The organism is Amycolatopsis sp. NPDC043887 (genome assembly GCF_056435665.1).
The window spans coordinates 784231-841901 of the sequence record NZ_JBWKEB010000001.1 but is presented as its reverse complement, the minus strand read 5'-3'; the positions used below and the strand labels follow the sequence as shown (position 1 = coordinate 841901).

Sequence of the window (57671 nt, the reverse complement as noted above, 5' to 3'; positions counted from 1 at the left end):
ACCGGCCGGGGGTGGCCGCCGGCGACCGCGCCGACCTGGTGCTGGTGGACGGCGAGACCCCGACGAGCGCGGTGATGGACCGCGGCAAGGACCGCACGGTGCTGCACGACGGCGTCGTCGTGGCGGACGGGCTTTCGGTGCTCGGGTAAAACCGTTGGCGCGCGATCGCGGCCGCTGTTACCTTGCCGGAGGCCGTGCGAGCGAACGAGGAGGTGGTACCCGTGAACATTTCGACATGGGTGCTCCTCTCAGGGGTCACGGTCGGGCGGTAGGTCGTCCGGGAGCGCCGTTTCACGAGCACTCCCGAAAGGCACGACCATGCACTTCACTTCCGAACGACGCCTCGGAGACGCCCTCGAGCGCGAATTCACCCTCGGCGACATCCCCGGAATCCTGTGGACGCCCGAATCGGCGGCACCGGCCCCGCTGATCCTGATGGGTCACCCCGGCGGACTCGGCAAGATGCACCCCCGGCTCGAGGCCAGGGCCCGGGCCTGCACGGCGGCGGGCTACGCCGCGGCCACCATCGAACTCCCCGGCGCCGGTGACCGGCCCCGTTTCCCCGCTGTCGACGAGGCCCGCGCCGACCTGCAGCGCGCGGTGAAGGCCGGCGAGCCGGTCACCGGCGACATCGTCGACCGGCTCGTCCTCCCGCTGGTCGAAACGGCGGTCCCGGAATGGCGGGCCACCTTGGACGCCCTCCTCGGACTACCCGGAATCGGTGGCCCGGTCGGGTTCTCGGGTGGGGTGATCGCCATCGCCACGCGGCTCGCAGTGGTCGAGCCCCGCGTCGAGGCAGCCGTCCTGTTCGCCGGAAGCTACGTGCCTCGCAGCATCCTCGAAGAGGCCCGGCAGGTCACCATCCCGCTGCTGGTCCTGCTGCAGTGGGACGACGAAGGGAACGACCGGCAGCACGCCCTCGACTTGTTCGACGCCTTCGGTTCGCGGGAGAAGACGTTGCACGCCAACATGGGCGGACACACCGGCGTCCCGCACTTCGAAGGAGACTCCGCGGGCCGGTTCTTCACCCGGCACCTGAAGTAACCCGATGTCGATTTCCGGGTGCGTCGTTCGTGGGGTAGTCGAGCGGTCGTCACGAGGGCGCCGTCACGACCACAGGAGACACGATGTCGCACCCGGAACCCGTCGCCCGCCGCATGTACGACCTGGTCGAGCCCATCGGTCTGATCCCCTACTTCGCCGACGAGTCCGACGAGGCGCTGATGGCGCTCGGCCTCCGCAACCCGTGGGACGCCTACTTCGCCGGGCGGGCCGCTCCGTTCGGCCGGTCGGTGCCCGCCGAGGTGATCCACGCGATCTTCTACAACTTCGCCCCGGGTGAGGTGGCACGTCATCTCCCGAAGGTCTGGGAGCTGACCACGCCCGAGGCGGCGCTGGCCGCCCGCGAGCGGGGATGCGTCGCGGGGATGCGGCGGATCCTCGGCGACCTCGCCGACGACCCCGGCGTCACGCGCGCCGGCGAACTCCTGCTGAAGGCGGCGACCAGTGCACCCGTGGAGGGACGCGCCCTCTTCGCCGCCGTCCGAACGCTTCCGGTCCCGGAGGAGCCCGTGGCACGGCTGTGGCACGCGGCCACCCTGTTGCGTGAGCACCGCGGCGACGGCCACACCGTCGCTTTGCTGGCCGAGGGCATCGGCGGGACCGAGTGCCACGTGCTCCACGCCCTGTCCGTCGGCATACCCGCGCACGAGTTCGGCCGGGTCGGCCATCTCCCCGCCGCGCAGCTGGCCGCGGTCGTGGACGGGATGCGCGACCGCGGCCTGATCGGGTCCGACGGCCGGCTCACCGACTCCGGCCGGGCCACGAAAGAGCGCGTCGAGGCGATCACCGACCGGCTCGCGGAGGCGCCTTACAACGCCTTGAGCCCCAGCGAACTCGAGCGTCTCGTCGCCGACCTCGAACCGGTCTCGGCCGCCATCCGAGCCACCATCCCGTGGTAGTCACCGGACGCGATAACGCCGGTGGGTGGCGACGCCCGCGACGGATTCGCCCTGGGGGACGAGCTCGCCCACGAGCCCGGCGAACACGGAGGTCCCCTGACCCAGCACCACGGGGGCGAGGTGGAGGTAGACCTCGTCGAGCAGCCCGCGGCCAGCAGCTGCCCGGCGACGTCGGCGCCCATCACGAGTACGTCCTTGTCCCCCGCGGCGTCCTTGGCACGGCGGACCGCGGCCTCCAGCCCGTCGAAGGCGAACGTGCCACCGTTGTCGCCGAGGAGGTCTTCCCTGGTCCGGTGGGTGACCACGAAACTGGGAACACCGGGCCACGGAGTCCCGCCCCACGGCCGCAACCCGAGGTCGAAGGTGCGCCTGCCGATGACGGTCGCCCCGACCATCGCGTTCACCTCTTCGAAAACGCGGGCGTCGGGGCCTCCCCCGGCCATCCATTCATGCAGGCGTTCCCCGCCGTCGCCCATGGGCTCTTCGGCCCGGACGTTCGGCCCGGCGCTGAAGCCGTCCAGCGACATCGACACATCCAGCACCACCTTGCTCATCGCAAGGCCTCCTTCGCTCCAGTAGCGCCGCTGTCCGGCGCTTTCAGGAGCGAGTCGGAGCAGGCTCGGCCGTCTCGACAGCCACGCACGAACGCCCTTGCCCGGTTCGGACAAGGGCGTTCACAGCCTGGGGTTTTCAGTCGTCGGCGCGGAGTTCGGCGTTGAGACGCTGAGCTTCGTGGAGCTGGTCTTCGAGGGTGACGATGCGGCAGGCGGCCTCGACGGCGGTGCCCTGATCGACCAGTTCCCGCACCCGGGCGGCCAGGCGAAGCTGGTGCCGGGAGTAGCGGCGGTGACCGCCGGCGGAACGCTGCGGGGTGATCAGACCGGCCTCGTCGAGGCTGCGAAGGAAGCCCTGGGTGGCGCCGAGCATGTCGGCGGCCCGGCCCATCGTGTAGGCGGGGTAGTGCTCGTCATCGAATTTGTCGGCCCCGTCGGGCGCGGCCGGTCCGTTTTGGTCAGGGATCATTCCACCTCCACATCACAAAGGACCCCGGGTGCCAGAACGGCACCCGGGGTCCTCAGGGTTGGGTTTCACCATTGTCAACCGACGTGACCGCCGGCCTCTTGCACCCGCGTCCGCTGGGAAGCCGGACCTCGCGGGGATCGCTCATTCGTGACCGCGAACCACCTCCGAACTCGATGGAACTACGGCACCCGCGCGGCGCTATCCTGCCGCTGCGGGCGATCCAATGATGTTGCCGTTCCCTTCTTTCCTGTGTTCTCACCTTGCTGGGTACTGCTACTTCACCTGCTGCGGACGCCAACGACGGGAACCCTTCCACTGATCGGTCCCAGCACGCTGACGCCGCTGGCCACTGCCCGGAGCCCCGTCACCGATCGGCTCCGGCCACCTGACCGGTCCTGCAACTGCACTACTTACTACAACTTCGTGTTCTTCACGGGCGCACTTGCTCCGCCCGCGTCCTGCGTCCGATCACCGTCCGGGACCTGTTCCTTGATCGGCCCCGTACCACCTGACCGGCTTGTCTCACCTCGCGGGCAGTTACGTCATCTCCCGCGCCTGCTTGACGTTGTCTTCTCGGTACAAGGAGAACATTACACACACCCGGCGTTGAATGTCTACCCCAGTCAGCATAGATTTTCTGAGGCGCGTCGGACGGGTGAAGACAGAAGGGGCAGGCGACCATGAGTGACGACCTCACCGGGGATTCGCTCGACGAGCGGTACGGCCTGGCTGTGGTGCGCGACCTGGAGGAGTACGCCGAAGCCCTGTCCCGGCTGGTCGAGCAGGGGCTCCAGGACCGGCGCGCGCCACTGCTCTCCGAGGCCGAGGCCTACGCTGTGGCGGAACTGCTCGCCCGGTTCGCGCTCGATGAACCTTGGAGCGCCTTGAACCAGCTGGCCGCCACTCTGGCCAGCCGGATCTACAACCGGCTCGGCGCCTGAACACGGCCGAGCTCAGCGGCCGACGGCGATGAGCAGGCCCCGCGGATCGCCGGTTTCGGCCTGCCTGAACGCATTCCCTCTGGGCGAGCCCGTGACTGGAAACCTGCTTTCACCGCGGTCGAGTGTGAAGCCGTTCCCTACCCTTGCCGGAGAACCGCGAAGGCGATGATGTTGTCACGATAGCTGCGCACCGTACGGTCGAAGCCACCGCCGCAGGTGATGAGCCGAAGCTGAGGATCGCTGGTGTCCCCGTAGACGGCGTCAGTCGGGAACTCGTCCTTGTCGACCTGCATGACCCGGGTGATGACGAAAGTGAGCACCAGCCCGTCCGCGCGAGAGACGACGACGTGGTCCCCTGCCTGCAACTCTTTGAGCCGGTAGAAGATCCCCGGTTGTTCGTTGCCGTCGACGTGACCCACGATCACGGCCGGGCCGATTTCGCCGGGTGACGTACCCTCCGCGAACCACCCCGCCTGCATCGGCCGGCTGACCGGGGGCACCTGCAGGGTGTTGTCCGGGTTGAGCCCGAGGGGCACCAACGTGGATTTCGCCCTGATCTTGGGGATCTCGACGAGAACCGGATCCGAGCGCGGCAGCGCCGTGGTGGCGGGAGGGGTGCTCGCCGCCGGCGGCGGAGCCGATGTGGTCGTGCTGCCGGACACGGCCTGTTCCCGTCCGCCCGCGAGGACGAAGGTCAGCCCGGCCAGGACGGCGAGCAGGACGCCTGCCAGGAGCAGGAGTCCTCGATGACTGCGGGCCCAGCCGGGCTTTCCCATTTCGCTTCCTATCCGGCCGCGGTGCCACCACCGCCGGTCTCGACTCCGCCGGAGGGGACCTTCGGTTTGGTCGTGGTCTTGGATGTCGTCGGCGGCGCCGTCGGCGATTTCGACGTCGGTGTGGTCGCGGTGGGGCCAGTGGGCTTGGTCGTCGTGGTCGGCCCGGTGGTGGTCGGGGTGGTGGTCGTCGGAGGCTGGGCGGCCCCGACCGGCACGGCGAACAGCAGACCGCCGACGAGCGTCGCGGCAGCCGCGGCACAGGTGGTCATGACGGAAGGTTTTCGCATTGATCGGACCTCGTTTCGCTCGAAACTCTTCAGGTGAGCCGATTGCGTATCCGGACCATTTCACCTTGTCCCACAAGGGATCGAGCGAGAAGGGCAGAAGGTCCCGCCCTCCCGGGCGCAGGTCTCTTGACGAGCGCACATGGCGGACGACGACTATCGCCGTCGCGGGGGTAAGCGCTTTCGTCCTGTGCGGCATCGAGTGGAACGGCTCTCCTGCCGACTCTCGTCTCCGTCGCTCAGCCTTCGGACAAGCCGGCTTCCGGCGGGTACACCCAGGTGATGCCCAGCGATCCCAGACCGCGACTGATCAGGTCCTGCCGGACTTGGTGTGTGGTGCATCCGCCGTAGACCAGGTGGGTCAGCCGCATCCGCTCCGGATCCCGGGTGGGTTCGGCCATCAAGCTGAGCACGCCATCACCGCATGGGTGATGTTCAACGTGCTCACGTGGCCCGGCGTACTCCGCCTCGATCATGGCCTCGTATGCGCCTGGTCCGTCCTCGGACAACGCCGCGTACAGCTCATCGACCAATACCTTCACCTGCGGCAGGTGATCCCGGTGGTGGGTGATCAAGTTGCTCCGCCGCCAGCTGCCCTCGTCGTGCGATCTCCAAGACACGGACTCTCCCTCGTCCAATGCTGCACGCAGACCCCTCCCCGCTCACCGTGACACGGGATTCTCTGTCTCAGAAGGGACTTTCGGCAGGGAGCGGCGGACCGAATGTCCTCTCCGCGGCGACGGAATCGGATCGTCGGCGCCTTTACGCCAGAGGACGGGGGAAGTGCCGAAGGGGCGCCGTACTCGCCCAGCCGCGGAGCCTGCGGTCAAGACCCGTGATTCGTCGGCCGTCCCAGGCCGGGTGTTCGTGAGAATCCGGCGAAAGCAGGATTCTCACGAACATGTCGTTTTGTGCCGGTTCATGAGAGACTGGCTCGCATCTGGCGCGCCGGGGTTCCTGCCCGGACTTTTGCGCTTCCTCGCCGCTGGTGGCGTCCCCTGGCCCAGGACCGGTGACGTCGAACAGTGCCGCGCTCGACCCCGGTCACATCGGGGCCGTACCGGACAAGGTGGAAGCGGAATCGATTCCCGAAAGGGAGGACGCTATGGGCGAGCAGCCCGATCGCCGGCACAAACCCCGCGTCATCGAACAGGACACCGGGACAGAGACGCCCCACATCGACCCGGCCGGGCCGCAAGCGGCTGACGAGGAACCGCTGACCTTCCCCGATGTCCCCCGGCTCGGGCTCGACCGGCTGCTGGGCCGGCTGGTGGAACATGCCCAGGAGGTGCTGAGTACCCAGGGCAGGCTGCGCGGGCTGCTGCGCGCCAACCGGGCGGTGACGTCCGACCTGGCACTCCCCGCGGTGCTGCGGCAGGTCGTGGAAGCCGCCCGGGACTTGGTCGGCGCCCGCTATGCCGCGCTCGGCGTGATCGCCCCCGACGGGACATTGGCCGAGTTCGTTCACGTGGGAATGCCCCCGGAGATGGTGCGGCGGATCGGAAGCCTGCCCCAGGGCAAAGGACTGCTCGGCGCGCTGATCGCCGACCCGCGTCCGATCCGCCTGGACCGGATCGAGGACGACGACCGGTCGTCGGGATTCCCCGACGGCCATCCTGAGATGCGCGGTTTTCTCGGCGTGCCGATCCGCGCACGCACGACGGTGTTCGGCAACCTGTATCTGGCCGAGAGCGTTCAGGGCCGGTTCAGCGCCGAGGACGAAGAGCTCGCCACCGCCCTGGCGTCCACCGCCGGGGTCGCGATCGAGAACGCTCGGCTGTTCGGCTCCGCCCAGTCCCGCCAGGACTGGCTACAGGCTTCGACCGCGATCACCCTGGCTGTTCTGACCCCGGAGACGAGCGATCCATTGGGACTTGTCGCCGAGCACAGCCGCCGCACCGCCGACGCCGACATCGTGACCATCTGCCGGCCCGACGAGGACCATCGGCGCCTGCTTGTCGAGGTCGCGGTCGGTCCGGACGCGGCGGCGTTGCTCGGTACCGGTGTGCCCATCGATGACTCGCTGTCCGGCCGGGTCTACAGCACCGGCAGGCCCTTACTGGGGACCTGGCCGCAGGAACAGTCCTCGACCACCGCCGACGCACCGGCCGGGATGGACATCGAGTCGATGATGATCGTCCCGCTGAGCGACCGCAGGGTGACCGGGACCATCACTGCCGCCCGGCGGCACGGCCGTCCCGCCTTCACCGCCGAGGACCTCGACATGGCGGCATCGTTCGCCCACCAGGCCTGTGTCGCGATCGGACTCGCCGACGCACGCGCAGAGCAGCAACGCGTCGCCGTATTCGACGAACGCGACCGGATCGCGGCAGACCTGCACGACAGCGTCATCCAGCGCCTGTTCGCCACCATCCTCTCCCTGCAGGGAACCGTGTCCGGTCTCGGCCCGGGTCCCGCCTCCGGCCGGATCCTCGGCACGATCGACGACCTGGACGTCACCATCGGACAGATCCGTAACACGATCTTCCAGCTCGGCCACATCACCCCGCTCGCCGACATCAGCCTCCGCGGCCGGCTGCTGGACGTCGTCACCGACACGACAGAGGCCCTCGGATTCGATCCCACGGTGCGGTTCGCCGGCCAGCTGGAAGGCATCACCACACCCGCCATCGCCGACGACTTACTGACGGTGCTGAGCGAAGCCTTGAACGATGTCGCCCAGCACGCCAACGCCACCCACGCCGACGTGGAGATCACCGCCCACGACGAACGAATCATCCTCGACATCACCGACAACGGCATCGACCCCACCCAACGGCACAGCGGCCTCACGGACATACGCGCCCGAGCCGAAAGCCACGGCGGACGCTGCACCCTCAGGCCCCACCATCCCACCGGCGGCCACCTGGCCTGGCAGGTTCCGCTCATCCCCGGATAGCCCGTCCGGGTCGGCAACACCCACGCACGGGCGAGGTCAGATCGCCCGCCGGAGGAGCGGTGCGCCGGTGGCCCACAGGTCGCGGCGGAACAGCAGCAAACGGTCCTTCAGTTCGCCACGCTCACCCCGCGGGCCCGGTGGAACCGGCGTGGTGAGCGCGCCGGTTCCACCGCCGGACCGGATCGCGTCCACGAAATCCTCGACGCGGACGGGGGCGCCACTGGGTCACCACCGATGTAGGCCAGCACGAGCAGATCCTCCCCGGAATGGGTTTCCATCGCGAGCGCCCACCCGTGCCGCTCGTCCCACAGCAAGGCCATGTCCCGTCCGGGATGGCGCGGCAGCCGCACGTCCAACGCGACATACGCCGACGCGGGGGGACCGAGTCCGCGATGCAGGACTCTTCCCCGACCCCACCACGGCGCTCACCGCGGCCACATAGCCGGTCAGGCCACACCGAAGATCATGATCGCTTTCGATACCGGTGATCAAGGGAATCAACCTCCGTCATATCGGCACGATCCACCGCTCGTCGCGATCTGCCATCACCCGACGACGACCATATGGCCCAGCCGCAGTCCCCGGATGGCGTCACAAGACCCACGGCCCGAGGACTTTCGTCCCCGCCAGGCCGTCAGGAGAGGGCCCTATGCGCCCGCCTTCGCACGGCCTCGGCGCGTTCCCGTTCTTCCAGCGCCAGAGCCAACTCCACCGTCCCTTGACACAGCCGGGGATTCGGACGGCGACGAGCGCGGATCCAACTCCGGGCCGCGTTCGATCTCACACCGTACGAGGTGAAGCGCTTCCAACGCGATCTCAGGCGCGTCCCGGCGCTGGTCCGGCGAAACGGTTCGGCGGTGTGCGACTCACTTCTTCTCGCAGCGAGCGTTCCTTTCTCCCGCTCAGCGGCGGTCCACAGGCACACCCGGCTCGACGGTGCTCCCGGCGCGGAGGTGGAACGGAACCAGTCCGGAAAGTCACGCAGACGCATCATCGCTGCCTTCGCATCCGTCGGTCGCACACGGGGCTACGTGGCCTTTCACGGTCCAGGACCTTCTTCCCTCGCATCGGAAACCTTGGGCATGAAAGGGGATTCACCCGACCGGCCATCGCGCTGCCGGGGAACGGTGGCCTCGCCGGTGCCGAGAGAGCCGGTGAAGCGGGCGATCCGGATTCGCAGGCCGTTCTCGAAGGTCATGACTCTCGCCCACCGGGTCGCCCGCCACGTGACCGGAGGGAGGTGATTCCGGCGCGACATGGGGTAGGCGATCCCGGCGCCGGTGACGATCCAGCTACCCGGTGAGTGACCGTCGAGGTGCGAGAATTCGACGATGACATGACGGAACGCGGCGAGGTGGAAGGCTGCCGCGTCCTTCCCGATGGGAATGAACACGTCTCCGCTGTCGAGGACGAAACAGAGAAGGGGCATCGGGCCGCTTCCGTCTATGGATACGCGCGCGTCACGGCGCCGTTCGGGTCCTCGGACGAGTTTCACGCATTCAGAATGCGTCAGGGAGATGCGGTCCATGCACCCACGTCCTCTCCTCGGTTCCGTTCTCAGCTGAGAACGAGGTTCTTCCGCCGTGTGGCGATACGCCGGCGCAAAGTGGCTTGTGAGAGTGCGTGATTGCCACATGCACACCACGAGGGCAGGAGGTCGTAGTCCTGTCCTGGCATATCGTCGAGCAGCGCGACATGCTCCTGCCCCTGACGACCCGCCTCGGTGGAATCACGCGAATCGCGCGTATGAGAGCCCGTCAGCGTCACCACGACGCGACCGTTCGGAGTTTCGTAAACGACCGCGACCTGGTGTCCGGCATGACAGCGAACGCGAAGCAGCAAACCGTGGTCTCGGTGCCGGCCGAGCGCGACAAGACCCTGAACCGCTCGTTCACGGCGCTGTGCGGATGAAACAGCCATGTCGTCCACAGTGGACCTGCCCGTCACGCCACGCGACGCAGGTCTTGAGTCTTCTCGAGCGCTTGCGCTTCGTCGGTGTGCTTACGAGACAGGCCTTCGAAGAACAGCAGGACCTCGCGCCAGAAGTAGCTCGTCCCCGCGACGGCGATGCCGGTGAACACGATCCCGAGTCCGTGGTTGCGCACGGGCAGGTTCCACGTGGCGAACAGATCGAAATCCGCGATCCAGGCGATGGCGATGCCGAGCACCACGAACGCGATCGCCCAGAGTTCGCGGCCGAGGGACAGCCAGCGTCCGCCGATCGCCGCGATGGTCAGAACGCCGAGCCCGAACGCGGTGAGCATTCCCCAAGCGAACATGTCACGTCTCCTTTGCACTCCACTGTGTTCTTCCGGTTGCCGAATCCAGCGTGCGCGCCGGGCGTAAACCGAAGATAGGGACCAAAGCCCGTTCGTCGAAGACCGTGGCACTCGTGTCGAAGGCCTGACGGCGCTGAAGGCCCATCGCCCCTGCCGTCTGAGGGCTTTGGCCTCTCACCCGAATGCGGCCAGGTGGGGAACATCGCCTGGTGACGAGACGAACCGACCGCGTCACCGGGTACGCCGGCCGGTCGAGCCTCGCGAAACGGAGGGACGGATGTTCTTCGTATCGGTGAAGAACGTGGCCCGGCAAGGCTCCGCTTCGCACCGTGGGACGCGTGTGACGGCCGGCCCGCCGGAGCGCTCGTCGAACGAGCTGCCCGTTCGATGGCCGGATGCGCCACGCACGACCCCGAGGCTCGCGGTCGGCGCCTGAGGATTCCCGCTGCAGGAGGGCGAAATGGTGATCGGAAAGCACGTCCACCCGAAGCACGGCCGCGTCGGCGACACGGTGCGCGCCTTCAACAAGCGGGTGCTGAACCCGGTGATGCTGCGCATGGCGGGGCGACGACACTGGTACGCGGCCCTGCTACGGCATACCGGCCGTCGTTCCGGCAAGCCGTATGCCACGCCCGTGGTCGCGGAACGCACCGAGAACGGCTTCATCATTCCCTTGCCATACGGCACGAAAGTCGATTGGCTGCGGAACGTCCTGGCCGCCGGCCACGCCACCCTGGAGGTCAAGGGCGACAGCTACGACGTCGTGGATCCCGCGATCCTCGACGCCGCGACCGCCCTCCCGCGAGTATCGCCCGGACGAGGGAGGGTGTGGCGGCTTCTCGGCATCCAAAAATACGCGCGCGTGAACCTCAGTGTCGACCACCACTGAGACCGGCCTGAATCCGCGCCTCCGTGACCGCGGTCGCGGCACGATCGGCATCGGGTCCGCCCGCCCGGGTCGGGTCCAAGGCACCCGCGAGCGTGTCGACGGCCGCCGTCAAGGCGTCCATTTTGGACTCAAGCACGTTGACGGCGGGCCGGGCTTCAGGCGGGCGTTGCGGTCCGCCGTTGGCCGGCGCCCCCGGCGCCGGGACCGTGACGACAGGCTCGGTCGGAGCCGGGACCGGAGTGGCCGCCGCAGTGGCTTCACGGGCCAGGAACGAACCCAGCTCGCCGATCGTGCTCATCAACGGTGCGGGGAACACCACGGTCGTGTTCTTGTCCACTCCGATCTCTACCAGACTCTGCAGATTGCGCAGCTGGAGCGCCAGCGGGTGCTCCATCATGGTGTCCGACGCCTCGCCCAGCGCGGCGGCGGCCTGGGCCTCGCCCTCGGCGTTGATGATCTTGGCTCGCTTCTCCCGCTCGGCCTCCGCCTGCTTGGCCATCGCCCGCTTCATCGAGTCCGGAAGTTGGATGTCCTTCAGCTCCACCAAGGTCACCTCCACCCCCCAATCGAGCGTGGTCACGTCGAGAATCTGGCGGATGTCCCGGTTGATGGCGTCGGTTTCGGACAGGGTCTCGTCCAGCGTGTGCTGCCCGACCACCTTCCGCAGTGTCGTCTGCGCGATCTGGTCGATCGCGGCGTAGACGTTCTCGATGGCGACGACCGACTTGACCGCGTCGACCACCCGGAAGTAGGCGACCGCGGACACGTCGACGCTGACGTTGTCGCGGGTGATGATCCCCTGCGACTGGATCGGCATGGTGACGATGCGCAGCGACACCCGCCGCAACACGTCGATCACCGGGATGATCAGCCGCAGTCCGGGTTCCCGCACACCGATGACGCGGCCCAGCCGGAACAGGACGCCTTTCTCGTACTGTTTCACGATTCTGATCGCCGTACCCGCCACCAGCGACACAGCGGCGGCGATGGCGGCGATGACCCAGCCACTCATGATGCTTCTCCAGTTCACCGGTGGAAATCGACCGCTGAGAGGTTCTCCAGCGGGGCAGCGGATACTCCAGCCGCCGCCCATGACTCCAGCCAAGCCCTCCGACGTCGCCGGACCTACGGCCGGAAGTCATCTCGGACCGGGACCTTCGGGTCACCCCCGATGTGTCGGCCCTTCGCCCCTGCCCGCACGCCGTCCGCCGCGCCGGCTGCCTGGTGGGCGCGGCGATCAACGGCATGCTGCCCGGCTCATCGGAGCGGTCCTCTCGCGGTCGGACGGTCGCGAGCGGATGCGCGTGGCGAAGCCGGATGCTCTTGCCGGACAGGTGGCGGGGGCGATCGGTGATCAGGATCGACAAGAGGGTGCCGACCACGCGGCGAGCTGGGCGATCCCAGTGGTGAGGCCGGTGCCGTCGATGGCCGCGGCGCGCAGGGCCAGGACGGCGCCGTGGGTCGGGAGGTAGTGCGCGAGTGCGTACAGCGGGTCCGGGGAGCGTCGAGACGGCCTGGTTGAGGGCGACCAGGGCGCCCCGCAGGAAGCCGATGGTACCGGCGAAGCCGAGTTCCAGGGCGAGGACGGCGATCGCGGTGATGGCGAGGGCGGCCAAGGCGGCCGCGGTCGCGCCGGGGATGGCGGCGCGGGAGCTGGTACTTCCGGGCGAAGATGCCGCCGTGGCCGGACGGGCGGAGACGGCAGATTCGCCGCGGCTTCCTGCACGGAGCACTGGGATGGCCCACCGCGAGCCCACGTCGAGTCTCGCAGGATCGTCAGACAGGTATATCCCCGCTGGCCAGCGGGATGTCGAATGAGTGGGCCGCCTGGGGCTCGAACTCAGAACCTACGGATTAAAAGCCTCCGCCGCGGTGCCAGGCAGTGCCGCGCAGTGTCGAATATTGACCATCCGTGCAGGTCAACGCGGACATCACAGCCGCACCGGGTGTCAGGCCGTATCAGGTCGTGTCGGGCTCTACGTCAGCAACGGAGCCCAATCGGAGACGGCGTGATCCCCCGAAGCTCCACTCTTCCAACACTAAAGTCGTCTACCGAGGAGCTCCACCAGCTCGCCCGTAATGTGGAGAATCGAGGCATCATTCGCTGGCCTGAACAACGTTGCCGGCAACGCCCGGAAGCGCTGCCGGTCAATCGTGGCCGATCCTCGCCAACCGCGGACGGCCTCGGACACGTTGTTCCCATCGAGGCCAATGCGTCTCGCGGCCTTGCCTGCAGGCATTGAACACCATGCCGTGCTCGGGTCCGATCAGAGACCGGATGGCTCGCTTACACTTCGGCCACTACAGCCTGCCGCCGATAAGTCGCGCCAGCGAGGCATATCCGGGGATATTGGCAGCCATCGGACTACCGGCAAGCGTCAAGTGAGCGATCCGGACCTCGCCGTGGCTCCGCTTCACGGTTACGACCAGTGTGTCGAGGTCCTCGCTCCGGCACCACATCGCCGCTTCCCCGGCGCCCGGCAGCGGCTGGGCCTGCCCCTCACCCAGACAGTTCTGCTCGGCAACGGCGAGTGCGTTCTCCGGCGCCGCCTCGCCCTTGATGGCGGTCACCATCAAGCTACCGACGCCAGAGCCATCATCAACACGACTGAACTCGCAACCATAAGCAATGCTCCGCTGCCCCTCAACCGGCTTCTCCTCGACCGACCGGTAAGCAGCCTTCGACTCCAAGGCCCCTTGAAGCTCATCAGCGCCAAGAAACCCACAGGCCGCAGAGATCAGCTCTGGTGATGTCACTGGAGTCCAGGTCGACGAGGGAACCGACGCCAGACCGGCTGGATTCGCCACCACATTCCCTGACTCACTCGAGCACGCGCCACACAGAATTAGCACCAATAGCCAACCCTTAGGCACTCTTTTCGAAAGCAAAACTTGCCGCCAATCGAACTTTAAAAGTATTTGCAAATCAAATCAACGAACAGATCCCTGCAGGCTCTCTCGCCATCGATGCGCCATTTCATTCGAAATAAGATCACATATTTCCGGCGATGAAAGCTGAAACAGAAATTCTTTTAGAATAGTTTCATTGCCAACCTGAAAGCCCAGGTCGTCGCGCCCCTCAAGCGTTTCAGCCCATAGTTGAATACCTGCAACGTCCAGCCTGCCTGAAATGTAGGACTGCAGGACATTCAGAGCGTCCTTGGGCTCAAGCACGACCAACTCGCTATCGCTATCCCAACCAAATGACACCAGCCGATCGACTGCTTGTCGCAGAGGTGCGCGAAGTTCGACCACGTCACGCAGCGCTTCTTCTCGCTCGCCATCCTGCGGATCGTTAATCATGGGCCCATCTTATCCTTCACATGAGCGACCGACCCGTCCGGCAGCACCGTCGTCTTGAGGTAACCTGTCGTCTTGCCGTCAAATCCCACTGTTTTCTCGTATACTGCATATGAATTCGGCACTCTTCCCGGCACGCGTGTCTGAAATTTGACCGATCCTCCAGGAAGCCCCGTGATGACGGTTTCTTCGGCCGCACTCGGCAGCTTCTTCTGATACCGCAGGAGGTTTGACGCCTGTCCAGGAGTGAGGTCCTCCACACCCAAATTGCGCAGTGATTCTCGAGCCGCCGTTCCCGCACCAGGCTTCGAACCACCAGCCAACCCGCGCCCGCCGGCAGTGATACCAGCACCAACGATTGCCATGGCGGCACCAAGAAGGCTGTGAATAGTCTCCGCAACCCCTTCCGCACTGCTGCACTCGTCAAAATTGTCGACGCAATAGGTGGCCGCGATCAATTTTGCACCTTCGACGTCATTCTCGGTCTCTGGTGCAAGAAGATAATTTCTCGCCTTTTCGCAAGCGAGCTTGCCAAAGCAAATATTAGTGTCTGGGTCCACATTTGGCGGCATTGGAAAGTTCCAATATTCAAGCGTGCTCATATTGAGCACCTTGTCGAACTCGGCAAACACCTGACTGCGCTTTCGAGAACTCGGTGCGTGCTTTTTTTCCCAGTCTTTACGATTCGACTTAGCCTGACCCTTTTTGACACCCTTTTGCTGAAGCTGTTCCGGCGTGTAGTGGCCGTTGATGTCGTTGCCGACTCGGGGGTCGATTCCGCAGTCGCCGCGCCATCCGACGCAGTAGCCGGGCGAGTCCTCGGGGGCGAGGCCGGAGGGGTCGCTGAATGCGATGGGGTTGTTGTTGGCGTAGTTGTAGCCGTTGATCTGCTGGGGGCTGCTCGGGTCCATGATCGGGTCGAGGGAGATGAACCGGCCGAGGTCCGCGTCGTAGCTGCGGGCCCCGAGGGTGGTCAGTCCGGTCGACGTGTCGATCGTGCCGCCGACGAAGCCGCGTTCACCTGGCATATCGGCGTTCGGGCCGCGCTGGGCACCGAACGGAGTCTGTCGGCGCTGCTTGACCGTGAGGTCGCTGGCGTTGATCGCGACCTGCGTGGTGCCTTGGTGGTCGCCGGCGAGCCAGGTCAGGGCCCCGCTCTTGCGCATCGCGATGAGCAGACCACCGTGGCTGTAGTACCTGGTGGTGGTCGCGTTCCCGCTCGCCTTGTCGAGCAGGACTTCCTGCGGCCCCAGGTACAGGGTGGTGCCGGTCGGGTCGCGGCGGATGAGACGACTGCCGTCGGCGTCGTAGAGGAAGGTGGTGTCGGCGGTGCCGTCAGTGACCTTCTCGAGCTTGTTCTCGACGTTCCAGTCGAGGTTCTGCTGTCCGGACGTGCCGGGGCGGGACTTGGTATTGCCCAGTTCGTCGTAGGTGTACTGGGCTGTTTTGGTGCCCGCTGGTCCTTCGGAGGTGACCGCGTTCAGCAGGTGCGGCTTCGGTGTGCCGGGTGCGGCGTAGCTGTACTTGCGGGTGATGTCACCGCCGGCGACGTGCTGAGTGTCGCCGGTGCGGTTCCCGGATTTGTCGTAGGCATACGACTGCCAGTACGGGGCGGGGCCGCCGAGGCCGTTGACCGTGGGTGCCGCGCCGCAGTCGGTGTTGGCAGGTGTCCAGGCTTCGGTGAGGCGTTGGAGGTAGTCGTAGCCGAAGCACTGTTTGTCCGCGGGTTGCCCGATCGGGGCGTTGGAGATCGAGGTGATGTTGCCTGCGGGGTTGTAGCTGTAGTGGGTGTCGGTCTGCATCGGCTGCGGCACTTCAGCATCGACGATGGTGCGGTCCAGGCGACGGGTGTTGGTGTCGTAGTAGAAGGACAGCCAGGCGCGTTTCCCGTTGGTGGCGGTGCTGCTCGATCCACCGAGGTGCAGGCGTTGCGGTTCGCCGTAGCGGGTGTATTCGGTTTCAGATACGTAGGTCTGGAAGTCGTCGTCAACGCCGCCATCGGCGGTGAGGACGTTGTTCAGTTCGTCCTGGGTGTAGGCAACGGTCTCGGACGAGAGGTCACCGGCCTTCGGGTAGCCGACCGCGCCGAGACTCCCGTCCTCCTTGTACGCCAGCGAGGTCTGGTAGGTGCCAGCCAGCTTCGGCCCCTCGATCGGCGGGATGACAACCGACTGATTCAAAGGCTGGTACAGAGGGTCGTAGTTGATTACTTTCTTGACGTAGGCGTTGCCGTCGACCCAGCGTGTGGACGACGCGAGCTGCCCGATTCCCTTGAACGCGGTGTCGTAGGCCCACTCGCTGAGCTTGGTGCCGGCGAGGCTGTCTTTGAAGACACCGGTCTTGCGGCCGAGTTTGTCGTAGCGGAACGCGAGTGTGACGTTGCGTGCGTCGGTGCTCGAAGTCTGCTGGTTCAGCTTGTTATAGACGTAGGTGGTCGCGCCGCGGTCGGGATCCTCGGTGCGGATCAAGGCGCCGTGGATGTCGTAGGTGTAGGACCAGCGGTTACCGCTGGAGTCGGTGAGTGCGGCGAGTTTGTCCGCGTTGGTGTAGTCGTACTTGGTTTCGTCGTAGTTGTCGCCAGTCGGTTGAGCGCCGTGGTACTGCCGGAGAGCGCGGGTGCGGCCGCGGGCGTCGGTGATCGTGGTGGTCGCGCTGCCGCCTTCCGGCGGTGTGACGCTGACCGAGTCACCGCCATAGGTGGTACTGGTACGCCATTCTGTCGTTCCGCCCCGGTAGATGGAGGCGATCGCACGCCCGGCGCCGTCGAACTCCGTGACGGTCAGGCCGGGCACTTCAGTGTCGCTGGCCACCCAGAGGGTGGTGTCGACGGGTTGGTCGTTGTAGAACGGCTGTGTCGTCTTGTAGGCGCGGCCCAGCGAGTCGTACCGCGTGTCGACCAGCAGCCTGCCCCCACCAGGTGCGGGCGCCTGGACCTGCCGGGTCCGGTAGAGACCATCGAGGATGGTGGTCGAGGTGACGTAGTTGCTCTTGGGGCCGAACCGCATCGACGTGATCGAGCTCGGCGCGTCGCTGCGGACGTCGTAGGTGAAGCGTGCGCTGGGTTCAGTGGGGTAGCTTGCCCGGGGTCGGTTGGGCTGCCAGACTTCGGCTTTGCGACCGAGCGCGTCATAGGCGATCTCCATGACCCGGTTGTTCGGGTCGGTGATCGTCCGCGCGGATCCCCAGGCCGGTTCGTAGACGGTCGTTGTCTTGTGTCCCAGAGCGTTGGCGGTGACAAGCTGGGTTACCGGGCCGCCGGTCGCCGGAGTGTAGGTGGAGGTGGCGGTGTTGCCGTCGGCGTCGGTGATTTCGATCGCGCGCCCGTGGACATCGCGTTTGGTCTTCGCGACGGTGCGGTAGACCGGCGTGGAACCGTTGTAGCCGTCGACCTCTTCGGCCAGCGTGACGTCGCCTACCGTGGGCGGGATACCGGGTGCGAGCGTGTCATAGGACGACCGGACGTCGGAGATGGTGTCCCGCGGGTAGACCGGCAGAACCCCGCAGACCGTCGAGAGGGTCTCGACCCGTGACGGGAAGTTCAGCAGCCATCGGTCGGTGTTCTGGGCGTAGGTCGTGTTCGTGCAGCGCTCGTCCCCGGTGACGTTGAGGTCGCCGTGGTCGTTGACCTTGGTCGGCAGGCCGTTGGGATCGTAGTCCGTCGTGGTCTTGGTGGTTCGCCAGCCACCTGCCGCCAATGCGGTGAATGAACGCTGCGTTCCGGACCGGACGATGTAGGCCTTGTACGTCCCGCGGGTCGCCGTGGGGCCTTGCCAGCTGGGTTCGGTGATCGTCTTGCCGACGACAGCGCCGGCCTCGCCGTTCTTGGTGAGGCTTTCCAGCTCCAGTCCCTGAAGCCAGTCCTCATCGACGTGGGATCCGCCTTCGCTGTCCGGGACGCTCGCGGATCGCGTGCCGTTGTTGGGGAGCTTGTCCCCGTGCATGCCGCGGAAGTAGCGGGTTTCGCTGTAGCTGGTCGGTCCGCTGGGGTTGTCGGGTTTACCGGTGCGGACGATGACTTTGCCGAAGCCGCGGAACTCGTTCCAGGTCTTGTTCTTCTCGGGCGCGAACTCGGAGGTGGTGTAGTGCCACGCCGCGCCCTCCGGGTACGCGTAGTTGGTGACCTGTTCGGAGCTGGTGCTCATCCAGTCGGACTGGACGACGGATTCGACGACGTACTTGTGGAAGTAGTCGGTGCGTTCCGCGAAGTCCCGTTTGGTCCACGTGACAGGGAAACAGCGTTTGGTGTTGGTTTCCGGCTTGTCCGGCAAAGACGTGGCGGAACAGTCTGCGGGTGCGTAGTTGACGGTGGTGACGCCGCCGGCTTCGGAGACGATGGCGGAGACCCGATACCGGTTGAGGTAGCCGACGCCATCTTCTTTCACGACTCTGTTCGGCAGTTTCTTGCCTTCGAAGGTGACCTTCGGCAGCGTGATGGGCGTGCCGACATGGCCGGTGTGCGTGATGGACTTGAGCCAGAGAGCGGCTTTGTTGCCATCGTCCGGGTTCGGGAACTGTTGCTCGAGGGTCCAGCTGTCGACGTCGGTGTAGCCGTTGCCCGCACGTACCTGGGTGGTGATCTTCGCGAGGCGTTTGGTCGACCAGAACGTGGGGCTGTAGTGATCCTTGCAGGTGGAGCCGTCACAACGATCGGTCAGGGCGACATCGGGGAAGTTCTCGGTCTTGTCGAGGGTGCACACGCTGCCGGGAACGCACCGATCCTCAGTCGTGAAGGTCACCTTCCCTGTAGCGGGAGCGGGATCACCTTCACGCAGGCCGTACTGGATCTCTTTCAGCGTCCCACCGCGGACGTAGGAGACCGCGGTGTCTTTGACGTTCTGCCCGTAGTTGTTGGTCTCGATGTCGTAGCTGTAGAGGATCAGATTGCCGTGCCGGTCGACGACCTTGTCGAGGTTCCAGCGATAAGCCTGGACACAGGCGGAGTTGTCGAACTTGTTGTCCGCCGCGTGGCACGGTTCGCCCACGTCGTCACCGTAGACGGGCACGGTCCAAGTCGACTTCGACGCCGGAGCGGACCCGAAGAAGTACTGAGTCCCGTCGACCGTGGTGATCTTCCAGTATTCGCCGTCACGAGCACCATTGGGCGCTCCGGTGAGGCGCTCGATGCGGGATCCGTTGTCGCTCTTCTGCCGCCACACGTTCTTGCCGGTGTCATGGATCAGCATTCCGCCCGACCCGTTGTAGACGGCGGTCGCGTTGTCACTCTTCCAGCAGAGATCGCCGACCTTGGGCGGAATGGTTCCGCCTTCCTTATCATCCTGGCAACTGCCATAGGTGCGTTCGACGAAACCGGGGTGCAGGTCCCAGCCGTCACCGACCCACGACGCCTGGTTGTTGGTGGCACTCGTGCGTCCATCGACCGTCGAGGAGTTGTAGGACAACGCCAGGTTCGGCTGCAGGTCCCCCGGCGCGGGCGGCACGCGCAGCGGGTACGACCAGGTGAAGTCACCGGTCTGCTTCGACACATCCCATGTCGCCGACGGCGAGAGGGACGTCGCGCTACTGGTGCCTCCACCGTCAGGCGTGGTGGAACCAGTGGGCTGGTTCCCGGTGAGCGCGGCTTTGCTCGCCTCGTCGAGCTCGCGGCCCTGCATGGTCTGCTTCGTCACCGGAGTCGACTCGACCGTCGGTGAGTCGACGCTCCAGCCGTTGGCCGCGTTGGCGACTTGCGAGGTGCTGACGCCGGTCACGACCAGCGAGCAGATCAACGCCACGGTGAGGGTTCTCGAGCTGCGGCGTGTGGACGACTTGTGTCGCATCAGTTCTCCAGGCTGGACGCGGTGAGGCCCGCCCCGCGTTGCGGGGCTACCTCGTGTGCGGCGGACGATTCGCGGTTGGGCTGGAGATCTAGCCGCCGCCGACTGCCGATGGCTGGACTTCGCCGGGCGTGGGTTCCTCGCTGCTCGGAGCTACGAAGACAGGTTCGACTCGGGGGATGTCGGCGAGGACGTAGCCGAGGAATCGGTCCTTGGGCAGGCCTTCGCAGTTGTCGTCGTCGCTGGTCATCGACTCGGTCCCGCTGCTGCCACATCGGTAGAGAGGTTTCGCGGTGGCGTCGTCGGGTTTCTGTGTCCAGAGATGACCGATCGATTCGATGACGGTTTTGCCCTCACAGGCGCTGTCGAGGGAGACGAACTGGTCCGTGTCGTTCACACACGCGGTGAAGGGCTGCGTACCTTGCTGCGGGATCAGAGGAACGTAGCCATGGCGAAACTCCTTGTGATAACCGGGCCGTGCTCCGTGCGTCGTACTGAGATGATCGTAGGCATTCTCGTTGTAATACCGCACGAGTGGTGCGTATGCGAGCGTGTACCCCAGCACTCCCAGTTGGGTCGCGCCTTCGCAATTCTCGTCACTGCTGTCGAAATGTTCCTCAGCCAAAGCACAGCGATAGACCGCCATGGTGGGAAGGTTGCTTGGCTGGACGGTGTATACCGATCCGGTTTCACCGAGCTTGACGTGGCCATCACAGGAACTGTCCATTGACGTGAAGAATTCTTCACCGTTTCGACAAGAATAGAGAACGCGGGTGTTGGGATGTGTCGCCGGGACCAGCATGCCGAGGCTCTTCTCGAAGTGATTTCCGGCAGGCGGTGCCTCGCCGGTGTTCGCACTCCTCTGCTCGCCTGTTCCGTCGCGGAAGCGTCCGAACTGGCCGGCATCCGTCGCTGGAAAGGCTCCATGCGCCTGGATCGCCGCGTCCGAGACGATCCCGTAGCGGGCATAGACCTCGTCGACCAATCCCGGGAAGAACTCCTTATGTTGCCCGTTGTACTTGGCACGACCGATCGCGAACGAACCGTCCGCTTGCCAGAGGACCACGTTCTGTTTCTTGCCGGCGAACTGCCCATTGACGTAGAGGCGGAGCTCGCGCGCGGCCTGATCGTAGACGCCCGTCAGCTGCGTCCACCGGTTCACGACCGCGGGGTCGAAGGAGCTGACGTAAGACAGCGGTGATGAATCGGCGTCCTGCGCGGTCGAACCGAACGTCCACCGGTTCACTTCAGGGCGGTACTGCACGGTGAAACCGCTCATTCTCGAACCATCTTGGGATAGCACGGTCGCGACTTGATCGGTCCGTGTCAGCTTGGCCCACGCCGACACGGTGAAACTGTCGCCTGTCGCCAGGCCACGCTCAGGTGCGGTTGCATGGTCGTCCACCCCGTCCAGCTTCAGCGCGGTGCCGCTCGCGCCTGGCGCGAACGACGCGCCCCCTGTCGGCACAGCGGCGTTGTCACGCCAGCTGTAGTCCTGGCCCGTTCCGTCGTCGAACCGCCACGCACCGCCGTCGCCCCGCGGGATGTCATCGTGCACCTTACGCACTTCGGCATCGGTGAGTGCTCGGGAAAAGACCCGCATGTCGTCGATTCCTTGCGGGGAGAACGCAACGTTCCCACCGTTCACGCGTGCCCGGCCAATCGCGAAGCCCCCGGCGGAGGGAATCGTCGTGACCCCCACCTGGACCGCGCTTTGCACACCATCGACGTACAGCTTCAGCTGCCGGAGCTGAGCGTCGTACACCACGGCAAGGTGCGTCCACTCGTGTGCTACCGGGGCCTGACTGGCCGACAGCGCGACAGCGTGAGGGTTGTCCTTGTCCTCACTGGGTACGACGACACCCCACTTCTTCGCTCCCCCGTCGTAGCGGACTACGAACGCGCTGACCCGGTCACCGTCTTGCCCGAACAGCGCGTAGGTTCCGGTGTCGGTCCTCGTCGGCTGCACCCACGCCGCGGCCGAGAAGCTCTTCGTCGTATCCAGCACCGGACCGGCGGTCTGCGCGTAGCCGGTGGACCCGTCCAACCGCAACCCCGGACTGTTCAGCCCGCCGCCCCACCCGGCACCGTCCTTCAAGGCCATGGTCAATCCACGGCCGCTCGCGTCCGAAGCTGTCAGTCCGGCTTTCTCGTCGAAGCGCCACTGCCCCGCGTCCGCGACCGGCAACGTCGCGGTACCGCCATCGGTGGCGGGGTAGGACTTGTACAGGCCATTGACTCGTTCTTTGTCCAGGGCTGTCGTGTAGACACGGACATCGTCGACCTTGCCGGTCCAGAACTGACTCGGCTTGTCCGCGGTGAGGCCACGTCCGATCTGAGCACCTCCAGACGCCTGCCAACGTCCGTTCAGAGTTCCGTCGCCCACGCGTTTTCCGTTGACATAAAGCCAGATCTTCTTGGTCTGCCGATCATAGGTACCGGCCAGGTGGACCCAGGAATTGATCTCCGCTGGGAAAGCCGAGACCGCCGCTCGCGCGACCGCGGTGTCCGTGTCGGATTCCGCCATCTCGAATACCCACTTGCCGCAGGCGTTGGGGTTGTCGAAGACTCCGTCGAAGCAGGTCGCGTTCATCTCATCGGCGACGTGTCCGAGCCGGAACTTGCTGGTCCGCTCACCGTCGATGCTGACCGCGGTGAGTTTGGAGACGATGTCGGATTTGCGGTCCATGTAGACCCACGCCGACGTACTGAAGCTCTCGTCCGTGCGCAGATCGGCGCCGGTGGTGCCGATGGCTCCGGTCTTTCCGTCGAACTGCACGGCGTTCCCGACCCGGCCGGGCGCGAACTGTGTTCCTGGCTCGAGTGTTCCGGTGCGGGCGCCGGTGGAGTCGGCGACCTTGGTGCCGCTGGATTCGTCGAGCTGCCAGTTGTGCACCAGGGTGAGGTCCTGGCCGGACATCGTCCGGATCTCGTCGGTGAACAGGGTGCGGCTGTAGACCTTGACGTCGTCGACCGCGCCACCGAACGCATCCAGCCAAGTGCCGTTCCACTTGCCACGGCCGATGTCGAACTCTGTGGTCGCGTTCCACCTGGCGGTGAACGTCGCGGTCCCCGACAGGGTGCCGTTCACATACAGCTGCATCTCACCGGTGTTGCTGTCGTAGCTCGCGACGAGATGTGTCCAGACACCGGTCTGCACTGGCTGCGCGGAACGCGCCCGGACAACCTGGGCGGGGGCGGTGCTGTCGGGGCCGTGCATCGCGAACGCCCACCGGTCATCGGCAGTGCCGGTATAGCCGAGGTTGAACGCGGACACGTTCTGCCCGCTCTGGCTGACCACAGCGCCCCAGCCCGGGGTCTTGTTGGTCATCTTGACCCAGGCGGCGACGGAGAAGCTCATGCTGCTGTCGATCGGGGCGGGTGCGCTGACGTGGTCGTCGACGCCGTCCAGGTTCACCGCGAGATCTGTCGCATCGGGGTAACTGGTTTGCCCGGCGACCCACTGAGCACCGTTCTTCGCGCTGCCGTGTTTCGCCATGCCCGAGGTGTCCTGCGCGTCGCCGTCGAGCTTCCAGGTGGCGGCCGTGACGTTGTTCTGAGCGACGATGCCCTGGATCTCCGAGAGGTCGAGCGTGCGGCTGTAGGCGCGCACCTCGTCGATACCGCCGGACCAGAACCCGAGCGGGGCGCCGTACTGCCCTCGCCCGATGGCGAACGCACCGGCGGCGTGCCATGGCGTCGCCGGGGCCGGGACGCTCGCGACCTGCTTTCCGTTGACAACGAGGGTGAGGGTCTTGGCGGTCGCGTTGTACACGCCGGCCAGGTGGGTCCACGGCACGGTCTGCACCGTGTTCGCTCCCGATCTGGCTTCCACCGCCGTGCCACCGGTGGCGTCACCGGGATTCATCCCGAAGACCCAGGAACCGTTGTTCTGCTTGAGATAGAAACCACTCACTGTCGTGCCGTCCTGGGAGACGGCGGTCATGTCCCCGAGCTTGTCCGGCTTCACCCACGCGGTAACCGCGAAACTCTGATCCGTCCGCACCACCGGCCCCGAGGTGGCCGCATAGCCCTTGACACCGTCGAACGTGGCCGCGCCGTTGACCGCGCCCGAAGGAGCGAACCTCGCACCGGGCTGCAGCACCGCCATTTCGCCACCCGCGGCGGCATTCCGCGCGGTCGTCCCGTCCGCGTCGTCCAGATTCCAGTAGCCCGCGGTGACGTTGTCGCGTGTGACCGCGGACTTGACCTCGGCATCGGTCAGCACCCGGTCATAGGTACGGACCTCGTCGACCACGCCGGCCAGGTACTCAGCCCCGGCACTGTTGACGATCGCGCGCCCGACCGCGAACTCATGCGTCGCCGGCCACGGATCCTTCCACGCCGCACTGCCCTGGAGATCACCGTTGACATACAGCCTGATCTGCTGCGCCCCGGAGTCGTAGACACCGGCCAGATGAGTCCAGGTGTTCGTCTGCGCCGCACTGATCGACGTCACCGTCGTCGGCGCCGTAGCCGGGTCGTTTCCGGGCCTGAACTCCAACGCCCAGCGATCGGTCGCGGTACCAGTGTGCCCGAGCTTCACCATCGCCGTCGTCGACGCGTTCTGACTCAGCAGCGTCGACCAGCCGGGCTTCTTCTCCGCGAGGTTGACCCAGCCCGAGAAGGAGAAACTGGGATAGGTGCCCGCCGAAATGGGCGCCGTCACGTAGTCGTCGACACCGTCCAGCTTGACACCGGATCCGGTACTGCCCGGCACATACGCGGGCCCACCGTGCAGCGTGGCGTCGCGGAACCCGAGCGTCGCGGTGTCCTTCGTATTGCCTTCCAACGACCACTGTGCCAACGGGCCGTTACCCGCCCGCACGTAGAAGTGGTGCGCCTGTGTCGGACTGCGATGCCCCGCACGGTCGACACTCTGCACGAACAGATCCCTCGGCCCGTCCCCCGGCGGGGTCAGCTTCACAGAGGCCTTACCGCCAAGGGCGACCGCATCGATCGGTGTCGTGGGCGGATCCGTCCAGCCATAGAGATAGTGATCGACATCCGCGACACCGCTCGCTCCGAACTCGAACACATCCGGCACGCCGACACCACCGTGCCATAGGTTGTCCGCTTTGTAGAGCGGCGCTGTCACAGTCGGCTTGATACCAATACCCGTCCGGTCGACAATGAACGGTCCTGGCCCGTTCCGCCAAGGCCCACCGTCCGCCGTGTCGTGCCCCCACACCGTCCACGTGACACGTTGTCCATCACGCTTCGTCAGATCGACATCTGTGCTGTGGTACGCGCCCGATGCCTGGTAGATCGCCGGAGCACGCTGGTCCGGAGCACCACCGTAAATGTCCCAGACCGGACGGAGCTGGTCATTGGCGTCCGGGTCGGACAGCCTGCTCAACAGCCGGATGGACGGATCCCCGACATACGGCACCCCGCCACACCAGCGACACGGCGCGGGCAGCGGCGGATCGGTCTTCATGTCATACGGCGCGTTCGGCTTCGTGTTGTAGCGGATCTCCAGGATCGTGCTCGGCACGTCATACCTGCGCCAAGCGTCAGAGTCCGATTCCGACTCCGCCTGCAGGTAATAGGTGGTAGGACCACTCGGGCTGTAGTAGCCGCCAACACCGAACGAGATCGCCTTGTAGCCCTGACAAGCAGTGCCATCGTTCGCCGGCACCAGGGTCGTACCGATATCCTGCCCACCAGGCTGATTCGCCCAGTTCAGACCCCACGAGATATTGCTGCGCGCGATGAAGAGCTTCTGGTATTTGAAGCCGCAGCTCGGTCGATGCACCATGACCGTGTTGAAACGCACCGAACTCACCTCTTTCCCGGCTAGGAAAGACGTGTCGAACTGGAAATACGTGCGCGCAAGATCAATCGTGTTACATTCCGCGAAGGTACACTTTCCGACCTTCGCCCAAGCGTCGCCATCGCCCGTGCCGTTGACATACGACCGGTCGGGGTGTCCTCGGAAGACCTTCGCCCACATGCTCTGCCCCGGCGACCGCATGTCCGGATCGACCACCACCGGGTACCGCGTAGCCGGATCCGCCAGCATCGCGGCATTCGGCGTCAACGTCATCGCGGAGCGATCGACCTTGACCCCGACCGGCGTGCTCGTGCTTTCCCGCCCCCGCGCGTCCCACATCGTCGCCGCCGGCGCCACGAAGACCTTCTGGCCGTCGCCATCGACGGCCTGAACGCGGCCGCCTTCATCCGAACTGAGCTGCACGCCTTCCGTCTCGACCCCAAGCTTGATCGACGCCAACGCCGGATTGCGTCCCGCCTCCGGCGTCTTGACCACGAAGCGCTGGTTGTATCCCTCCGCTTCGGCCTGCATCTCCAGGTCGACGCCAGGCAGCACCTCCCGGTACCTCGCCGTGCTGCCCTCGAGCTCAGGCTTCGGCAACCTGTCAGGCCACCGCAACGCGAGACGCTTGCCCTCGCGCGAGAACCGAACCAGCGGCCCCTCGCCACCGGCGGAGAACGCCATGTCGGCCACGGCCGCTTTCGGCCTGATCGTGCCGTCCGGCACGGATGCCAGCGCCGTGTCAACGGGCACCCAACCGTCACCCTTCCGGACCCGCACAGGCTGCGGCGACAGCTGCGCCGTCAACGTCCCGTCCGGGTTCGCCAGCACCTTCTTCGCCTCAGCGGTCTGGTTCGCCACCCCGACCGGCGCGCCCTGCAACCGGGCCGCCGCGAACGCGCTGGCAGCATCCGGCGCCTCCGCGACGGGAACGACCGGGGTCGGCAGCGAACTCTTCGGCGAACTCGCCGTCACCACAACGACGCCGGCGAGCATCAGGAACACCATGGGTAACGTGCGCAGCCTGAAGCCACGCGTCACTGACGGACGCACCATCGAAAAGGACCCCCTCGGCCCGGTCAGCACGCGTCCCCCGACGCCACGCGACCCACAAAGTCATCCTGACTCTTCACGATCACTATCGAGTGAAGGAAGACTCCATCAGAGTGAACGATCATGACATGGATCAGACCAATTTGTGGCATCACTACAAGCAGTCCTCGGTTTCATCACCTCTCATCCCGACAGATTGTTGGCATTTTTCCGACACAAAGTTTTAATAGTTTCCCATCCGCCAACGCACCGTTTGCCAGTAATCGCAGGCGCAGGCGAGTTCCTGTTCTCTCACGTGCCCGCCTGGAGCGCACGACGCCCCTCGACTCCGAACGCGCAGCGACCGGAGCCGCTGCGGCCCGCCGAGGTCAGCCGTCGACGCGCAGAATGTTCGCCAGCATCGCCGCGCGGCGCTTCACACGGGTTCGGTCATCTGTGGGCTATCCGCTGAACCGGACGTCGTGAACGGCGCCGGGAGCGGCGAACTCCAGTAACCGCAGCGCTTCGGCTTCGATGGCCTCTCGGTGGGCGGCGGAGATCGAGCGCAGCGGCACGACGGTGAGCACACCCGTGCGGTCCTTCGTCCAGGTCGCGGCCACTGTGCCGTCGACGAGGACGGTGGCCGCGACCGCCGCGCCCTGGCAGACCTGACGCCGGATCGGCTCGGTCATCACGCGCGTGCGGTCGGCGTGGGCGAGCAGGGTCGCGTCGAACTCCGCGAGGAGCCGGACGGGCGCGGGCAGGTCCAGCGAAGGGATCTCGTGGTCCGGCAGGTCGAACAGCTCGCGTCCCGCTTCGTCGGTGTATGTCCGCAGTTCCGGCCGCAGCTGCTCGAAGACCTCACGCAGTCCGCTCACCCCGGACCAGGTCCGGGCGTCGGCGACGGTGGCCGGCCCGAACGCGGCGAGGTAGCGCCGGATCAGCTCGCGCACGTCGTCGGCGGTGGCGGCTTCGGGTACACCGGGAAAGACGGTGAACGGGGTCGCGCCGCGTTTGCCCCACGTTCCGCTCGGAGCGGGGTGCACCAGTGCGAGCAGGTACTGCACGGTCCAGCCGAGCGCCTGCGCGTCGGCACCCGGCCGGGTTCGCGCGAGCGCCCGCCCCAGCTCGGGCCGGGTGAGGACGCCGCTGCCGTCGAGCAGCTTGACCGCGTCGGCGACCAGTTCGCCGAGGTCGACGCCGGTGGTACGGCCGCCGAAGGCGTTGCGCTGCACCCGCCGCAGCAGCGGCGCCAGCACCGGCCGGACAAGCCGGAAGTCGGCCGCCGACATCAGGTGCTGGGTGGCCCGCATCATCGTGGACCGCACAAGGACACCGCGCTCGATGGCGGCAGTGAGGTCCTGGACGGCGAATCGTTCGAGCCGGTTCCAGAGCGCGAAATACGCGAGATCCGGGTCCTGCGCGTTCAGTCCGACGAGATGCTCGGTCGCCTCGGCCACCCCGAGATCGACACGGCCGAGGAGAAGTTGCCTGCTGAGAAGGGCCCGGTTGAGCGCCCGCGGGCTCAGCACCGCGGTCCCGCGGGCGCCCATCTCAACGCACCTTCCGGAAGAACACGCGGACGTCGTCGACCAGCGCGGCGGGAGCCTCCATGGCGAGGAAGTGCCCGCCGTGGCCGAGTTCGGTCCAGTGCACGACGTGGTGGTCGCGCTCGGCCCAACGACGGACGGTCACGTCGTGCGCGGACACGAGCACACCGGTGGGCACGGTCGGCACGACCGCGGCACCCCAGTCGCCGGATTCGCCACCGCTCCAGTCGTTCGCCGAAATCTCCTCATAGTAGATCTGGGCGGCCGAACCGGCGGTGCCGGTAAACCAGTACAGCGAGATCGTGGCGAGCATTCGGTCGCGATCCACGCATTCCTCGGGCAGCGCGTCTTCGGGCATGGTCAGTTCCTTGAACTTCTCCACGATCCACGCGAGCTGACCGACGGGCGAGTCGTGCAGGCCGTAGGCCACCGTCTGCGGACGCTTGGAGTTGCACTGCAGGTAGCCGTCGTTGAAGTTCTGCATCGATGCCCAGCGGCGCTGGTCGGCCTCGGGGAGGTCGTCCAGTTCGCCCTCGGCGCCGAGCGGGAACGTGATCATCGCGTTGAGGTGCACGCCGAGCACGTGCCCCGGATCCTGCTTGCCGATCTCCGGCGCGATCCACGAACCCGTGTCGTAGCCGTGCACGCCGTACCGCTCGTAGCCGAGCGCGGCCATCAGCCGGGCGAACAGGCCTGCCATCTTCGCGGCGCTCATCCCGGGTCCGGCCAGCGGCGTGGAGAACCCGAACCCCGGTAAGGACGGGATCACCAGGTGGAAGGCGTCGGCCGGGTCTCCCCCGTGCGCTCCCGGGTCCGAAAGCGGCCCGATCACGTCGAGGAAGTCGGTCACTCCGCCTGGCCACCCGTGCAGCAGGACCAGCGGCGTGGCGTCCCGCTCCGGCGAGCGCACGTGGAGGAAGTGCAGGCGCTGACCGTCGATGGTGGTGACGGACTGCGGGTGCGCGTTGAGCGCGGCCTCCTGCGCCCGCCAGTCGAAACCGGTGCGCCAGTACTCGGCCAGTCCGGCGAGGTAACCGGCGGGCACACCCCGGCTCCAGCCGACGTCCGGCAGTTCGCTCGGCCAGCGAGTGGCGGCCAGGCGCGTGGCGAGGTCGTCGAGGTCGGCCTGCGGGATGTCGATCGAGAAAGGGTGGATGTCCTGTGTCATGAGGCCACGCTAGAAACCGGTTAGGACGACTTCGGTCCTAACCGGACGGCAGAATGAAGACCATGCTGGAGACCTCCGCACGGCTGCTGAAGCTCCTTTCGCTGCTGCAGACCCACCGCGACTGGCCGGGTACCGACCTGGCCGAACGCCTCGGCGTCACCACGCGGACCGTGCGACGGGACGTCGAGCGCCTGCGGGAACTCGGCTACCCGGTGCACGCGCTCCAAGGCACGCCCGGCTATCGGCTCGGCGCGGGCGCGTCCCTGCCACCGCTGCTGCTCGACGACGACGAAGCCGTCGCGGTGGCCGTCGGACTGCGCACCGCCACCGGCAGTTCGGTCACCGGCATCGAGGAGACCGCGTTGCGCGCGCTCACCAAGCTGGAGCAGGTGCTGCCGTCGCGGCTTCGGCATCGGGTGAACACGCTCCAGACCGCGACCGTACGCGCCGGGGTGGCGCCCGGTCCGAAGATCTCAGCGGACACGCTGATGACCATCGCGGACGCGTGCCGGCGCCACGAACGCCTGCGCTTCGACTACCTCAGCCCGCGTGGCGGCGCGTCCCGGCGGCACGCCGAGCCCTATCGCCTGGTCAACTTCGGCAGGCACTGGTACCTCGTCGCCTTCGACGTCGACCGCGACGACTGGCGCACCTTCCGCGTCGATCGCCTCACCCCGCGGCCACCCGCCGGCGCCCGGTTCACCCCCCGCGAGCCGCCGTTCGACGACGTCGCGGCCTATCTGGCGCAGCAGCTTTCCGCGCGCACCTGGCCCTGCCAGGCGACGGTCGAACTGCACGAATCCGCCGACGCGGTGGCCGACCGGGTGTGGCCGGGGATGGGCGCCGTCGAGGCCGTCGACGAGCACCGCTGTCTCCTGCACCTCGGCGCTCCGACGACATCCGACCTGGTGTGGATGATCACGTCAGTGCAGACCGATTTCACCTTGGCCAGCGGACCACCGGAACTCGAAGGCGCGCTCCGGCAACAGGCGGAACGGTGCCTGCGCGCGATCGAGGTTTGACCATGCGTCAGGTCAAGGCTGTTCCACCGAGGACGCGGCACAAGGCGGCGTCGACGAGCGGTTCGGCTTTGACGGTGTAGACCTCCCAGGGTTCTTGGCCTGGGCCGTGGGACCCAGACCTTGTCCTGCACGGCATAGCAGCAGATGGTGTTGTCCTCGGTCAGCGGGCCCATTCCCCATGTCGTGCGGCATCCGGAAGCCCACGGCATCGTCGTACTCCGCCTACCGCCTGACTTCGACCCACGGGTCGACGCATTCTCCACCGAAATGGGCCACCGCCCTCTCGTACTGCTCTCTCTCCCCCGCCAAGGACGACCGCGCCCGCAGCCGATTCGACGCCGCACACGAACTCGGCCACCTCGTCATGCACCAAGACGTCGAGCCCGGCTCCAAGATCATCGAAACGCAGTGTTGTAGAGCCCGAACATGCCGGACCGCTCACACGCAGGGCAGAGCATCAACGTGCCGTGGCTCAGCGCAGCTACCTGGGCACGAGCTTCAGCACAGCAGAGCGAACGGAGACGAAACGGAGCCCAATCGTGGTCGGCACGGAGGCAGGCGTGGCCAATAAATGACAACATCCCCGCTGGTCAGCGAGGATGTCGAAAGAGTGGGCCGCCTGGGGCTCGAACCCAGAACCTACGGATTAAAAGTCCGCAGCTCTACCAATTGAGCTAACGGCCCGTGCGGCCGAGTCTAGTAGACCGCCGTCGGCCACCAGGATGCCGGGGCGGTCGCCGGAGCGCCACGGAATTGTCGGGGGTCTCTGCCATGGTCGAGGGCATGGACACGATCCCCGACGAGAACTACGCGGCCAACTGGGAGGGCGACCGTCCGGAGCCTCCGCGCGTGGCGAGCGAGCGCGAGATCCTGACGTCCACCCTCGACTGGCATCGCCGCACCTTCGAACTGAAGTGCCAGGGGCTGACGCCGGAGCAGATGGCTCTGCGGGCGGTGGAGCCGTCGGGCTTGTCGCTGCACGGACTGCTCAGGCACCTCACGGGCACCGAGCGTTGGTGGTTCCGCCTGCAGTTCGCGGGCGAGGACGTCCCGCTGCTCTATTACTCCGACGAGTGGCCTGAGCAGGACTTCGAGGACACCGGCGGCGACGTCGAGGTCGCGTGGGCGGCGTGGCATGAGGAGTGTGCGCGGTCGCGGGAGATCGTGGCGGCCGCGTCGCTCGACGACACGGGAAAGAGCCGCCGTGACGGGGAACCGTTCTCGTTGCGGTGGTTGCTGACGCATCACATCGCCGAGTACGCGCGCCACGCCGGCCACGCTGACCTGCTGCGCGAGCGCATAGACGGGAGGACAGGCCACTGAAACCCTGAAATGCGATGCTGGGGCGATGAACGCCGATCCCGATTCCGGCCTCCTGTCCCCGGTCCGCGCCGGCACGCCCGCCGAGGCGGCGACGGGTGATCTCGCCTGGGTGCGAGCCCTGTTGGACGCGGAGGCGGCGCTCGCCAGGGCGCAGGCCGGCACGGGGCTGATCCCGCGGGCCACCGCCGAGGCGATCACCGAGGCCGCCGCGTCGGTGAAGATCGACGTGGTCGCGTTGGCGAGGGCGGCTCGTGAGACGGCGAACCCGGTCGTGGGGCTGATCAAGGAGCTGACCGAGGCCGCCGGGACGGAGTACGTCCATCGCGGCTCCACCAGCCAGGACATCTTCGACACCGCGATGATGCTGGTCGCCGCGCGGACACGGGCGCTACTGGTCGCGGATCTCGAGGCGACGGCGGACGCGCTGGCGGAACTTGCCCGCGCGCATCGCGACACGATCATGGCCGGGCGCACCCTCACCGCCCACGCGGTCCCCACCACGTTCGGGCTCAAGGCGGCGGGCTGGCGTCAGATGACGCTCGACGCGCTCGACAGGCTGAATCGTGTCGTCCTGCCGGTCTCGCTCGGTGGCGCGGCGGGCACGAGGGCCGCGTACGCCGAGTACGCGCGCCTCGCCGACCTGCCCGACGGCTATCCGCAGCGGCTCCAGACGGCCTTCGCCGAGGAGACCGGTCTCGCCGAGACCACGCTCCCCTGGCACACGCTCCGCACCCCGACGGCCGACCTCGCGGCCGGACTCGCGTTCACGGCCGCCGCGCTCGGGAAGATCGCGGTCGACGTCCAGTTCCTGACGCGCACCGAGGTCGGGGAGGTCACCGAACCGGCGGGCGAGGGCCGTGGCGGCTCCTCGGCGATGCCGCACAAGCGCAATCCGGTGCTCGCGACGCTGATCCGGTCGGCCGCGCTCCAGGTCCCGGTGCTGGCCACCGGCGTCACCCAGGCCCTGGTCTCCGAGGACGAACGATCCGCGGGCGCGTGGCACGCCGAGTGGCAACTGCTGCGCGAATGCCTGCGCCTGACCGGCGGCGCCGCGCACACGGCCGCCGAGCTCGCCCGCGGCCTGGTGGTCAACGACGAACGCATACGCGAGAACCTCGGCCTCACGCACGGCCAGATCGTCTCCGAGCGTCTGTCGACCGTGCTCGCGCCGCTGCTCGGCAAGGCACGGGCCAAGGAAGTCCTGGGACGCGCGTCCAAACTCGCGCTGGAACAGGACAAGGCGCTCGGCGAGGTTCTTTCCGGCCTGCCCGAGATAACCGGAGTCCTCCCCACGGATTCCCTTGCCGACCTGCTGGATCCGGCGAACTACACCGGGTCGGCCGGGGTGCTCACCGACGCCGCCCTGGAGGCACGCGAAGAAAATCCGAAAACTCCTTGAACCGGTCCCGCGCCGGGTCCGTGTAGGGGGTACAAGCTCACCGCGCCAAGCCGCGGAACCCCTACGAACAAGGAGAAATCCCATGCTTCGCAAGCGTTTCGTCGTCGCAGCGGCGTCCGCGGCCGTGGGCCTGGTCGCGCTGTCGGCCTGCTCCGGCGGCACCGAGACGGTGGCGCCGGCCGTCGCTCCCGCCGCCGCGGTGGCCGGGGCGGGAGGGAGCGCCCCCGCGGCCAAGGGTGAGACCAAGGTGGCCGTGGCCGAAGCCGGTGATCTCGGCCAGGTTCTCGTCGACAAGGACGGGTTCACCTTGTACCGCTTCGACAAGGACAGCGCGAAGCCGCCGAAGTCCAATTGCGACGGTGACTGCGCGAAGACCTGGCCGCCGATGCTGGCCGAGGGCGAAGTCCAGCTCGAGGGCGTGGATCAGGCGCTGGTCGGCGAAGTGACCCGCGCCGACGGACGCAAGCAGGTCACCGTCGGTGGCTGGGCGCTTTACCGCTACGCCAAGGACACCAAGGCGGGCGAGGCGAAGGGACAGGGCGTCGGCGGCACTTGGTTCGCCGCGAACGCCAAGGGCGGCAAGGCGGGCCAGGCGGCCAAGGAGACCGAGGCGGCTCCGGCCGAACAAAAGGACGGCACCACGAAGCTGGTCGCGAGCAACGTCGACGGCATCGGACCGGCCATTGTGGACAAGGACGGCTTCACCCTCTACATGTTCACCAAGGACAAGAAGAACAAGCAGCCGACCTGCAACGGTGACTGCGCGAAGACCTGGCCGCCGGTGCTCGCCGAGGGCGACGTCCAGCTCGAAGGCATCGACCAGAAGCTGCTCGGCACGGTGAAGCGCGCGGACGGCACCACGCAGGTCACCGTCGGCGGATGGGCCGTCTACCGCTACGCCAAGGACGCGAACGCCGGTGAGGCGAACGGGCACGGCGTCGGCGGCACCTGGTTCGTCATCGAGCCCGCCGGCTGCAAGAGCACCGCGCCGGTGAAGAACAAGGCCGCGCAGAGCGGGAACGCCGCCCCCAAGAAGGACGACGCTCCCGCCCAGGAGTACGGCTACTGAGACCTAGTGGGCGAGGCCCGGCGGTCGCTCTTCACGAGCGACGGTCGGGCCTTTTTCATGCTTCGGCCGTCGCGAGCCGTCCGGAAGGGGGTCGACGACCGTGGCGCTGTCGGCCCGGTCCGTCACCACGTTCTCCTCTTCGTCCTCCGGTAGCAGCACCTTGTGCCGCGCGGGCAGGAACGCGATCAGCAGCCCGAGAGCGGCGAGGCCGAGGTGCAGCCAGTTGTCCGTCGCGTTGAGGTTGAACGGGTTCCCCGCCTCTGAGACCGGGTTCGTGGATACGGTCCCGGTGATCATGAGGCCCCAGACGAACAGCGCCCCGAAGGCGACGAACGTCAGGAGACCGAAGGCCCGGGACCGGCCCGAGCCGAAGGTCAGCAGCAGACCGATCGCGCCCAGCAGGACGAACCCGAGGTTGTAAAGCGGGTTCACCGAGAATCCGAGCACGGTCGCATCGCTGCGGCCGGCGAAATCGGCGAACCCGGTCCTGGTGAAGCCCACGATTCCGAACACCAGGAAGGCCAGGCTCGACAGCCCGGCGAGAACCTGCGCGGGCTGGACACCCGCGGTCCGGATACGAGCGCGTTGTGCACGTGCCATTGCTCCGCCTCCCAGAGTTGGCGACCTGATTTCAGGCTTGGGCGCCGGATACCCCGGGGTCCTCCCGGGCAAACCGAGGCGTCCGAACGGCCTAGCCGTGAACACGAACGGGTGATGCGGTCAACAATTCGTGTGGGCAAAGCAAGTGGGGTCTTCCTTCTGGTGGGGCTGTGCCTGGGAGCCATCGTCGCGATGGTGCTGCTTCCGCCGCACCGTCCCGGCCCGGCGGCGGTCGCTGCCGCCGCGTCAAGGGACACGGTGATCACCCTCGAAGCGGAACCGGAACCGGTCGAATCCCCGGCTCCGTCCTCGTCGGCTGCGCCAGGGCCACCGCCGAAGTCCGTCGACACCGAGGCACTCCCAGGCCTCGTCCCCGGCGGGCAGGTGAGCGTGGTCGTCTACGACCGCACCGCCAAGAAGACCACGGTCTCCGTCAAAGCGGACCGGCCGTACACCTCGGCTTCCCTGGTGAAGCTCCTCATCGCGCTGGAAGCGCTTCAAGCGGGCACACCGGCGAGCACCGTGCAGCGGATGCTGTCGGCCAGCGACGACGACATCGCCAGCAGGCTGTGGACGGCCTTCGGCGGACCCGCCATCGTCACCCGTTGGGCGGGCAAGATCGGCCTCGGCGGCACGCGTCCTCCCGAGGATCCCGGCCGCTGGGGCGACACCCGGATCACCGCGGCGGACGTCGCGAAGATCTACCGCTATCTGCTGGACCAGGCGGGCGCGGGAACGCGGACGACGATCATGCGGGCGTTGAGCGGTGCGACGGAGAGCGGTTCCGACGGTGTCCGGCAGTACTTCGGCATCCCGGACGCCGTCGGTTCCCTTCGCTGGTCGATCAAGCAGGGCTGGGCGTGCTGCCGCGGCTCGCGGATCCTGCACAGCTCCGGCACCGTCGGCGAAGACGATCGCCACATCGTCGTCGTCCTGACGTCCCAACCGGTGTCGACCACCTACACCGGCGCCGGCAGGCGGGTGACCGAGGTGGTGAAAGCGCTTCGACCAGCTATTGACGACATGTAAACAAGGTGGGACAGTGACCGCACGCCACTCTCTCGGGAGGTCGTCATGAGCACCGAAGCCCGCCTGCCCGCCGTGGCCCCGCTCGGCCCGGATTCCGTCGCCTGGCGAGTGGTCGGCGACCGGAGACTGCTGCTCGGCGCGGGGACGGCGTTGCTGCTGCAGGTCGCGCATCCGGTGGTCGGCGCCGGCGTCCACGACCATTCGAACTACACCGAAGACCCGTGGGGCCGTCTCGACCGGACCATCGATTCCTTGCTGTGCCAGGTTTTCGGCGGCCGGGAAGCGACCGTGGAGGCCGAACGGCTCCGCGAGCTGCACAAGGCGATCAAGGGCGTCGACCATCACGGCGAGCGCTATCACGCGCTGAACCCCGAGGCCTACCGGTGGGTGCACGGATCGACGTTCTGGACGACGGTCCGCATGCAGGAGGTGTTCATACATCCCTTGTCCCACAACGAAAAGCGTCACTTCTACGCGGAATGGCGACGCCTGGGCCTGCTGCTCGGCCTCCGCGAGCACCACATGCCCGAGGACCTGGAAGGATTCGACGCCTATTTCGACGACGTGGTCGCGAACCGGCTCGAGGACAACCACACTGTCCGGGAACTGCTCCACTCGATCACCATGCGGGACACGCCACCGCCGCCGTGGTGGTTCCTGCCGGAGGCCTTGTGGCGTCCCGTCCGGCCGGCGGGCGGGAACGTGCTGACCCTGTGCGCGATCGGCCTGCTCCCCCAGCCCCTGCGTGATCGCTTGAGTCTCAAGTGGACGGACGCGGACGAGCGCCGACTCCGGCGCCTTGGCGCGGTCATGAAGGTGGCCGGGAACCGCGTTCCCGACCGGCTTCGATTGTACCCCAAGGCTTATCGCGCCAAGCGCGGTTAGCTACTCGACGACGTCGACCAGCGCGCCCTTGGCGCCGGTGTTCGGCAGCGGCCACGGCTTGACTCCGCCGCTGCCGACGATCTTCTTGTCCTGCGGCGCGCTCGGCGGCGCGGTGCGCGCGCCGATCCACGCCAGGACGTCCGGGATCTGCGTCTTGAAGGTGTTCATGTTGTGCCCGGCGTCCGGGATCCGCCAAGTGGACAGCGTCGCGGGCGCGCGGACGGCGGACTGGAGCTGGTCGAGCGAGAAACTCTCGAAGCTTTCCTTCTCCCCCGCGATCGCGAGGATGTCGACCGGTGACGGGTGCTTCTGCAGGTTCACCGTGATCGTGTTCGCGTCGACGATGTCCTGCCTGCCCTTGAAGAGGTTCTCCGTCTCGGCGTCCACCGAAGCCTTGTAGTAGCCGCTGACGCTCGCCGCCTGGCCGTACCACTGCGGATGCCTGGTCACCAGGTTCATCGCGCAGTAGCCGCCCGAGGACCAGCCCGCCATCGTCCACGCCTTCCGCTGCGTACTCGCGCCGAGCTTCTCGATCGCCCAGTCGCGGATGTCGGCGGTCAGGTAGGTGTCGTTGGGGGCGCCGTTGACTTCGTCGACGCATTCGGTGTCGTGGCCGACCTTCGGTTTCCCGGTCGGGTCCGGGATGATCACCAGGGTCGGCGGGAGCACGTGCTTCGCGATCGCTTCGTCGAGCCTGCCCGGCATCCCGTACGGGCCGGTGACCACTTCCGGACCGGACGGATAATTCGGGATCCATTCGATGACCGGGAATTTGAGTGACCGGTACGCGGGATCGTAGTACTGGGGCGGAAAATACACCGATACGTCGCGCGTGAGGCCGGTGCGTTTGCCGGTTACCGTCATGTGCACGACGGAACCCTTGCCCTCCTTGGCCCGCATCGCCCCGGCGTCACGCAGTTTGTCGAGGTCCGAGCCGTTCTCGCCGGCGACGGCGTCGACGTTTTCCGCCGAGTACACACCGGTGCCGAACAGGGCGCCGACCGTCGGGAAGAACCCGCCGATCATGTTCCCGCCCATCCCGGTGCTGACCACGATCAGCACCACCGCGACGAGGATCGTGCCGCTGCGGCCGAGCACCTTGCGGCGCCAGCGTTCCCAGAAGAACGGTACGGCGATGATCGCGAGCAGGGTCAGCACCACGACGATGACCAGGTTCAGTGTGGAATCGAGCCGGATGGCACTCAGTCCCAGTCCCATGGCGATCGTGTCCCTCTCCGGCGGCGGCACGCCCCCGCACCGCACTTCCCACATCTGGATCAAGAGACGTGCGACCACCGGAAAGTGTTGTCCAAGGTGACGCGTGTCACCCTGGACAAATCGCTCAGCCTTCGAGTGCGGTGCGCAGCACCCCGATCGCCTGCGAAATCGCGGCTTCCGCGGCGTGCGTTCCGCGCAACGTGTTGAGCATGACGAAGTCGTGCACGATGCCCTGGTACCGCACGGCGGTCACCGGAACTCCGGCCTGACGCAGCTTGGCGGCGTACGCCTCGCCTTCGTCGCGCAGGACATCGGCCTCGGCGGTGATCACGAGCGCGGGCGGCAGGTCCGCGAGCTCGTCGAGGCTCGCCCGCAGCGGCGAAGCGGTGATTTCCGCGCGCTGCGCCGGATCGGTCGTGTACTGGTCCCAGAACCACTTCATTCCGTCGAGGGCGAGGAAGTACCCCTCGGCGAACCGCCGGTAGGACTCGGTGTCGAAGTTCGCGTCGGTGACCGGGTAGAAGAGCACCTGCTGCCGGAAGGTGACGTCGCCGCGCTGCTTCGCGAGCAGGGTGAGCGCGGCGGTCATGTTGCCGCCGACGGAATCGCCGGCGATCGCGATCCTCGTGCCGTCGAGCCCGTTTTCGGCGCCGTGCTCGGCGACCCACTTCGCCACGGCGTAGTTCTGCTCGATGGCGACCGGGTAGCGCGCCTCCGGCGAGCGGTCGTATTCGGGGAAGACGACGGCCGCGCCCGCGCCGACGGCGAGCTCGCGGACCAGGCGCTCGTGGGTGTGGAAGTTGCCGAAGACCCAGCCGGCGCCGTGGATGTAGACGATCACGGGCAGCGGGCCGGTCACGCCCTGGGGCCGGACGATGCGGACCTCGACGCCGTCCACGTACGTGGTCTCGACATCCGCGGCGGGCAGCTCGACGTCGCCGCCCTGGACCTCGTCGACGGCCTTGCGTCCTTCCTCCAGCGGCAGCTGGAAGAGGAATGGCGGGGTGGCGGTGGCCTCGACGAAAGCCTGCGCGGCCGGTTCGAGGGCCAGGTTGTGCGGGTTGGCGGTCATTTCTGCCTCCTGGGTTCCGAAGTCGACACAGCAAAAGTAGCTCACAACTTAGTTGTGTACAACCAAAATGTACTCAAGGAGATTTGGCTCACTCGAGTGGCGATCTGCGGCATGATCGACGCACCATGGGGACGAGGAGGACCGATGCCGACGGACAACACCGGATCGCTGTGCCTGGACGATCAGCTGTGCTTCGGGCTCTACGCGGCATCGCGGGCCGTGACCGCGCTCTATCGCGTCGTGCTCGACGATCTGGGCCTGACCTATCCGCAGTACCTGGTGATGCTCGCGCTCTGGGAGGAGGACGAGCGGCTGGTCAAGGAACTCGGCACCGTGCTGAACCTCGACTCCGGCACGCTGTCGCCGCTGCTCAAGCGGCTGGAGAAGTCCGGACTGGTCGAGCGCGTCCGCCAAGCCGACGACGAACGGTCCGTCCGCATCAGCCTGACCGGGGACGGCGCCCGGCTCCGGGAACGCGCGAGCGGGATCCCGAAGATCATCGGTGACGCGATGGGCCTCGACGCGGCCGGTCTCGCCCGCACCCGCGCGGAGCTCGATCGCTTGACCGAATCCGTGAACGCCTACCGCGAGGCCTACGTCCCGGCCGGTTAGCATGGGATTTCCGGCGCGGACAAAGGGATGACGATGATCGATCACGACGCGGCGCTCAGGGCCGTCGAGAACAGCTTGGACCGGCCGTCCGCGGCCCGGGTCTACGACTACTTCATCGGCGGCGACACCCACTACGCCATCGACCGCAATTTCGCCGAGAAGGTACGTGAGCGCCTGCCGCTCATGGGCGACTACTGCAAGACCAGCAGGCAGTTCCTCGGCCGCGCCGTGCGACACTGCGCCGAACAGGGCATCCGCCAGTTCGTCGACATCGGCTCCGGCCTGCCGACGGCGGGCAACGTGCACGAGGTCGCCGACGAGGCGCGACCGCAGGAGGACACGCACGTCCTCTACATCGACAACGAGCCGATCGCGCTCGCGCATTCGACGCTGCTGCTCGCCGACACCGCGGACCCCGACCGTCACCACGCGATCGCCGCCGACCTGTTCGACCCCGAAGACCTCTGGAACCGGGTGATGGACTCCGGCATCATCGACGTCCGGGAGCCGATCGCGCTGGTGGTCAACGCGGTCATGCACTTCATCAAAGACGAGCAGGACCCCGACGGGCTGCTGGACTTCTACCGCGACCGGCTCGCGCCGGGTTCGCTGCTGGTGCTTTCGCAGATGACCAACGAGAACCCGGCCAGCGACGAGGAACGGCAGGCGCTGCTCGACATCCTCGAGTACTACGAGACCACGACGAACCCCGGTTTCCTGCGCACCATGGACGAGTTCCGGCGGTTCTTCGGCGGCTGGCCGCTGCTGGAGCCGGGCCTGGTCTACGCGCCGGCGTGGCACCCGGACGAGAAGACCCTCTTCGCCGCGAACCCCTCGGAGTCCCGCGTCATCGGGGGTATCGCCCGCAAGCCGTAGCTTTCCCGCGTGAAGGCCCCTTTTCCTCGGCTGAGCCGAGAGAAAGGGGCCTTCACGCGCTTTGTGACCCACGTCGCCTTGCAGTGCAACTAGGTGCATATGAAACTAGGTGCATGGCTCTGGAGCACGCGATCCTGGTTTCACTGTCCGAGCGGTCCGGCTCGGGCTACGAGCTGACGCGGCGCTTCGAGAAGTCCATCGGGCTGTGGTGGAGCGCCACCCACCAGCAGATCTACCGCGTCCTCAAGCGGATGGAGGACGCGGGCTGGGTCGCCGTCGCCCCGGTCGCGCAGTCCGGGAAACCCGACAAGAAGGTCTACACCGTCGGCGACGCGGGGCGGGCCGAACTCGCCCGCTGGCTCGCCGAACCCGATCCGTCGGCCACCGCCAGGGAACTCGCCGTGAAGATCCGCGGCGCCACCCTCGGCGATCCGGCCGCCGTCGCCGCCGAGGTCACCCGGCATCGCGACGCGCACGCGGCACAGCTCGACGCGTACCTGCTGATCGAGAAGCGCGACTTCCCCGACCCCAGCGTCCTCAGTGGACAGTCGTTGCATCAGTTCCTCGTGCTGCGCGGAGGAATCCGAACCGAACAGGGCCACGTCGAGTGGCTCGAGGAAGTCCTCCGGGCATTCCACCACGACGCGTAAGGACCAGCGATGAGCCCGTACCCGAACCTGCTGTCCCCCCTCGACCTCGGCTTCACCACCCTGCGCAACAGGGTGATCATGGGTTCGATGCACACCGGCCTCGAGGACAAGGAAGCGCATTTCCCGCAACTGGCCGAGTACTACGCCGAACGCGCCCGCGGCGGGGTCGGGCTGATCGTCACCGGCGGCTTCGCCCCGAACCGGACCGGCTGGCTCCTGCCGCTGGCGTCGAAGCTCTCGACGCGTGCGGAAGCCAAGGCGCACAAGCGACTCACCGATCCCGTCCACGAGGCGGGCGGCAAGATCGCGCTGCAGATCCTGCACGCGGGCCGGTATTCCTACCACCCGCTGAGCGTTTCCGCGTCGGGTATCAAGGCGCCGATCAACCCCTTCAAACCGCGGGCCCTTTCCGGGTACGGCGTACTGCGCCAGATCCGCGCGTTCGCCGATTGTGCCTTCCTCGCTAAGGAAGCGGGCTACGACGGCGTCGAGATCATGGGCTCCGAGGGCTACTTCATCAACCAGTTCCTCGCCGAGCGGACCAACAAGCGCACCGACAAATGGGGCGGCAGCCCGGAAAACCGCCGAAGGATCGCCGTCGAGATCGTGCGCCGCACGCGGGAGACGGTCGGCGAGGACTTCGTCATCATCTATCGACTGTCCATGTTGGACCTCGTCGAAGGCGGACAGCGCTGGGAAGACGTCGTCGCGCTGGCCAAGGAGGTCGAAGAGGCGGGCGCGACGATCATCAACACCGGCATCGGCTGGCACGAGGCGAGGGTGCCCACGATCGTGACGTCCGTGCCGCGCGCGGCGTTCACCTGGGTGACCGGCAAGCTCAAACCGCACGTCGGGGTCCCGGTGGTCACGTCGAACCGGATCAACATGCCCGAGGTCGCCGAGGAGGCGCTGTCGAGCGGCGACGCGGACCTGGTGTCGATGGCGCGGCCGTTCCTCGCCGACCCGGAATGGATCCGCAAGGCCGAGAGCGGGCGCGAGGACGAGATCAACACCTGCATCGCCTGCAACCAGGCCTGTCTCGACCACGCGTTCAAGCGGAAACTGGTGTCCTGCATGGTTAATCCGCGTGCGGGCCACGAGACCACGCTGACGCTTTCACCCACGCGCAAGACCAAACGCGTCGCCGTCGTCGGCGCTGGTCCCGCCGGGCTCGCGGCCGCGACCGGCCTGGCCGAACGCGGGCACACGGTCGAACTGTTCGAAGCCGACGACGAGATCGGCGGCCAGTTCGGGATCGCGCGGAAGATCCCTGGCAAGGAGGAGTTCGCGGAGACCATCCGCTACTACACGCGACGGCTGGAGGTCACCGGCGTCAAGGTGCGCCTCGGCACACGCGTGGCCGCCGCCGATCTGATCGACGCCGGGTTCGACGAGGTCGTGCTGGCCACCGGCGTGACGCCGAGGGTGCCGTCGCTCCCCGGTATCGACCACCCCAAGGTTCTGTCCTATGTGGACGTCGTGCGACACGGGAAACCGGTAGGCGGCAAGGTCGCCGTGATCGGCGCGGGCGGGATCGGTGTGGATGTCAGCGAGTTCCTGACGCACACCACCTCCCCCGCGCTCGATCTCGACGCCTGGATGGCCGAATGGGGCGTCACCGATCCCGAGCGGGCGGCGGGCGGGCTGACCGAGCGGAAGGTCGAGCCGTCACCGCGGCAGGTCTTCCTCCTGCAACGCAAGAAGTCCGGCATCGGCGCGGGACTGGGCAAGACCAGCGGGTGGGTGCACCGGGCCGCGCTGAAGGCCAAACGCGTCGAGCAGCTCACCGGGGTCACCTACGACCGGATCGACGACGACGGCCTGCACATCACCGTCGGTGACCGGCCGCGCGTGCTCGATGTGGACAACGTCGTCGTCTGCGCGGGCCAGGAGCCGGTGCGCGACCTCGTGGACGACCTGCGCGCGGCCGGACTGCCGGTGCACCTGATCGGCGGCGCCGACGTCGCGGCCGAACTGGACGCCAAACGCGCCATCGATCAGGGAACCCGCCTCGCCGCCGTTCTCTGACGAGTGGCGTAGTAGATGGCAGGATGAACCCTTGTGCGGGACGTATGCGTGATCGGGCTCGGGTTGATCGGTGGTTCGCTGCTGCGCGCGGCGCATTCGATCGGCCGCACCACGTTCGGGGCGACGACCTCCGAAGCTGACGCGGACGCCGCCAGCAGAGCGGGTTTCGACGTGACGACGCAGGTCGAAGCCGCGCTGGGCAAGGCGGCGGAGCGGGACGCGATGATCGTGCTCGCGGTGCCGCTGCCCGCGGTCGAGGAAGTGCTCCGGACCGTTTCGCGGGTCGCCGGGCACTGCGTGCTCACCGACGTGACCAGCGTGAAGGGCTCGGTGCTCGACTCGGTCCGCCGTCGCGCGCCGTACGCGAAGTTCGTCGGCGGGCACCCGATGGCCGGGACGGCGAACTCCGGCTGGAAGGCGAGCAACCCGGCGCTGTTCGGCGGCGCGGCGTGGGTGCTGGGCGTCGAGCACGACACCGATCTGACCGCTTGGGCGGACGTCGCCCAGCTGGTGCTGGACGTCGGCGCGCATGTCGTGCCGCTGCCGGCGGACTCGCACGACGAGACGGTCGCGCGGATCTCGCATCTGCCGCATATCTTCGCGGCCATCCTGGCCACGATCGGCGCGCAGGGCGGGCCGCTGGCGATGGCGCTGGCCGCCGGGTCCTACACGGACGGCACGCGGGTGGCCGGGTCGAGCCCGGCGCTGGTGCGGGCGATGACCGAGGGCAACCGGGACGCGCTGCTGCCGATCGTCGACGAAGCGCTCGGGCGGCTGGGTGCCGCTCGGGGCTCGCTGGCGTCGACGGGCGGCCTCGCGGTGACGGTCAACGCGGGCTATGAGGGCGCGCAAGCGTTTGCGGCCAGTAAGGACGCGGAACGCGCGGGAGTTCGGGTCAGTCTGAGCGCGCCGGACGCGCGCGACGGCCTGATCGCGCTCGGCGAGCGCGGCGGCCGGATCACCGCGATCGAGGGCGATACCGCGATCGGCGAGGTCTCCTGAGGCGTTTCGTCCTCTGAACGCGGTCCTTGCACACGCAACTACCGCATTCAGAGGACGAAACGCGCAGGGGTTACTGGCCCTGCTGGGGCGGGGTGTCGGGGGTGTCGTCGAACTTGTTGATGAAGCCCTTCGCCTTCTCGACCCCGGAGTCGATCTGCGAATCGTGACCGGAGAACTTCGACTTCGCGAAGTCCGCCGCCTTGTCCAGGCCGCCCTCGATCTTGTCGTTGTGCTCGCGGAGAGCGTCGGTGGCCTTGTTCTTCAATTCATCGAAGTTGATGCCCATGGTCACATCGTCACACAGGCACCGGCGAACACGCCCGGCGATCACCCGTCGTGGGGACGCTCAGAACGGCCGGTCGCCCACGATGGCGACGCGTTCGGCCACGCGCGCGTACGGGTGGTAGTCGTTGACGGCGTAGTGCTGGGTGGCGCGGTTGTCCCAGAAGGCCACCGAACCCGGCCGCCAGCTGAAGCGCACCTGGAACTCCGGGATTTGCGCCCGGCTGAACAGGTACCGCAGGAGCCTGTCGCTCTCGTCGCGGTCCATGCCGACGACGTGCGTCGTGAACGCCTGGTTCACGAAGAGGGTGCGCCGCCCGGTTTCCGGATGCGTGCGGACGACCGGATGCTCGACCGGCGGGAACGCGTCCTGGTGGCGCAGCAGCAGTTCCGGATCGGAGAAGCGGTCGAAGCCGGGGATGAAGTCGTGCACCGCGGTCAACCCGTCGACGCGGTCGCGGACGTCTTCCGGCAGGTTGTCGTAGGCGGCGGCCATGTCGGCCCACATCGTGTCGCCGCCGACCGGCGGGATCTCGATCAGCCGCAGGACCGAACCGAGCGCGGGCTCTGGCCGGAAGGTGACGTCCACGTGCCAGATGTTCTCGAACGCGGGCATGGTCGCCGAGCGGGTGAACCGGGTGCTGTCCGCGGTCTCCCCTTTCGGGATGAACGGGTTCGTCTCCAGTTCACCCCAGTTGGCGGCGAAGGCGCGCTGATGCGCCGAAGTGATGTCCTGGTCGCGGAAGAACAACACCTTCCACTCCAGCAACGCGCGATTCAGCTCGGCGTGGAGGGCGGGCGTCAGCGGCCGGGCCAGGTCGACGCCGCCGATCTCGGCACCGATCACCCGCCCCAGCGGACGCAGCGCGAAAAGCTCGTACGGGCGTTCTTCGATGCCTTCCGGCAGGCGCCGTAGCAGCCGCGGCCCTTCGAGGATCCCGCCGTCGGGGACGGTCGCGGGGCGGAGACGGGCACGGTCGGGCAGTTCGATGGACATGGAGGCTCCCTGGATTCACCGTCGGACGACTTGGCGAGATGAGGAGCTACGCGGGCGGAGAGCCCAAGCGTCCACGGCGCAGGAGCAATGCGGCAACGCCTTCGCCGGCCGAACGCGTCGGCGCGGACTCCCAGTGGACGGACACGGGGCCATCGTGGGCGCGATCCGGCGTGCGGTCAACACCGTCCATGAGACGGGACGATCATCGCCTCCGCTCGGAGGGGAAGCTGCCCGACCACGTGTTCCGCTCCTCGCGCGGCCGCAGCGCCTCGGCCAGCACCCACTGCGAATGCGTCGTGCCGCCCCGGCCGACCGGACCGAGCTGGAAGGTGACCCAGCCGACCCAGTGCCCCGTCGTCGTCGCCCGCCACATCCCCAGCAGCCCGGGGACGGTGCCGGTCAGATCCAGGCCGTCGGGCAGGCGGGTCTTCACCGCGCCGACGGGGTACACCAGCTTGAGATCGACCCAAACGGGCTGGTTGGGCCGGACCATGTGCAGGTGACGCGGCCCCGGCGGCAGCGTGTCACCAGTGTCGAGCATGCGTCGATTATGCGTGAAAACTCGAACATTAGTTCGAGATGATGCTCACCCTCCCCCGTACGGGTGGTCGCGTGGCTAGGGTCGGCGGCATGCTCGTCTGGATCAACGGCCCGTTCGGCGGCGGCAAGACGCAGACCGCGCACGAACTGCACCGGCGGCTGCCCGGCAGCGTCCTGTCCGATCCCGAGGTCGCGGGTTTCGGCCTGCACCGGATGATGCCGCCACGGCTGCGCGGCGACTTCCAGGACCTCGCCGCCTGGCGCCAGGGCGTTTTCGAGGTGCTCGACCTGGTACTCGGCAAACAGGACGGTCCGGTGATCGTGCCGATGACGCTGGTGGAGCCCCGGTACTTCGAGGAGATCGTCGGCAGGCTGGCCGACCGCGGGCACGACGTCCGGCACTTCGCGCTGCTGGCCGAACGCGAAACCGTGCTGCGACGGCTGAGCGAACGCGGCATCGTCCATTCCGTACGGCGGAAGGGGAGGCCGCCGAAGCGCGAGAGTTTCGCGGTGTCGAAGCTCGACCTCTGCCTGGACCGGCTGAGCGGTGCGGAGTTCGGCGAACACATCCACACGGACACGCTCGCCGTCGCGCGGGTCGCCGATCGGATCGCCGCGTCGGCCGGGCTGACCCTCGCCCCGAACACGGACGGCGCGCTGCGGGGTTTCGTGCGTCGCAAGTGGACGAGCGTCAAACACATCCGGTTCGGCTGACGCTCAGGCGCGGCGGTGGTAGGGCAGGAACCGCCGGACCAGCCGCAGCGGCGCGCGTTCGACGAGGTCCGGGCCGCGCACGGCGTCGAAGGCGGCGCCGATCTGGTCGACGACGCCCGACAGCTGCTCGTTGTCGGGCATCGGCATCTCCGCCGGTTCCCGTTCTTCGCGGACGGCGGCCGCGAGTTCGGTGAGGGCGGCCGTCAGGAGGGCGATGTCGGCATCGGCCGGGGCAGGGGCGCCGCGGCCGAGGGTGACGCCGACCTCGGTGACGGCGTCGGCGACGCGTTCGAGCCCGGCGATCACCGGCCACCAGGCGACGGCCTGCCGCCCGGCCGCCGAGGGTTCGACGACGACCTGCTGGAACGCGGTCCGCAGGTCGGCCAGTGCGCGGTAGGCGCGGCGACGGGCGCGGGAACGTTCCAATCGCGCTTCGCCCGACGGCGCGAGCACGAGCCCCTTGTCGACGTATTTCACCAGGCTGTCGAGGCTGTCGGCGAGCCGTCCGCCGACCTGCGGCCGCCGGCTGCCCGGCCAGAGCAGGTAGCCGAAGATCAGGACGATCGCGCAGCCGAGCACGGTGTCGACGAGCCGCGCGAGCACGACGTCCCAGCTTCCGGTGCTGGCGAGATCCATCTGCAAGATGATCAGCGGGGTCACGAAGGCGCTGAGGATGCCGTAGTTGCGGACCTTGCCGACCGCGACGCCGCCCGCGAACACGGCGATCAGCAGGACCAGCAGCCAGCCTTCGCCGCCCGCGGCGAGTACGGCCGCGCCGATGCCCACGCCGATCACCGTGCCGATACCGCGCAGCACGGCGCGGCCGAACACCGAGCCGAAGTCGGGTTTGAGGACGATGCCGACGGTGAGCGTGATCCAGTAGGACCGTTCGAACGGGACGAGCAGCGCGACGACTTCGGCGATCGCGACGCACAACGTGAGGCGGAGCGCGGCGAACCAGGTGAGCGGGCCGGAGATGAGCGACCCCGCCCAGCCGCGGAGGCGTTTGTGCCACGGCTGGATCTCGCGCCGTTTCCGGTTGTCGCCCTTGCCTATCCGGGCGAGTCCGGCGTAGAGCGCGGCGGGGACCGGGTCGGCGCCTTCGGGCGCTTCGGGCGGCTCCGGCAGTTCTTGGTTCGCGAGTACGGCCGCCGAAGTCGCGATGAAGTGGTCGATCACGTCTTCCGGGGCGCGGCGGCCGGCGTTGACCATCGCGACGGACGCCTCGACGGCGGGGGTGCTGGCCGAGAGCAGGTTGAGCAGCTGGCGGTAGGTGGCGTCGCGGCCCGACAGCCAGGATCGCGCGGTGAGCAGCCGGTCGTACGCGGTGTTCATCGCGGTCGTGAGCTGGTGGCGCGCGACGCGGGAGGTGGCTTCGTCGGTCGCGGACAGCATCGCGGCGAGTTCGACGTAGACGTGCGCGACGGCGCCGCGTTCGGGGCTGGTGGCGCGGAAGGTCCAGGTGGCGAGTGCGACGAGCAGACTCCAGGCGGCGCCGACGCAGAAGTAGCCGAGAAGGACTTCGACGCGCAGGCCGGTGACGTGCTGGCCGGTGCCGAGCACGCAGAAGACGAACATCTGGAGCCCGGCGACCGACGCGTTGCTGCCCGCCGCGCTGATCAGCGCGGACACCGCCGCGACCCCGACGACGACCGGGATGGACGCGGCCGGGATGCCGCCCGTGATCAACCCGGCGAAGTAGCCGAGGACGGCGGCCGCGGTGGCGCCGCCGAGCCGCCGGGCACGGTAGCGGTACGGGCCGGCGGATTCCGAAAGGACGGTGGGCAGGGCGCCGGTGGAGATGAGCGCGCCGACGGCGATGTCGCCGAGCGCGTAACCGACGGCCAGCGGTACGGCGAGGGCGAGGACGGCGCGGGCGACCATGTTCCACGGAATGGGAACCGGTGTGCTGCGGAGCAGCTGCACCAGCCAATGTGGTGCGGCGATCTCGCGGCGCGTCGTGCTCACGCCCCTATCTTGACTTATCCGTGGCGGCCGGAGCGGTTATCGTCGCCACATGGGCAAGACGTACTCCTTCGAGGTCAACCGGACGAGCAGCGCCTCGCCCGCTTCGCTGTTCGCGCTGGAGGCCGACGGTTCCCGGTGGTCGGAATGGGCGAAGCCGGTGGTGTTCCACTCGCGCTGGGCGCGGGAACCGGACGCGGACGGCGTTGGCGCGGTGCGGGCCGTCGGCCTGTGGCCGGTGTATCTCCACGAAGAGACGCTGGAGTACGAACAGGACCGAAAGCACGTCTACGGCTTCGCGGGTCTCGCGCCGCTCAAGGACTATCGCGCCGAAGTCTCGTTCACGCCGAACGCTTCCGGCGGTACGGATCTGCGCTGGGCCGGCCGGTTCACCGAACCACTGCCCGGTACCGGCGCCGCCGTGTGCGCCGCGCTGCGCTCGGTCGTCTCGATCCTGGCCACTCGCCTTGTGAAGCATGCCGAACGCGCCTGACCTCTTCACCATCGCGGCGGATGAGACCCTCCCCCCACCAGAACCGCCGCGCGCATCATGGTGACCGCCCGGCTTCGTCCGCACAATGTCACGATTGCGTTGCCGGGTAAACCTTTCAGGTCGCGTCGACGACTCCTATATGGGCATTCCACTTCGGAAGTCCCTTGGGGAGAGGACGCTCATGAAAAGTGAATCCGACGGGCGCACCGCGGAACAGCTGACGCTGCAGCCCGGAGCCGGCGCGCCCTCCGCGGTCCGGCGGCACTGGCACGCGGCGGACAAGGACTGGCTGTCGGTGCCGGCGCACGGCAACCAGCCGACCACCGCGCGGTTGCTGTCCTTCGGGTACCAGGAACCGACCGCACCGCAGTTCTACGTCAGCCTGGTCGCGGGCGGCGACATGGTCGAGGTGTTCCGCTGGTGGCATCCGCTGGACAAGGACTGGATCGACATGCCCGCCGGCATGGCCACCGACGCCAAGATGGCCAACTGGGGGTACCAGAACAAGACCTTCCAGTACTACGCGTTTCCCACCCAGCGCACCGGAACCGTGGCGGTGCATCGCTGGTGGCACCCGATCGACAAGGACTGGCTCACCGTCCGGGCCGGGGAGTTCACCGACGCGCAGCTGCAGTCGTTCGGTTACCAGAGCAAGACCTTTCTGTTCTACGCCTTCGCGCAGCCGACGTCGGAGAGCGGCTACTTCACTCTGGGCACACCGCAGAAGTCGGTGCTGAGCCCGGTTTCGTGGAGCGGCAACGATGACCACCCGCACACCTTCAGCGTGCTGGACGTCAACCCGACGCAGTCACCGTCGATCAACCAGGGCTTCCGCTACCTCGGCTACTTCGGCCACCATGAGTGTTCCGGCCTGGGCATCGCGCGAACGAACGACCTGAACACAACAGCGTGGACGCAGTCGACCACGCCGCTGCTCTCCGGCACCGGTGAGCGATGGGGATACGCCCTGAAGAACCCGGACAACACGATCGGTCTGGTGCACAACGTCTACTGGTGCGGCGGTAACCCTGACGGCGGCGCGTACTACATCGTCGGGCGCAAGAGCACCGACGGACTCGACGGCACGCAGTTCACCTCCTTTGTGCCGCTGGTCAAGGAAACGACGGTGATCAACGGCAATCCGACGCTGTTCCGCGACCCGGACACGCAGACCGTGTATCTGTACTGGTTCCGGGAAGCGAACGGCCGCAAGGAGATCCGAGTCAAAAGCGCGGCTTCGTTCGACGCGCTGCTGCAGACCAGCCCGGCCGATCTCGGCACGCTCGTCGCGTACTCCCGCGACGTCGTGGCCGCGCCCCAAGTGATCAAGGTGGGTTCCCTGTACTACCTGGCCGTGGAGACGCTGGAGCAGACCAACGTCTGGAAGACGCGGATACTCACCGCGACCAGTCCGACGGGGCAGTTCTTCGAAATCCCCGGCGGTCCGGTCTACGGCAACGGATCGGCGTGCGTCTTCCAGCACGTCTTCGGCAATACCCTGCACGGTTACTACTGCAATGAAGGCGCGCCGGGCTCGAACGACTGGACACTCGACCACGTGAGTGCGCCGATACCGTGACGCCGGTGGTTCCGGAGGGCCGTCCGATGCCCTCCGGAACCGTCGACGCCTGGCTCCCCATCGGGCCGGGAAGGGATCAGCCCGCACCCAGGCACAGGAAGGGACGCCGCAGCGGATCGGCGGCGGTCGCCTCCGCGAGTGCCAAAGCGGGCGCCGTCCCCGAAGCCAGCCGCCGGTGCAGGTCGGACATCGCGGCGGCGGCGGCCTTGTCGCCGACCCGCGCGATCGCACCGATGACCGTCCGCGAGCCGCTGGCGAGCAGCGTCCCGGCGAAACCGAGCGCCTCCTCGCCAGGCCGGATGTGGCTCATCGCGAGTTCGCACGCGGCCAGCACCACCCGTTCCGGCGGCTTAGCGAGCCGGGCGGTTTCGTGCGCGTACAACGGGCCGTCGACGAGTTCCAACCGCGAGAACAGCGCGTTCGCCGGTTCGTGCGCGCCGTGCGCGACCAGATGCGCCATCCCGGAACCGTCCAAAGCGGACAGTACGACGTCGCTGGTCGCGTCCTTCCCGTCGACGAGGCGGGCCTGTGGGTACACGGTCCGCAGGTTCCGTACCTCACCGACCGAACCCGGCACACCGGGCCCGCCGGCGAGCAGGACCGGGCCGGAACTCCGCCGCCCGGACGCGGTCACCCAGGCGGTCGCCGACGGGGCGATCGACACCGGATGTCCGTGCAGTGACGGCAAAGCACCCCACGGCAACGCGTACAGCGAGCCGATCGGCACGATGATCAGCTCGCGGTTTTCCAGCGTCTTCGCCAGCGACGCCGAGATCAGCTTGTCCAGTTTGTCCGCCCGGCGCCGCGCGGAACCGGTGACGACCTCGACCAGCGGCGCGGGCAGGTTGTCCGGGGCCAGCGCGTCGAGGTCCGCGTGCAACTGCCGCGCGGTCTCGACGATCTCCGCGAGCGGACCCAGCTTCAGCAGCCGGAACCGGCCGCGGTCGACGACCACCGCGTACAAGGTGTCGCGATACCCCATCAGGCTGACCAGCACGCGATCGCCGAGCCGCTCCACCACCTCTTCGGGTGCCGAGACCGGGCGCGGACGACCCCATTGGCTGGTGTACCACCCGAGCCGCGTGGCCTCCCGCTGCAGACGGTCGTAGCGCTCTTCGAGCTTGCCGACCGGTTCACCGGACAACCGCCGTGCCTGGATCGTCCCCTGCACGTGCCGCATTTCGTTGATGTGCCGGGCGAGCGCGGGGTCCTCGATGACCGGCAGCGGTTCGTAGCGGTACACCTGCGCGCGCGTGCGTTCCAGCCACGCGAACAGGCTCTTCGCCCCGGCGCCGCTGCGCCTCGCCTTCTTGAGCACCAGCGTGAGCGCGAGTTTGCCCAGCTCCTCGCCGTGCGCCGCGGTCCCGCAGACGAGGTCGAGCCCGCCCATGCGGTCGCGGATCTGCCCGAGTTCCGCCAGCCCGGCCCGCGCCTGCGCGAGCGCCGAACGCGGCCGATGTGACGCCACCGCGAGTTCGGCCCGGCACAACCGCAGCTGCATCCGGTGGTCGATCGGCGTGGTCTGCCGCGGTTTCGGTACCTGCGCCAGGAGTTCCTGCGCGGCGACCGTCTCTTCGCGACGGATCAGCAGCCGCACCGCGAACATCCGGGCCGCGCCCGCTTCGTCGCGCAGACCGAGTCCGGCCAGCCGGATGGCGAGCTCGGCGAGCCGCTCCGGCAGTTTCGCGGACGGCTTCTTCTCCCGGTCCGCCAGTACCTTCACCGCGTCCACGCGAAGCCTGGTCAACTCGGCGATCTCCGCCCACCGGCCGTTGCCACGCCGCAGGAAGCTCCGCCGTGCGGACGTCGCGAGCTTCTTCGCGAGGACGTGGTCACCCTCCAGGATGGCGGCCCCGGCCCGCGCGACCTCCGCTTCCGCGACGAGATGGTGCGCGCCGTTGTCCCGGAGTTCGGGGATCGCCTCGTCGAGGTGTCGCGCCGCCTCCTCGGCGAGCCCGGCGGTGAGGAGGGCCTTCGCCTGGTCGAGCCGAACGAGCGGCAGCGAGCCGGGCCCGTCGGTGACGAAGATCGAGGCCGCCTGTTCGTAGTGCCGGAGCGCTTCGGGGATGTCGCCGAGCAACTGGGCGTGATCACCCAGGTTGTGCCGGATCTTCCCTTCGAGCAGCCGGTGCCCGTGTTCGACGGCGATGTCGAGCGCGGCGACGAGATCGGCGTGCGCCGCGTCCGGATTGCTCATCTGGAGATGCAGCCAAGCCCGGTTCACCAGGTTCCGGGTGAGCAGAAGGCTGTGCTTCGCGGCTTCCGCGACGAGGTTCGGCAACGCGGCGTTGTACAGCGCGAGCGATTCGTCCAGGTGCCCGGACCTCATCAGCACCACGGCTCGCTGGAGCACGACGGTGAAGCTCAGCTCGCGCCGGATGTCGCCTTCCGGCAACTGGAGCCGGACCTGTTCCGCCTCGGAGAGCCGGGCGAATCCGTCCTGCTGGGACGCGACCTCCGCCTCCGCCGCCGCCAGGCTGATGAGGATCCGGACGCGGATCGCCAGCCGTTCGACACTGCCGGATTCGACCGGCCCGAGGCGCGTCAAGGCACGCTGCAGCAACCGGATGGCCGCGCCCGGACCGTGATCGGAGGCCGCGGCCCTCGCCTGACGGTGCAGATCGGCCGCCGCCTCGGCTACGGGATCGACGACAGGAAGCTGCACGGGCACACGCACTATGGGAGCACACCCGCGCCGCATAACGGAACAGCCGTCCGGTTACAGCACCACTGTCGGGGTCACGACGGTCCGGCGACAGGTCACGTCGCCGAGGTGGATCACGATCTGGGTGGTGCCCTGGGGGACGTTGTCCAGCACGAACCGGCCTCCCTCGTCGGCGGTGGTGGAACTCGTGCCGTGCTCGGCGACGCGAACCTCCACTCCGTACTCGCCGGCGGGCACGAGCCAGCCGTCGATCCGGTGTTTCTTGCCGATCTTGGTCAGGTTGATCATCACGGTCAGGTCGCTGACGGTGAAGGTGATCGTGCCGGTGTCGCTGCCACGGACGCCCGCGGTGGCGTCCATCCGTTCCCAGCGGGCGACCTCCACGTCGAGGTTTTCGAGCGCGAGCGCGAATTGAACCCGCTGCACCAGGTCTCCCGGTGGCGGGTCCAGTTCGTCCATGAAACGCCCGATATCGGCGAGCAAGGCCTCATCGCCCGGGGAGGTCATCTCCCCCGGCGTCCCGAGGTCGTTCATCGGCTTCCCCCTTCGTGGGCCAGCAGGTCGCGCATCGATTCGAGGCAACGGCCCCTGGTCGGGCCGACACTTCCGCGCGGCATACGGAGTGCTTCGGCGACCAGTTGGTATTCGGCCCGCCCGGCCAGCACGGTCAGCCGAAGGAGCTGCTGACAGCGGTGCGGCAAGCGGAGGAAGGCGCGCCAGACCCGGCGATCCCGGTCGGCGCGGACGGCTTCCTCTTCGGGGGCCGGGTGGGTGCTCTCCATACTCTCGGCCAGCTCGTCGGTCAACGGGACAGGCTGGGCGCGGCGGCCGAAAGGATGCTGTGCTTCACGTCTGGTGGTGGTGATCAGCCACGCGGCGAGTGCTTTGGGGTCCCGAAGTTTTTCGAGCTGGCTGAAGAGGGCGAGCCACACCGTCTGGACCACGTCCTCGGCGGTCAGGCGGTCGAGCCCGTTCGCGCGCGCGACATGCCACACGAGCGGGGTCAGCTCGTGCACAAGTCTGTCCATCGCCTGGCGGTCACCGGCCCGCGCCGCACGCATGCAGGCGGCATGCAGGTCGGCACCGGTCAGTCCTTCCCATGGCGGGTCTACCTCGGTCGTTTGCACGTCGGTCACCGTATCTGCCCCACTTCGGACGTGTCTTCGTGTCGGCGCTGGCAGTATCGCGGGCCCTTCGGGGAGAAGGAGCGTGCAAGAGGCTCTGGGATACATCAAGTCACTAACGTTTTTTGTCGAATTTCGGTCGTCCCCCCTCGGTCTGGGGTGAAGGACAAAGGCACCGGCCGGCGCGAGTAGGTGTGGACTGCGCACCGGCCGGTCCTTTTCCCTCCCCCCGGGCCCGCTCCCCAACGGGCCCGCGCCCGGGCGTCCCCCTCCCCCGAAGGAGCACCCGGAGGCAATGTCCGGAGGCCCCCTCGGCCTCCGGACATCACCTGTCTGTGTTGGTTCAGTTCACCGGCGGTTCGGTGCCGTTCGGGTCCCAGTTGCCGTCCGGGCTGGTGCCGGGACGGGGCGGGACCGGCGCCGTGATCGGCTTCGGCTTCGGGGTCTCTTCGAGGTCCTCGGTGGCCGTGGCCTCGTCGTCGACGGGTGCGGTGTGGGTCTCGGTAGTCATCGGGTGTCCCTCATTTCCTCGACTGCTCCATAGGACGCAATGAGGCTGCCACCAGATACACGCAGAGCCAGTTTTTTCGCGGAAATTTCTTAATCTGTGGCAGGCGGGTGACCTGATCAGCGTTCTTACCCGGAAATGGTGTCGCTGAGTAGCCGTCGGCTCACGTCCGCGAGTTGTTCGGCCCAGCGCCGGTAGCCCTCGGGGCCGGGGTGGAAACGGTCCTCGGCGAAGGTCGCCGGGTCCAGCATCGCGGCGGGCATCGGGACGTGGACGACGCCGGGCAGCAGTGCCAGCCGCGCGGCCGCGGCGTCGAGGACGGCCGACCGCGCGCCGAGGACGTCCCGCAGCGGACGCGGCAGCGACGGGAACCGGCCCATCGGCGGCACGCCCGCGAGCACCACCGGGACCCGGCCCACCCGGCGCCGCACGGCGACGACGAGGTCGAGCAGGTCACGCCGGTAGCGTGTGGCCGAATGCAGTTCGATCGTGTCGTTGACACCCAGCGCGATCACCACGAGGTCGGCGGGTTCGAGCAGCGGCAGCAGCTCCTCGCGCGCCACGCGCGCGTTGGCGCCGGTCTTGCCGAGTGCCTGCCAGGCGACCGCGCCGCCGTCCCGCGCGAGTTCGTCCGCGAGCCGTCCGGTCAGCGCCTCGGCGTGGGTGGCCGCGCCGACGCCGTCCACGGTGGACTCGCCGAGCACCGCGAGCCGCACCGGGCGGCCGCCGCCCTTCACGAGGCCGGTGACCGGCCCCGCGGCTCCGGGCAGCCTTGGCGTCGTACGGCGCACCCGGACGGCTTGCGCGAGCAGGATCGGGGCGAGCACCACCGCACGGCTGATCACCCCGCGACTCTACTTCCGCGTTTCGTCCTCTGAACGCGATCGTTGCGCATGCGACAACCGCATCCAGAGGACGAAACGCGGAATCAGCCCTGGGCGATCGAGACCGTCTGACGGACGAGCGAGTCGTCCGCGGCCGCGCGGAGCAGGTAGTCGGCGACGTCGGCGCGGTTGATGCTGTAACTCCCGCGGACGTTGCCGTCGGTGCGGGCGGCGATCGCGCCGGTGTGCGGCCCGTTCAGCAGGCGCGGCGGGCGCACGATCGTCCAGTCGAGGTCGCTCGCGCGCACGATCCGCTCGGCGGCGACCATGTCCGCGAAGGCGTGCCGGAGGACCCTGCCCAGGAGCGGCTTGACGACGTTCCTGGTGAAGAAGGCGTCGCCGTCGACGAACGGGCCGCTGGCGCTCACCAGGAGCAGCCTCCGCGTGCCCGCCGATCCGAGCGCGGCGACCGCGGCGTGCGCCCCGTCGGTGACGATGGTCGTCGGGTTGCGGTCGCGGGCGCCGAGGGCGGAGATCACCACGTCGCGCCCGGACACCGCCTCGGTCAGCGCGCCGTGCTCGGACAGCCGGGCGACGACGACCTCCAGCAGTTCACCTTCGGCGTTCAGGCGGGACGGGTCGCGGACGACCGCCGTGACGTGGTGCCCCGCGGCCAGCGCCTGCTTGACGACTTCGGAGCCGACCCCGCCCGTGGCACCGAGAACAGTGAGCTTCATGGTCACGCCTTCCTGGGTTAGTGAACACTCACCCACTATGGTGAGTGTTCACTAACCACTTGTCGAGCGAACGCTGAGAAGCCCTCAGGAGCGAACATGGGAAGCCGCGAGGAGATCGTCGCCGCGGCGGCGAAGGTGATGCGCGAGCAGGGCTACGCGCACGCCACGACAAAGGCCATCGCACGGGCGGCGGGCTACTCCGAGGCGTTGCTGTACAAGCATTTCAAGGACAAGACCGAGATCTTCATGAGCGTGCTCACCGAGCGGCTGCCCGCGCTCGGGACGACCCTGGACGAGCTGATGAGCTCCGCGGCGGACACACCGCTCGCGGAGAATCTCGCCCGGCTGGCGCGGATCACGCTGTCGTTCTATCTGGAGAGCTTCCCGATCGCGGTGTCGCTGTTCTCCTCGCGGGAACTGCTCGCGACCCATCGGGACCGGGTCATGAGCCGGGCGAGCGGGCCGGACGTCCCGCTGGTGCGCGTCTCCGCGTACTTGGGCGAGGAGGTCCGGCTCGGCAGGGTTCGCGAGGACGCGGATCTGGACGCGGCGGCGTCGCTGCTGCTCGGGGCCTGTTTCCAGTACGCGTTCCTGGCGTCCTTCGACGACCGCGAGCCGTCCCCCGAAGAACTGGACCAGTGGGCGGAGAGGCTGGCGGGCACGCTGGTGGTCGCGGTGGTCGTGGGGGGGGGGTTGGGGTGGGGAACCAACCCCCCCCCCCCACCACCCAGAACCCCCACGCCACCGCCAAACCCCAAGAACAACAAGACAAACACGCAAACAAATCATCCGCTTTCCCTCCTGTG

48 protein-coding genes, 1 tRNA gene and 2 pseudogenes (1 of these 51 running past the window's edge) are annotated in these 57671 nt (G+C 67.6%); 21 read left to right on the top strand and 30 right to left on the bottom strand.

The window, feature by feature from the left end:
- The 3 genes from AC069H_RS04135 to AC069H_RS04125 all read left to right on the top strand — a co-directional run.
- On the top strand, positions 1-149 hold the final stretch of the coding sequence (locus AC069H_RS04135) for an amidohydrolase family protein (RefSeq protein ID WP_478231300.1). The gene continues 1060 nt to the left of window position 1, outside the view; the window shows 149 of its 1209 coding nt (coding positions 1061-1209); the start codon falls outside the window, past its left edge; the stop codon is at positions 147-149.
- 169 nt (positions 150-318) lie between these two features.
- Complete coding sequence (locus AC069H_RS04130) at positions 319-1044, top strand: dienelactone hydrolase family protein (protein WP_478231299.1); 726 nt, start codon at positions 319-321, stop codon at positions 1042-1044.
- A gap of 83 nt (positions 1045-1127) precedes the next feature.
- Complete coding sequence (locus AC069H_RS04125) at positions 1128-1961, top strand: SCO6745 family protein (protein WP_478223616.1); 834 nt, start codon at positions 1128-1130, stop codon at positions 1959-1961.
- Here the strand turns inward: AC069H_RS04125 and AC069H_RS04120 are convergent.
- The gene (locus AC069H_RS04120) at positions 1871-2515 is read right to left on the bottom strand and encodes a dihydrofolate reductase family protein (protein WP_478231298.1); all 645 of its coding nucleotides are present in this window, start codon (positions 2513-2515) and stop codon (positions 1871-1873) included. The genes AC069H_RS04125 and AC069H_RS04120 overlap by 91 nt on opposite strands.
- Before the next feature lie 136 nt (positions 2516-2651).
- The gene (locus AC069H_RS04115; RefSeq protein ID WP_340686752.1) at positions 2652-2984 is read right to left on the bottom strand and encodes a MerR family transcriptional regulator; all 333 of its coding nucleotides are present in this window, start codon (positions 2982-2984) and stop codon (positions 2652-2654) included.
- Positions 2985-3664: 680 nt separating this feature from the next.
- Here AC069H_RS04115 and AC069H_RS04110 point away from each other — a divergent pair.
- Positions 3665-3925 (top strand): hypothetical protein, encoded by a 261-nt coding sequence (locus AC069H_RS04110; protein WP_478223618.1) that lies wholly within the window; start codon positions 3665-3667, stop codon positions 3923-3925.
- 137 nt (positions 3926-4062) lie between these two features.
- On the opposite strand, the gene AC069H_RS04105 is transcribed toward AC069H_RS04110, so the two are convergent.
- The 3 genes from AC069H_RS04105 to AC069H_RS04095 all read right to left on the bottom strand — a co-directional run bounded on the left by AC069H_RS04105 (position 4063) and on the right by AC069H_RS04095 (position 5560).
- The gene (locus AC069H_RS04105; RefSeq protein WP_478231297.1) at positions 4063-4701 is read right to left on the bottom strand and encodes a class F sortase; all 639 of its coding nucleotides are present in this window, start codon (positions 4699-4701) and stop codon (positions 4063-4065) included.
- 8 nt (positions 4702-4709) lie between these two features.
- A complete protein-coding gene (locus AC069H_RS04100) occupies positions 4710-4970 on the bottom strand; it encodes a hypothetical protein (RefSeq protein WP_478223619.1) in 261 nt (86 codons plus the stop codon).
- Positions 4971-5224: 254 nt separating this feature from the next.
- Positions 5225-5560, bottom strand: a complete 336-nt coding sequence (locus AC069H_RS04095) for a hypothetical protein (protein ID WP_478231296.1) — start codon at positions 5558-5560, stop codon at positions 5225-5227.
- Positions 5561-6090: 530 nt separating this feature from the next.
- On the opposite strand from AC069H_RS04095, the gene AC069H_RS04090 reads away from it, so the two are divergent.
- The gene (locus AC069H_RS04090) at positions 6091-7884 is read left to right on the top strand and encodes a sensor histidine kinase (protein ID WP_478231295.1); all 1794 of its coding nucleotides are present in this window, start codon (positions 6091-6093) and stop codon (positions 7882-7884) included.
- A 107-nt stretch (positions 7885-7991) separates the two neighbouring features.
- Here the strand turns inward: AC069H_RS04090 and AC069H_RS04085 are convergent, their stop codons facing one another.
- The 3 genes from AC069H_RS04085 to AC069H_RS04075 all read right to left on the bottom strand — a co-directional run bounded on the left by AC069H_RS04085 (position 7992) and on the right by AC069H_RS04075 (position 10163).
- Positions 7992-8204, bottom strand: a complete 213-nt coding sequence (locus AC069H_RS04085) for a DUF6292 family protein (RefSeq protein ID WP_478231294.1) — start codon at positions 8202-8204, stop codon at positions 7992-7994.
- Between the two features lie 719 nt (positions 8205-8923).
- Complete coding sequence (locus AC069H_RS04080) at positions 8924-9313, bottom strand: hypothetical protein (RefSeq protein WP_478231293.1); 390 nt, start codon at positions 9311-9313, stop codon at positions 8924-8926.
- A 514-nt stretch (positions 9314-9827) separates the two neighbouring features.
- A complete protein-coding gene (locus tag AC069H_RS04075) occupies positions 9828-10163 on the bottom strand; it encodes a hypothetical protein (protein WP_478231292.1) in 336 nt (111 codons plus the stop codon).
- Between the two features lie 460 nt (positions 10164-10623).
- On the opposite strand from AC069H_RS04075, the gene AC069H_RS04070 reads away from it, so the two are divergent.
- Positions 10624-11052 carry a nitroreductase family deazaflavin-dependent oxidoreductase gene (locus tag AC069H_RS04070; protein WP_478231291.1) on the top strand — a complete coding sequence of 143 codons (429 nt, stop codon included), beginning with the start codon at positions 10624-10626 and terminating at the stop codon, positions 11050-11052.
- On the opposite strand, the gene AC069H_RS04065 is transcribed toward AC069H_RS04070, so the two are convergent.
- The 7 genes from AC069H_RS04065 to AC069H_RS04035 form a co-directional block, all read right to left on the bottom strand.
- A complete protein-coding gene (locus AC069H_RS04065) occupies positions 11033-12064 on the bottom strand; it encodes a slipin family protein (protein ID WP_478231290.1) in 1032 nt (343 codons plus the stop codon). The genes AC069H_RS04070 and AC069H_RS04065 overlap by 20 nt on opposite strands.
- Before the next feature lie 1289 nt (positions 12065-13353).
- Positions 13354-13860, bottom strand: a complete 507-nt coding sequence (locus AC069H_RS04060; protein WP_478231289.1) for a hypothetical protein — start codon at positions 13858-13860, stop codon at positions 13354-13356.
- A 123-nt stretch (positions 13861-13983) separates the two neighbouring features.
- Complete coding sequence (locus tag AC069H_RS04055; RefSeq protein ID WP_478231288.1) at positions 13984-14355, bottom strand: hypothetical protein; 372 nt, start codon at positions 14353-14355, stop codon at positions 13984-13986.
- Positions 14352-20129 (bottom strand): RHS repeat-associated core domain-containing protein, encoded by a 5778-nt coding sequence (locus AC069H_RS04050; protein ID WP_478231287.1) that lies wholly within the window; start codon positions 20127-20129, stop codon positions 14352-14354. The genes AC069H_RS04055 and AC069H_RS04050 overlap by 4 nt, the downstream gene beginning before the upstream one ends.
- An 88-nt stretch (positions 20130-20217) precedes the next feature.
- Positions 20218-26943 carry a LamG domain-containing protein gene (locus tag AC069H_RS04045; protein ID WP_478231286.1) on the bottom strand — a complete coding sequence of 2242 codons (6726 nt, stop codon included), beginning with the start codon at positions 26941-26943 and terminating at the stop codon, positions 20218-20220.
- Between the two features lie 452 nt (positions 26944-27395).
- On the bottom strand, positions 27396-28487 hold the full coding sequence (locus tag AC069H_RS04040; RefSeq protein ID WP_478231285.1) for a winged helix DNA-binding domain-containing protein: 1092 nt from the start codon (positions 28485-28487) through the stop codon (positions 27396-27398).
- A gap of 1 nt (position 28488) precedes the next feature.
- A complete protein-coding gene (locus AC069H_RS04035; protein WP_478231284.1) occupies positions 28489-29652 on the bottom strand; it encodes an epoxide hydrolase family protein in 1164 nt (387 codons plus the stop codon).
- A 62-nt stretch (positions 29653-29714) separates the two neighbouring features.
- Here AC069H_RS04035 and AC069H_RS04030 point away from each other — a divergent pair, with 62 nt between their 5' ends.
- Positions 29715-30674 (top strand): helix-turn-helix transcriptional regulator, encoded by a 960-nt coding sequence (locus AC069H_RS04030; RefSeq protein WP_478231283.1) that lies wholly within the window; start codon positions 29715-29717, stop codon positions 30672-30674.
- A 7-nt stretch (positions 30675-30681) separates the two neighbouring features.
- Here AC069H_RS04030 and AC069H_RS04025 read toward each other — a convergent pair.
- Both AC069H_RS04025 and AC069H_RS04020 read right to left on the bottom strand, forming a co-directional pair.
- Positions 30682-30850, bottom strand: a pseudogene (locus AC069H_RS04025) (glyoxalase/bleomycin resistance/dioxygenase family protein); the annotation flags it as partial.
- A gap of 435 nt (positions 30851-31285) precedes the next feature.
- Positions 31286-31358, bottom strand: a tRNA-Lys gene (locus AC069H_RS04020).
- Between the two features lie 99 nt (positions 31359-31457).
- Between AC069H_RS04020 and AC069H_RS04015 the strand changes: the two genes are divergently transcribed.
- The 3 genes from AC069H_RS04015 to AC069H_RS04005 all read left to right on the top strand — a co-directional run bounded on the left by AC069H_RS04015 (position 31458) and on the right by AC069H_RS04005 (position 34465).
- Positions 31458-31997 (top strand): DinB family protein, encoded by a 540-nt coding sequence (locus AC069H_RS04015; protein WP_478231282.1) that lies wholly within the window; start codon positions 31458-31460, stop codon positions 31995-31997.
- 25 nt (positions 31998-32022) lie between these two features.
- Entirely contained in the window at positions 32023-33396 is a 1374-nt protein-coding gene (locus AC069H_RS04010; RefSeq protein WP_478231281.1) for a nitrosuccinate lyase, read from the top strand.
- An 82-nt stretch (positions 33397-33478) separates the two neighbouring features.
- Complete coding sequence (locus AC069H_RS04005; protein WP_478231280.1) at positions 33479-34465, top strand: SCO0930 family lipoprotein; 987 nt, start codon at positions 33479-33481, stop codon at positions 34463-34465.
- Between the two features lie 3 nt (positions 34466-34468).
- On the opposite strand, the gene AC069H_RS04000 is transcribed toward AC069H_RS04005, so the two are convergent.
- Positions 34469-35065 carry a DUF4383 domain-containing protein gene (locus AC069H_RS04000; protein ID WP_478231279.1) on the bottom strand — a complete coding sequence of 199 codons (597 nt, stop codon included), beginning with the start codon at positions 35063-35065 and terminating at the stop codon, positions 34469-34471.
- Positions 35066-35197: 132 nt separating this feature from the next.
- Between AC069H_RS04000 and AC069H_RS03995 the strand changes: the two genes are divergently transcribed.
- Both AC069H_RS03995 and AC069H_RS03990 read left to right on the top strand, forming a co-directional pair.
- Positions 35198-36094, top strand: a complete 897-nt coding sequence (locus tag AC069H_RS03995) for a serine hydrolase (protein WP_478231278.1) — start codon at positions 35198-35200, stop codon at positions 36092-36094.
- 45 nt (positions 36095-36139) lie between these two features.
- Positions 36140-36979, top strand: coding sequence for an oxygenase MpaB family protein (locus tag AC069H_RS03990; RefSeq protein ID WP_478231277.1), 840 nt, complete (start codon positions 36140-36142; stop codon positions 36977-36979).
- On the opposite strand, the gene AC069H_RS03985 is transcribed toward AC069H_RS03990, so the two are convergent.
- Both AC069H_RS03985 and AC069H_RS03980 read right to left on the bottom strand, forming a co-directional pair.
- The gene (locus AC069H_RS03985; RefSeq protein WP_478223644.1) at positions 36980-38197 is read right to left on the bottom strand and encodes an alpha/beta hydrolase; all 1218 of its coding nucleotides are present in this window, start codon (positions 38195-38197) and stop codon (positions 36980-36982) included. It abuts the gene before it with no gap.
- Between the two features lie 124 nt (positions 38198-38321).
- Positions 38322-39269 (bottom strand): alpha/beta hydrolase, encoded by a 948-nt coding sequence (locus AC069H_RS03980; RefSeq protein ID WP_478231276.1) that lies wholly within the window; start codon positions 39267-39269, stop codon positions 38322-38324.
- A gap of 144 nt (positions 39270-39413) precedes the next feature.
- Between AC069H_RS03980 and AC069H_RS03975 the strand changes: the two genes are divergently transcribed.
- From AC069H_RS03975 to AC069H_RS03955, 5 genes are all read left to right on the top strand, one after another.
- Positions 39414-39881, top strand: a complete 468-nt coding sequence (locus AC069H_RS03975; protein ID WP_125679026.1) for a MarR family winged helix-turn-helix transcriptional regulator — start codon at positions 39414-39416, stop codon at positions 39879-39881.
- Positions 39882-39908: 27 nt separating this feature from the next.
- On the top strand, positions 39909-40757 hold the full coding sequence (locus tag AC069H_RS03970; RefSeq protein WP_478223646.1) for an SAM-dependent methyltransferase: 849 nt from the start codon (positions 39909-39911) through the stop codon (positions 40755-40757).
- 113 nt (positions 40758-40870) lie between these two features.
- The gene (locus AC069H_RS03965) at positions 40871-41407 is read left to right on the top strand and encodes a PadR family transcriptional regulator (protein ID WP_478223647.1); all 537 of its coding nucleotides are present in this window, start codon (positions 40871-40873) and stop codon (positions 41405-41407) included.
- Between the two features lie 9 nt (positions 41408-41416).
- The gene (locus tag AC069H_RS03960; protein WP_478231275.1) at positions 41417-43435 is read left to right on the top strand and encodes an oxidoreductase; all 2019 of its coding nucleotides are present in this window, start codon (positions 41417-41419) and stop codon (positions 43433-43435) included.
- A 48-nt stretch (positions 43436-43483) separates the two neighbouring features.
- Positions 43484-44437 (top strand): prephenate dehydrogenase, encoded by a 954-nt coding sequence (locus AC069H_RS03955; RefSeq protein WP_478231274.1) that lies wholly within the window; start codon positions 43484-43486, stop codon positions 44435-44437.
- Positions 44438-44507: 70 nt separating this feature from the next.
- Here AC069H_RS03955 and AC069H_RS03950 read toward each other — a convergent pair whose 3' ends face one another.
- From AC069H_RS03950 to AC069H_RS03940, 3 genes are all read right to left on the bottom strand, one after another.
- Positions 44508-44723, bottom strand: coding sequence for an antitoxin (locus tag AC069H_RS03950; RefSeq protein WP_340686732.1), 216 nt, complete (start codon positions 44721-44723; stop codon positions 44508-44510).
- Positions 44724-44783: 60 nt separating this feature from the next.
- Positions 44784-45716, bottom strand: a complete 933-nt coding sequence (locus tag AC069H_RS03945; protein ID WP_478231273.1) for a TauD/TfdA dioxygenase family protein — start codon at positions 45714-45716, stop codon at positions 44784-44786.
- A 202-nt stretch (positions 45717-45918) separates the two neighbouring features.
- On the bottom strand, positions 45919-46257 hold the full coding sequence (locus AC069H_RS03940) for a hypothetical protein (protein ID WP_340686730.1): 339 nt from the start codon (positions 46255-46257) through the stop codon (positions 45919-45921).
- Positions 46258-46346: 89 nt separating this feature from the next.
- Here AC069H_RS03940 and AC069H_RS03935 point away from each other — a divergent pair, with 89 nt between their 5' ends.
- A complete protein-coding gene (locus tag AC069H_RS03935) occupies positions 46347-46970 on the top strand; it encodes an AAA family ATPase (protein ID WP_478231272.1) in 624 nt (207 codons plus the stop codon).
- A 3-nt stretch (positions 46971-46973) separates the two neighbouring features.
- Here the strand turns inward: AC069H_RS03935 and AC069H_RS03930 are convergent, their stop codons facing one another.
- The gene (locus AC069H_RS03930) at positions 46974-48938 is read right to left on the bottom strand and encodes an FUSC family protein (protein WP_478231271.1); all 1965 of its coding nucleotides are present in this window, start codon (positions 48936-48938) and stop codon (positions 46974-46976) included.
- 49 nt (positions 48939-48987) lie between these two features.
- On the opposite strand from AC069H_RS03930, the gene AC069H_RS03925 reads away from it, so the two are divergent.
- Positions 48988-49428, top strand: a complete 441-nt coding sequence (locus AC069H_RS03925; RefSeq protein WP_478231270.1) for an SRPBCC family protein — start codon at positions 48988-48990, stop codon at positions 49426-49428.
- A gap of 181 nt (positions 49429-49609) precedes the next feature.
- Positions 49610-51007, top strand: a complete 1398-nt coding sequence (locus AC069H_RS03920) for a hypothetical protein (RefSeq protein WP_478231269.1) — start codon at positions 49610-49612, stop codon at positions 51005-51007.
- 76 nt (positions 51008-51083) lie between these two features.
- On the opposite strand, the gene AC069H_RS03915 is transcribed toward AC069H_RS03920, so the two are convergent.
- The 6 genes from AC069H_RS03915 to AC069H_RS03890 all read right to left on the bottom strand — a co-directional run bounded on the left by AC069H_RS03915 (position 51084) and on the right by AC069H_RS03890 (position 56865).
- Positions 51084-53684, bottom strand: coding sequence for a CHAT domain-containing protein (locus AC069H_RS03915; RefSeq protein WP_478231268.1), 2601 nt, complete (start codon positions 53682-53684; stop codon positions 51084-51086).
- A gap of 42 nt (positions 53685-53726) precedes the next feature.
- Complete coding sequence (locus AC069H_RS03910) at positions 53727-54206, bottom strand: hypothetical protein (protein WP_007030725.1); 480 nt, start codon at positions 54204-54206, stop codon at positions 53727-53729.
- The gene (locus tag AC069H_RS03905; protein ID WP_007030724.1) at positions 54203-54808 is read right to left on the bottom strand and encodes an RNA polymerase sigma factor; all 606 of its coding nucleotides are present in this window, start codon (positions 54806-54808) and stop codon (positions 54203-54205) included. The genes AC069H_RS03910 and AC069H_RS03905 overlap by 4 nt, the downstream gene beginning before the upstream one ends.
- Before the next feature lie 331 nt (positions 54809-55139).
- Entirely contained in the window at positions 55140-55307 is a 168-nt protein-coding gene (locus tag AC069H_RS03900) for a hypothetical protein (RefSeq protein ID WP_478231267.1), read from the bottom strand.
- 125 nt (positions 55308-55432) lie between these two features.
- The gene (locus AC069H_RS03895) at positions 55433-56149 is read right to left on the bottom strand and encodes an SGNH/GDSL hydrolase family protein (protein ID WP_478223654.1); all 717 of its coding nucleotides are present in this window, start codon (positions 56147-56149) and stop codon (positions 55433-55435) included.
- Positions 56150-56232: 83 nt separating this feature from the next.
- Complete coding sequence (locus AC069H_RS03890; protein ID WP_478231266.1) at positions 56233-56865, bottom strand: NAD(P)-dependent oxidoreductase; 633 nt, start codon at positions 56863-56865, stop codon at positions 56233-56235.
- Positions 56866-56961: 96 nt separating this feature from the next.
- Here AC069H_RS03890 and AC069H_RS03885 point away from each other — a divergent pair.
- Positions 56962-57543, top strand: a pseudogene (locus AC069H_RS03885) (TetR/AcrR family transcriptional regulator); the annotation flags it as partial.
- Between the last annotated feature and the right edge of the window lie 128 nt (positions 57544-57671).

Coding starts and splice junctions, on each gene's coding strand:
- AC069H_RS04130 (WP_478231299.1), top strand. CDS start 319: ATGCACTTCACTTCCGAACGACGCCTCGGAGACGCCCTCGAGCGCGAA.
- AC069H_RS04125 (WP_478223616.1), top strand. CDS start 1,128: ATGTCGCACCCGGAACCCGTCGCCCGCCGCATGTACGACCTGGTCGAG.
- AC069H_RS04120 (WP_478231298.1), bottom strand. CDS start 2,515: ATGAGCAAGGTGGTGCTGGATGTGTCGATGTCGCTGGACGGCTTCAGC.
- AC069H_RS04115 (WP_340686752.1), bottom strand. CDS start 2,984: ATGATCCCTGACCAAAACGGACCGGCCGCGCCCGACGGGGCCGACAAA.
- AC069H_RS04110 (WP_478223618.1), top strand. CDS start 3,665: ATGAGTGACGACCTCACCGGGGATTCGCTCGACGAGCGGTACGGCCTG.
- AC069H_RS04105 (WP_478231297.1), bottom strand. CDS start 4,701: ATGGGAAAGCCCGGCTGGGCCCGCAGTCATCGAGGACTCCTGCTCCTG.
- AC069H_RS04100 (WP_478223619.1), bottom strand. CDS start 4,970: ATGACCACCTGTGCCGCGGCTGCCGCGACGCTCGTCGGCGGTCTGCTG.
- AC069H_RS04090 (WP_478231295.1), top strand. CDS start 6,091: ATGGGCGAGCAGCCCGATCGCCGGCACAAACCCCGCGTCATCGAACAG.
- AC069H_RS04085 (WP_478231294.1), bottom strand. CDS start 8,204: ATGGCCTTGCTGTGGGACGAGCGGCACGGGTGGGCGCTCGCGATGGAA.
- AC069H_RS04080 (WP_478231293.1), bottom strand. CDS start 9,313: ATGCCCCTTCTCTGTTTCGTCCTCGACAGCGGAGACGTGTTCATTCCC.
- AC069H_RS04075 (WP_478231292.1), bottom strand. CDS start 10,163: ATGTTCGCTTGGGGAATGCTCACCGCGTTCGGGCTCGGCGTTCTGACC.
- AC069H_RS04070 (WP_478231291.1), top strand. CDS start 10,624: ATGGTGATCGGAAAGCACGTCCACCCGAAGCACGGCCGCGTCGGCGAC.
- AC069H_RS04065 (WP_478231290.1), bottom strand. CDS start 12,064: ATGAGTGGCTGGGTCATCGCCGCCATCGCCGCCGCTGTGTCGCTGGTG.
- AC069H_RS04055 (WP_478231288.1), bottom strand. CDS start 14,355: ATGATTAACGATCCGCAGGATGGCGAGCGAGAAGAAGCGCTGCGTGAC.
- AC069H_RS04050 (WP_478231287.1), bottom strand. CDS start 20,129: ATGCGACACAAGTCGTCCACACGCCGCAGCTCGAGAACCCTCACCGTG.
- AC069H_RS04040 (WP_478231285.1), bottom strand. CDS start 28,487: ATGGGCGCCCGCGGGACCGCGGTGCTGAGCCCGCGGGCGCTCAACCGG.
- AC069H_RS04035 (WP_478231284.1), bottom strand. CDS start 29,652: ATGACACAGGACATCCACCCTTTCTCGATCGACATCCCGCAGGCCGAC.
- AC069H_RS04030 (WP_478231283.1), top strand. CDS start 29,715: ATGCTGGAGACCTCCGCACGGCTGCTGAAGCTCCTTTCGCTGCTGCAG.
- AC069H_RS04015 (WP_478231282.1), top strand. CDS start 31,458: ATGGACACGATCCCCGACGAGAACTACGCGGCCAACTGGGAGGGCGAC.
- AC069H_RS04010 (WP_478231281.1), top strand. CDS start 32,023: ATGAACGCCGATCCCGATTCCGGCCTCCTGTCCCCGGTCCGCGCCGGC.
- AC069H_RS04005 (WP_478231280.1), top strand. CDS start 33,479: ATGCTTCGCAAGCGTTTCGTCGTCGCAGCGGCGTCCGCGGCCGTGGGC.
- AC069H_RS04000 (WP_478231279.1), bottom strand. CDS start 35,065: ATGGCACGTGCACAACGCGCTCGTATCCGGACCGCGGGTGTCCAGCCC.
- AC069H_RS03990 (WP_478231277.1), top strand. CDS start 36,140: ATGAGCACCGAAGCCCGCCTGCCCGCCGTGGCCCCGCTCGGCCCGGAT.
- AC069H_RS03985 (WP_478223644.1), bottom strand. CDS start 38,197: ATGGGACTGGGACTGAGTGCCATCCGGCTCGATTCCACACTGAACCTG.
- AC069H_RS03980 (WP_478231276.1), bottom strand. CDS start 39,269: ATGACCGCCAACCCGCACAACCTGGCCCTCGAACCGGCCGCGCAGGCT.
- AC069H_RS03975 (WP_125679026.1), top strand. CDS start 39,414: ATGCCGACGGACAACACCGGATCGCTGTGCCTGGACGATCAGCTGTGC.
- AC069H_RS03970 (WP_478223646.1), top strand. CDS start 39,909: ATGACGATGATCGATCACGACGCGGCGCTCAGGGCCGTCGAGAACAGC.
- AC069H_RS03965 (WP_478223647.1), top strand. CDS start 40,871: ATGGCTCTGGAGCACGCGATCCTGGTTTCACTGTCCGAGCGGTCCGGC.
- AC069H_RS03960 (WP_478231275.1), top strand. CDS start 41,417: ATGAGCCCGTACCCGAACCTGCTGTCCCCCCTCGACCTCGGCTTCACC.
- AC069H_RS03950 (WP_340686732.1), bottom strand. CDS start 44,723: ATGGGCATCAACTTCGATGAATTGAAGAACAAGGCCACCGACGCTCTC.
- AC069H_RS03945 (WP_478231273.1), bottom strand. CDS start 45,716: ATGTCCATCGAACTGCCCGACCGTGCCCGTCTCCGCCCCGCGACCGTC.
- AC069H_RS03940 (WP_340686730.1), bottom strand. CDS start 46,257: ATGCTCGACACTGGTGACACGCTGCCGCCGGGGCCGCGTCACCTGCAC.
- AC069H_RS03935 (WP_478231272.1), top strand. CDS start 46,347: ATGCTCGTCTGGATCAACGGCCCGTTCGGCGGCGGCAAGACGCAGACC.
- AC069H_RS03925 (WP_478231270.1), top strand. CDS start 48,988: ATGGGCAAGACGTACTCCTTCGAGGTCAACCGGACGAGCAGCGCCTCG.
- AC069H_RS03920 (WP_478231269.1), top strand. CDS start 49,610: ATGAAAAGTGAATCCGACGGGCGCACCGCGGAACAGCTGACGCTGCAG.
- AC069H_RS03910 (WP_007030725.1), bottom strand. CDS start 54,206: ATGAACGACCTCGGGACGCCGGGGGAGATGACCTCCCCGGGCGATGAG.
- AC069H_RS03900 (WP_478231267.1), bottom strand. CDS start 55,307: ATGACTACCGAGACCCACACCGCACCCGTCGACGACGAGGCCACGGCC.
- AC069H_RS03890 (WP_478231266.1), bottom strand. CDS start 56,865: ATGAAGCTCACTGTTCTCGGTGCCACGGGCGGGGTCGGCTCCGAAGTC.